Raw genomic sequence first — 40759 nt, forward strand, 5'->3', positions numbered from 1 at the left:
ACAACTGAAAAAGATGGATACAACGCAGTTCAAGTTGGTTTTGAAGATGCTAAAGAAAAATCTTTAAACAAGCCTCAAAAAGGTCATTTAGCTGCTGCTAATGTATTAAAGAAACACTTAAAAGAATTCAGAGTAGAATCTACAGAAGAATACTCAGTTGGACAAGAAATAAAGGCTGATTTATTCGCTGCAGGTGAAAAAATAGATGTAACTGGAACAAGTAAAGGTAAGGGATTCCAAGGTCCTATAAAGAGACATGGACAATCTAGAGGCCCTGAATCTCACGGTTCTAGATACCACAGAAGACCAGGTTCAATGGGAGCATGTTCTTTCCCAGGTAGAGTTTTCAAAAACAAAAAATTAGCTGGACACATGGGTAGCGTTAAAGTTACTATACAAAACTTAGAAGTTGTTAAAGTAGATGCTGATAAGAACCTTATATTAGTTAAGGGTGCTATACCAGGAGCTAAAGGTTCAGTAGTAACTATAAAGGAAGCTGTTAAAGCTTCTAAATAATAACTAACCTAAGAAAGGAGGAAGCACAATGCCAAAATTAAATGTATTAAATATAACTGGACAAAACGTTGGGGAAATAGAATTAGCTGATGCTATATTCAACGTAGAAGTTAACGAACACGTTTTATATGAAGTTGTTAAAAATCAATTAGCAAACAAGAGACAAGGTACTCAATCTGCTAAAACTAGAGCAGAAGTTAGAGGTGGCGGAAGAAAACCTTGGAAACAAAAAGGAACAGGTAGAGCTAGACAAGGTTCTATAAGAGCTGTACAATGGGTTGGCGGAGGAGTTGCTTTTGCACCTAAGCCAAGAGATTACAGATATACTTTACCTAAGAAAGTTAGAAGATTAGCTATGAAATCTGCTTTATCTTCAAAAGTTCAAAATGGTGAAATGATAGTATTAGATGCTTTAACAATGGAAGCTCCTAAGACTAAAGAATTCGCTGCTATATTAAAGAACATAAACGCTGCTAAGAAAGCTTTAGTAGTAACTGCTGAAAACAACGAAAACGTAATAAGATCAGCTAGAAACATAGAAGGTGTTGCAACTGCTACAGTTAACACTATAAATGTTTACGATATATTAAAGTATGATTCATTCATAATAACTACAGACGCTGTTAAAAAAGTGGAGGAGGTGTACGCATAATGACTAATCCACATGATATAATAATAAAGCCAGTTGTTACTGAACAAAGTATGACTGAGATGGTTGGAAAGAAATACACTTTTGTTGTTGCTAAGAGTGCAAACAAAACTGAAATAAAGAAAGCTGTAGAAGCTATATTCGGAGTTAATGTTGAAAAAGTTAACACATTAAACTACGATGGAAAAGTTAAGAGAATGGGTAGATACGAAGGAAGAACTGCAAGCTTCAAGAAAGCAGTAGTTAAATTAGCTGCTGATAGCAAAGAAATAGAATTCTTCCAAGGTATGTAATTTAACCCTAGTAAACGAAGGAGGGAAAACAGATGGCTATAAAAAAGTTTAAACCAACTTCTCCTGCCTTAAGACAAATGACAGTTTTAGTTTCTGATGAGATAACTTGCAATGAACCAGAAAAATCTCTTTTAGTTTCATTAAAGAAGAACTCTGGTAGAAATGCTCACGGTAAAATAACTGTTCGTCACAGAGGTGGAGGAAACAGAAGAAAATATAGAATAATAGATTTCAAAAGAAATAAAGACGGAGTACCTGCAAAGGTTGCTACTGTTGAATACGATCCAAACAGAACAGCTAACATAGCTTTATTACACTATGCAGATGGTGAAAAGAGATATATATTAGCACCTGTTGGAATAAATGTTGGAGATACATTATTATCAGGACCAACAGCTGACATAAAGCCAGGAAATGCATTAGCATTAAAGGACATGCCAGTAGGTACTGTAATACACAATATAGAATTAAAGCCAGGAAAAGGAGCTCAATTAGTAAGATCTGCTGGAGTTTCTGCTCAATTAATGGCTAAAGAAGGAAAGAAAGCTTTATTAAGATTACCATCAGGAGAAATGAGATTCGTTTCTATAGAGTGTAAAGCTACTATAGGACAAGTTGGTAACATAGAACACGGTAACGTTGTTATAGGTAAAGCAGGTAGAAAGAGACATATGGGTATAAGACCTACAGTTAGAGGTTCTGTAATGAACCCTTGTGACCATCCACACGGTGGTGGGGAAGGTAGAACTTCAATAGGTAGACCTTCACCAGTTACTCCATGGGGTAAACCAGCTCTTGGATACAAAACTAGAAAGAAAAACAAAGCTTCTGATAAGTTAATAGTATCAAGAAGAACTAAGTAATAGATTTACTTTTGCTCGGAAAGGAGGAGTTTAAATGTCAAGATCAACTAAAAAAGGACCTTTCGTACATGCGAGACTTTTAAAGAAAATAGAGGCTATGAACGCTAGTGGAAATAAAGAAGTTATAAAAACTTGGTCAAGAAGTTCAACTATATTCCCTCAAATGGTAGAACATACTATAGCTGTTCATGATGGAAGAAGACATGTACCTGTATTTATAACAGAAGACATGGTTGGACACAAGTTAGGAGAATTCGTTCCTACAAGAACTTTCAAAGGACACAAGGACGACGAAAAATCTAATAAGAGAAAATAATTAATTTTTCGCTAAGGAAGGAGGAATAGCAAATGGAAGCAAAAGCTACTGCTAAATATGTACGTGTATCACCAAGAAAAGCAGGACAAATCTGCAGCCTTGTTAGAGGAAAAAATGTAGACGAAGCGTTAGCAATATTAAAGTTCACTCCAAGAGGAGCAGCTGATATAATAGCTAAGGTTGTTAAGTCTGCTAAGGCAAACGCTGAAAATAACCATGAGATGAACGTTGAAAATTTATACGTTGCATCAATAGTTGCAAACCAAGGACCAACAATGAAGAGATTCATGCCTAGAGCTATGGGACGTGCAACAATGATAAGAAAAAGAACTTCTCACATAGAGGTTGTTCTTAAGGAAAGAAAATAATAAATAGATAGGAGGGAAAGTAATGGGTCAAAAGGTTAATCCACACGGACTAAGAGTCGGTGTTATAAAAGATTGGGACTCAAGATGGTTCGCAGATAAAAAAGAGTTCGGAAATTTATTATTAGAAGACCATAATATACGTAAATTCTTAAAGAATAGATTATATTCTTCAGGAGTTGCGAAGATAGAAATAGAAAGATCAGCAAACAAGGTTAAGATAGACTTACACGTTGCTAAGCCAGGTGTAGTTATAGGAAAAGCTGGTGCTGGTATAGAAGCTTTAAAAGCTGAATTAGAAAAAATGACTAAGAAGACTGTTATAGTTAACATAGTTGAAGTTAGAAACCCAGATAAAGATGCTCAATTAGTGGCAGAAAATATAGCATTAGCTATAGAAAGAAGGGTTGCTTTCAGAAGAGCTATGAAACAAGCTATACAAAGAGCTATGAAGTCTGGAGTTAAAGGTATAAAAGTTTCTGCTTCAGGAAGATTAGGTGGAGCTGAAATGGCTAGAACTGAAGGATACAGTGAAGGAAATGTACCTCTTCAAACATTAAGAGCTGATATAGATTACGGTTTCGCTGAAGCTAACACTACTTACGGGAAAACTGGTATAAAAGTTTGGATATGTAACGGAGAAGTTCTTCCAACTAGAAACGGTGTAAACCCAAGAGAAGATAGAAGAGACAACAGAAGAAACAACAAGAGAAACGATAGAAGAGATAACAGAAGAAACGATAGAAGAGGGAATGATAGAGGAAACAACAGAGGACAAAGACCTCAAGGACAAAGACCTCAAGGATCAAGACCTCAAAGAACTGAAAAGAAAGATAACTAATATTAAAAAGGTTCGAGGAAGGAGGAAATACTCATGTTAATGCCAAAAAGAGTAAAGCGTCGTAGAGTTCATAGAGGAAGTATGGCTGGAAAAGCTCACAAGGGTAACAAAGTTACTTACGGTGAGTTCGGACTAGTTGCTTTAGAAGCTTCTTGGATAACTTCTAACCAAATAGAAGCTGCCAGAATCGCTATGACTAGATCTATAAAAAGAGGGGGAAAAGTTTGGATAAAAATATTCCCACATAAACCAGTAACAAGAAAACCTGCTGAAACTCGTATGGGTGCCGGTAAAGGTTCACCAGAATACTGGGTAGCAGTTGTTAAGCCAGGAAGAGTTATGTTCGAATTAGCAGGTGTTTCTGAAGAAAAAGCTAGAGAAGCAATGAGACTTGCTATGCACAAACTTCCTGTAAAATGTAAGTTTGTAAAGCGTGAAGATTTAGAAGTAAAAGGTGGTGAATAGGATGAAAGCTAAAGAATTAAGAGATTTAACAAGCGAAGAGCTAATGAATAGATTAAATGACTTCAAAAGTGAATTATTTAGCTTAAGATTCCAATTAGCTACTGGTCAATTAGAAAACACAGCAAGAATAAAATTCGTTAAGAAAGATATAGCTAGAGTTAAAACTATACTTGCTGAAAGAAAGTTAAACGAAACTAGAGCTTAATTTGGAAAGGAGGCTTTTTAACCATGGAAAGAGGAAGAAGAAAAGTTAGAATAGGCCGTGTTGTAAGTGACAAAATGGACAAAACAATAGTTGTTGCTGTTGAAGACTTCGTACGTCACCCATTATACAACAAGCCAGTTAAGAGAACTAAAAAATTCAAAGCTCACGATGAACAAAATGTTTGTAGAATCGGAGATAAAGTTAAAATAATGGAAACTAGACCTTTATCAAAGGATAAGAGATTCAGATTAGTTGAAGTTGTTGAAAAAGTTAAGTAGTTTATTGGTAAAGGAGGGATTACGATATGATACAACAAGAAACACGTTTAAGAGTTGCGGATAACTCTGGTGCTAAAGAAATACTATGCATACGTGTACTAGGCGGAAGTAAAAGAAGATATGGTAACATAGGCGACGTAATAGTTGCTACTGTTAAAAGTGCAACACCTGGTGGAGTTGTAAAAAAAGGTAAAGTTGTTAAAGCTGTTATAGTAAGAACTAAGCAAGGCGTGAGACGTAAAGACGGAAGTTATATATCTTTCGACGAAAATGCTGCAGTTATAATAAAAGACGATAAAACTCCAGTAGGAACTCGTATATTCGGGCCTGTTGCTAGAGAGTTAAGAGATAATGACTTTATGAAAATAGTTTCTCTTGCTCCAGAAGTACTATAATAAGGAGGTGCAATAGGACATGATGCGTGTTAAAAAAGGTGACACTGTTGTAGTTATAGCAGGTAAAGATAAGGGTAAAAAAGGTACAGTTACTAAAGTATTCCCTAAGGCTAACAGAGTATTAGTTGAAGGTGTAAACGTAATAACTAAGCACCAAAAACCAACTGCTATAAACCCACAAGGTGGAATAGTAAACAAAGAAGCTTCAATACACATATCTAACGTAATGCCAGTAGATCCTGAAACAGGAAAAGGTACAAGAGTTAGATTTGAAATGAAGGATGGAAAAAAAGTAAGAGTATCAGTAAAGAGCGGAAAAGAAATATAATTTAGCTTGAAAGGAGGGACCTTAAATGGCTTCTAGATTACAAGAAAAATACATGAAAGAAGTTGCTCCTGCTTTAATGGAGAAATTCGGATATAAGAATGTTATGGAAATACCTAAGTTAGAGAAAATAGTTATCAACATGGGTATAGGAGATGCTAGAGAAAATCCAAAAGGATTAGAAAAAGCAGTAGAAGAAATGGAAATGATATCTGGTCAAAAGCCAGTTATAACTAGAGCAAGAAAATCTGTTGCGAACTTCAAATTAAGAGAAGGTATGCCAATAGGTGCAAAAGTTACATTAAGAGCTGACAAAATGTACTACTTCATGGACAAGTTAGTATCTGTATCTTTACCAAGAGTTAGAGACTTCAGAGGAGTTAACGCTAACGCATTCGATGGTAGAGGTAACTACGCTTTAGGTGTTAAAGAACAATTAATATTCCCTGAAATAGAATACGATAAGGTAGACAAAGTAAGAGGAATGGATATAATATTTGTTACTACTGCGAAAACTGACGAAGAAGCACGTGAATTATTAAAATTATTAGGAATGCCATTTTCTAAGTAAGCTTAGAAAAGGCAATTTTCTAAGCTAAGAAAAGAAGGAGGGATTCCAGTGGCTAGAAAAGCGATGGTTGTAAAACAACAAAGAAAACAAAAGTACGCTACTAGAGAATACACTAGATGTACTATATGCGGTAGACCACATTCAGTACTTAGAAAGTTCGGAATATGCCGTATATGCTTTAGAGAATTAGCTTACAAGGGTCAAATACCTGGTGTTAGAAAAGCAAGTTGGTAAAACTTTGATATAAATGGAAGGAGGGTTTCAATATGACAATGACAGATCCAATAGCAGATATGCTTACTCGTATAAGAAATGCTAACGTAGTTAAACATGAGACTGTTGATGTTCCAGCTTCTAATATAAAGAAAGAATTAGCTAGAATACTATTAGAAGAAGGATTCGTTAGAGGATACGATGTAATAGAAGATGGAAAGCAAGGAATAATAAGAATACAATTAAAGTACGGACAAACAGGAGAAAGAGTTATATCAGGATTAAAGAGAATATCTAAGCCTGGTATGAGAGTTTACGCTTCTAAGCACGAAATACCAAGAGTATTAAACGGTTTAGGAATATCAGTAATATCTACTTCTAAAGGAATATTAACTGATAAGCAAGCTAGAAAAGAAAATGTTGGTGGAGAAGTAATCTGCTACGTTTGGTAATATAGACGAAAGATGTAAGGAGGTGCGATTATGTCAAGAATAGGTGTTAAACCAATAACTGTACCAGCAGGTGTTGAAGTTACTATAGCTGAAGGAAACTTAGTTACTGTAAAAGGACCAAAAGGTACATTAAGCAAGCAATTTGATGCTGCTTTAACTATAAAGCAAGAGGAAAATACTATAACTGTTGAAAGACCAACTAACAACAAGCAACACAGAGCACTACACGGGTTAACTAGAACTTTAATAGATAACATGGTAGTAGGTGTTACTAACGGTTTCGAAAAGAAATTAGAATTAGTAGGTGTTGGATACAGAGCTCAAAAGCAAGGAAAGAAATTAGTTATGAGTTTAGGATTCTCTCATCCGGTAGAAATGGAAGATCCAGAAGGAATAACAGTTGAAGTTCCAAACCAAACTGAGTTAACAGTTAAAGGTATAGATAAGCAATTAGTAGGAAACTACGCTGCTAAGATAAGAGACTGGAGAAAGCCAGAGCCATACAAAGGTAAAGGTATAAGATACGCTGGTGAAGTAGTAAGACGTAAAGAAGGTAAAACTGGTAAGAAGTAATAAATACCAAACTTAAACGCTAGAAAGGAGTGAGCCTGGTGATAAAGAAAGCTGATAAAAATGCAAACAGACTTCAAAGACATAAGAGAGTTCGTAGAAAAATAACTGGAACTACTCAAAGACCAAGATTATGTGTATTCAGAAGTTCTAATAACATATACGCTCAAATAATAGATGATACAAACAGAGTTACTTTAGTATCTGCATCTTCATTAGACGCAGACGTTAAAGGAGCTGTTAGTCATACAGGAAATAAAGAAGCAGCTAAAATGGTCGGAGAATTAGTGGCTAAGAAAGCTGTAGAAAAAGGAATCACTGAAGTTGTATTCGACAGAGGTGGATACTTATATCACGGAAGAGTTCAAGTATTAGCAGAAGCTGCTAGAGAAGCTGGACTTAAGTTCTAATAAGAGAAACAAAGGAGGGAAATGCACATGCGTCGTAAGATTATAGATGCCAGACAACTTGACTTAAAAGAAAAAGTTGTTGAAGTTAGACGTGTTACTAAAGTTGTAAAAGGTGGTAGAAACTTCAGATTTGCAGCGTTAGTAGTAGTTGGAGATGAAAACGGACACGTTGGTATAGGTACTGGTAAAGCGATGGAAGTACCAGATGCTATAAAGAAAGCAGTAGAAGATGCTAAGAAGAATCTTATAAATGTACCTATAGTTGGTACAACTATACCTCACGAAGTTCACGGACACTTCGGTGCTGGTAAAATATTAGTAATGCCTGCTAAGCAAGGTACAGGAGTTATAGCTGGGGGACCTGCTAGAGCCGTACTTGAGTTAGCTGGTTTAACAGATGTTAGAGCTAAATCTTTAGGAACTAACAACCCAAGAAACATGGTAAATGCTACAATAGAAGGACTTAAATCTCTTAAGAGAGCTGAAGATATAGCTAAATTAAGAGGTAAAAAAGTTGAGGACCTTCTAGGGTAAGGAGGTAGTAAGAAATGGCTAAATTACAAATAAAATTAGTTAGAAGTATAATAGGAACTACTCCTAACCAAAAGAAAAACGTAGAAGCGTTAGGATTAAGAAAAAGAGAACAAGTAGTTGTTAAAGAAGATAATGCCCAAATAAGAGGGATGATAGCTAAGGTTAGTCACTTAGTAGAAGTAACTGAAATAGCTGAGTAATAAATAGATAAGACGAATAAGGAGGTGCAATCCATGAAGTTACATGAGTTAAAACCTGCTGAAGGTGCAGTAAGAGCTAAGAAAAGATTAGGTAGAGGTACTGCTACTGGACAAGGTAAGACTGCAGGACGTGGACAAAAAGGACAATGGTCTCGTTCAGGTGGTGGAGTTAGAGTTGGATTCGAAGGTGGACAAATGCCACTTGCTAGAAGACTTCCTAAGAGAGGATTCAACAACATATTCAAGAAAGTTTATACAGAAGTTAATGTAGCTGCTTTAAACAGATTCGAAAACGGAACTGAAATAACTGCTGAAGTTTTAAAGGCTGCTAGAGTTATAAGCAAAATAGAAAAAGACGGCATAAAGATCTTAGGTGAAGGAAACTTAGAAAAGGCGTTAACAGTTAAGGCTGCTAAGTTTACTGCTTCAGCTCAAGAAAAAATAGAAAAAGCTGGAGGAAAGGCAGAATTAGTTTAATCTAATCTGCTGCTCTTAGCCGAATAGGCGGGGTGATATCGTGCTGTCAAACTTAAAACAAGCTTGGAAGCTTAAAGATGTAAGAAGAAAAATATTATATACTTTGATGATGATTGTAGTATTTAGGATAGGTGCAGCTATACCTGTTCCTGGAGTTGATACAAGTATTATAAAGGGAATGGTTGACTCAAATGGTCTTCTTTCCCTATATAATCTGTTCACTGGAGGTGCATTTAGTAACTTTACACTATTTGCATTAGGTGTAGGACCATATATCACAGCATCTATCATAATACAACTTCTAACTGTAGGTTTTGAAAGTTTGGAAGAACTTCAAAAGTCTGGTGAAGAAGGAAAGAAAAAGATTAATAAATATACTAAGTACATTGCATTAGCATTAGCTTTTGTTCAAGCTATAGCGATAACGCTAGGTATTGTAAGAGGAGCTTTAAAAAGTGATAATGCATTCTTTATTATAACAGTTATATTGACATTAGTATCAGCAAGTATGCTTCTAATGTGGATAGGGGACAAAATTACTGAAAAAGGATTAGGTAATGGAAGTTCTATTATAATATTTATAGGTATTATCTCAAGAATACCAGTAGATGTTATATCAACTGTAAACTTAGTAAAAAGTGGCAAAATAGCTATATGGGCAGTAGCTCTGTTAGCAGTAGTAATACTTTTAACAATAACTGCAGTCACATATATACAAGAAGCCACAAGAAAAATCCCAGTACAATATGCAAAAAGAGTTGTTGGAAGAAAGATGTATGGAGGACAAAGTTCTCATATACCTATGAAAGTTAATCAATCGGGAGTTATACCAGTAATTTTCGCTAGTTCACTTTTAGCATTCCCTCAAACTTTAGCAATGTTTATGGGTGCAGATGCTCAAGCTTTTGTGCAAACATATTTAAATCCAGTACAATCTCCAGGAGTTTGGATTTATAGAGCGCTTGAAGTTCTGCTGATAGTATTCTTCTCTTATTTCTATACTACTGTATCATTTAATACAGAAGATATAGCAAATAATATGAAAAATAACGGTGGGTTTATACCAGGTATTAGACCAGGACAACCTACAATAGATTATTTAAATAGAATATTATCAAGACTTACTCTAGCTGGAGCTTTATTCTTAGCTTGTATCGTTATGGTATCTGCTATAATAATGTTCTTTATGAAACTTCAAATAACACTAGTAGGTACATCTTTACTAATAGTTGTTGGTGTTGCATTAGAACTTAAGAGACAGTTAGAATCAAATCTGGTTATGAGAACATACCAAGGTTTCTTAAAATAAATTGGAGATGATAGTATGAGAATAATATTACTTGGACCTCCTGGTGCTGGTAAAGGTACTCAGGCAGCAGGTATTGTTGAAAAATACAATATACCTCATATATCAACAGGTGATATATTCAGAAAGAACATAAAAGAAGGAACAGAGCTTGGAAAGAAAGCTAAAGAATATATAGATCAAGGATTATTAGTTCCAGATGAGTTAACTGTAGGTTTAGTTACAGACAGAGTATCTCAAGATGACTGTAAGAATGGATTTATGTTAGATGGATTCCCAAGAAATGTTGCTCAAGCTCAACATTTAGATACGTTCTTAAATAAAACTAATATAGCTTTAGACAAGGTAGTTAATATCGAAGTTGATAAGGAAATATTAGTTGGTAGAGCTGTAGGAAGAAGAATATGTAAATCTTGCGGTGCTACGTATCATGTTAAGTTTAATCCTCCTAAAGTTGAAGGAGTATGTGATGTATGCCAAGGTGAATTATACCAAAGAGCAGATGACACAGAAGAAACTGTATCAAAGAGAATACAAGTTTACTTAGATGAAACTAGACCATTAGTTGACTATTATAGCAAACAAGGTATAATAGCTAACATAGATGGGCAACAATCTATAGATAAGGTATTTGAAGATATAGTAAACGCTTTAGGAAGTGAAAAATAATGATTACATTAAAATCTAAAAAAGAAATAGAACTTATGAGAGAGGCGGGCAAAATTGTCGCTGAAACTCATGAGATATTGAAATCAGCTGTTATTCCGGGAATATCTACACTAGAGTTAGATAAAATAGCTGAAGAGAATATAAGAAAATATAATGCAATTCCATCTTTTAAAGGTTATGGAGGTTTCCCAGGATCTATATGTGCTTCTATAAATGAAGAGGTAGTTCATGGTATACCAAATGCTAACAGAATTTTAAAAGAAGGCGACATTATAAGTTTAGATGTAGGTGCCTATTATAAAGGATATCATTCAGACTCTGCGAAAACTCATGGGGTAGGAATAATATCTGAAGAAGATAGGAAATTAATAGAAGTAACAAAAGAAAGCTTCTATGAAGGTTTAAAATTTGCTAAACTAGGATATAGATTATCTGATATCTCACACGCAGTACAAGCACACGTTGAAAAACATGGTTTTTCAGTAGTTAGAGATTTAGTTGGTCATGGAGTTGGAACTGAACTTCATGAAGATCCTCAAATACCTAACTATGGTCCAGCAGGTAAAGGTCCAAGACTTTTAGAAGGAATGGTCTTAGCTGTAGAGCCAATGGTTAACGCTGGTAAATATCACGTTAAAACATTAGCAGATGACTGGACAATTGTCACAATAGATGGCAAAAAATCAGCTCATTATGAGCATACAATAGCAATCACTGAAGATGAGCCGCTGATATTATCAGCACTTTAATCATAAAGTAGGTGAATAAATGCTATTAAATAAGCTAAGTATAGGTCAAGTTGTAAAAGCTTTATCAGGTAGAGAACAAGGAAGACTATTTTTTATAGTAGAAGTAGTTGACCATGAATATGTTTTAATATCTGATGGTAAGACAAGAAAACTTGGTAAGCCTAAGCTAAAAAAAGTTAAGCACTTAAAGATATATGACTTTATTAGCGAAGAAGCAAAACAAATGATTATATCTAAGCAGAATAATACAGATGCTTTTTTAAGAGCTCAACTTACTAAGTTAGATCAAAGGATTTAACTTATTGAAATGGAGGTTTGGTTAGTTAATGGCCAAAAAAGATGTTATAGAACTAGAAGGTACAGTTACAGAAAACTTACCTAATGCTATGTTTAAAGTAAAATTAGAAAATGGACATGAAGTATTATGTCACTTATCTGGAAAGCTAAGAATGAACTTCATAAGAATCCTTGAAGGTGATAAGGTGAATGTTGAGCTTTCTCCATATGACCTTACAAGAGGAAGAATCACTTGGCGTAAGAAGTAGACTATTTTAATATTAGTCTAAGGAGGGATTAACAATGAAAGTAAGACCATCAGTAAAACCAATATGCGAAAAGTGCAAGGTTATAAAAAGAAAAGGTAAAGTAATGGTTATCTGTGAAAATCCAAAGCACAAGCAAAAGCAAGGATAATAAATTATACTAGTAATTTGTAAAATTTTGTAGTATAATATTTAATTGTGATATTAGCAATTAAACTTTAAAATCGTTGAAATCTGTTTCGGATTTAACATGAATTAACACAAGTTTAGAATCGAAAAAATTAAGTGTAGGAGGTGCGAACTAATGGCAAGAATAGCTGGGGTAGATTTACCTAGAGAAAAAAGAGCGGAAATAGGCTTAACTTATATATACGGTATAGGTAAGGCAACTGCTAACGAAATATTAGCTAAAGCTGACATAGATCCTAACGTAAGAATAAAAGACTTATCAGAAGAGCAAGTTAACGAATTAAGAAAGATAATAGATAATGATTTCTTAGTTGAAGGTGACTTAAGAAGAGAAATCGCTTTAAATATAAAGAGATTAAGAGATATAAAATGTTACAGAGGTATGAGACATGCTAAAGGTCTTCCACTAAGAGGACAAAGAACTAAGACTAACGCTAGAACTAGAAAAGGTCCTAGAAAAACTGTATCTCGTAAGAAGAAGAAGTAATAAATAAAAACTAGATAGGAGGGAAAACAATGGCTAAGCAAAAGAAAGTTACACGTGTAAGAAGAAAAGAGCGTAAAAATATAGAACGTGGGCAAGCTCATATACAATCTACTTTCAACAATACAATAATAACTTTAACTGATGTTCATGGGAACGCTATATCAGCTGCATCTTCAGGACAATTAGGATTCAAAGGATCAAGAAAAGCGACTCCTTTCGCATCTCAAATGGCTGCTGAAACTGCTGCTAAAGCTGCAATGGAACACGGTTTAAAAACTGTTGAAGTATTCGTAAAGGGGCCAGGTTCAGGAAGAGAAGCTGCTATAAGAGCATTACAAGCTACTGGATTAGAAGTAACTATGATAAAGGACGTTACTCCAATCCCTCACAATGGATGTAGACCACCAAAGAGAAGAAGAGTGTAATTATATAAACAAGTAAATTAGGAGGTGTAAAGACATGGCAAGATACACAGGTGCATCATGCAGACAATGTCGTAGAGAAGGAATGAAATTATTCCTTAAAGGTGACAGATGTTATACTGATAAATGTGCTATAGTTAAGAGAAACTATGCTCCAGGACAACATGGACAAGGAAGAAAGAAAGTTTCTAACTATGGATTACAATTAAGAGAAAAGCAAAAAGTTAAGAGAATATACGGAGTTTTAGAAACTCAATTCAGAAACCTATACGAGCGTGCTGAAAAAATGGCTGGTATAACAGGGGAAAACTTATTAAGCTTATTAGAAAGAAGATTAGACAATGTTGTTTACAGAATGGGATTAGCTTCATCTAGAAAAGAAGCTAGACAATTAGTAGGACACGGTCACTTCTTATTAAACGGACACAAGGCTGATATAGCTTCTATAACAGTTAAGCCAGGTGACGTTATAACAGTTAAAGAAAGATCAAAATCATCTGCTAAATTCAAAGCTTTAGTAGAAAACAATACAAGAATAGCTCCTAAGTGGTTAGAAACTAACTTAGACGAAATGAGCGCTAAAGTTGTTGCTAACCCATCAAGAGAAGATATAGATCTTGAAATAGCAGAGCACTTAATAATAGAGCTTTACTCTAAGTAATAAATATATTTTAAAATTTATTTTTGAGATTTTGTTTACCCTCAGTGGATTAATAAATTTAAAGGAGGGTTTTGTCCATGATAGAAATAGAAAAACCAAAAGTAGATATAATAGAGCTTAGCGAAGATTATAGATATGGAAAGTTTGTCATAGAGCCTCTTGAAAGAGGCTATGGCATAACTGTAGGTAATGCTTTAAGAAGAATATTATTATCATCTTTACCAGGTGTAGCAGTTAATGCTATAAAAATAGATGGAGTTCTTCATGAATTCTCAACTGTTGCTGGTGTTAAAGAAGATGTTACTGAAATAATATTAGCATTAAAAGAACTTTCAGCTACTATAGATGGTGAAGGAAGCAGAACTCTTAAAATAGAGGCTGAGGGTCCATGTACTATAACTGGTGCTGATATAATATGTCCTTCTGATGTTGAAGTATTAAGCAAAGATTTAAAAATAGCAACATTAGATGACAATGCTAAGTTAAATATGGAAATAATGATAGATAAAGGTAGAGGTTATGTTTCTGCTGAAGAAAACAAGACAGAGCATATGCCTATAGGAGTTTTACCTGTAGATTCAATCTATACTCCTATTGAAAAAGTGAGCTACCATGTTGAAAATACAAGAGTAGGTCAAAAGTCAGACTATGACAAATTAACACTAGAAGTTTGGACTAATGGAAGCATAAACCCTCAAGAGGGAATATCTCTTGCAGCTAAAGTTTTAGTTGAACATTTAAATCTATTCATAGACTTAACAGAGCATGTAAGCAATGTTGAGATAATGGTAGAAAAAGAAGAAGACCAAAAAGAAAAAGTTCTTGAAATGACTATAGAAGAATTAGATTTATCAGTTAGATCTTACAACTGTTTAAAGAGAGCGGGAATAAACACAGTTGAAGAATTAGCTAATAAGTCTGAGGACGATATGATGAAGGTTAGAAATCTAGGGAAAAAATCTTTAGAAGAAGTAATCCAAAAGTTAGAAGAACTTGGATTAGGTCTAAAACCAAGCGAAGAATAGTTAGTGAAGGAGGGATATCATGGCTACTTACCGTAAATTAGGACGTGAGACAGCTCACAGAAACCTTATGTTAAGAAACTTAGTAACTGATTTACTAAGAAATGGAAGAATAGAAACTACTGTTACTAGAGCTAAGGAAACTAGAAGAATGGCAGAAAAGATGATAACTCTTGCTAAAAGAGGAGATCTTCATGCTAGAAGACAAGTTTTAGCTTATGTTATAGATGAAACTGTAGTAAACAACTTATTCACTGAAATAGCTCCAAAATATGCTGAGAGAAACGGTGGATACACAAGAATAATAAAGAAGGGTCCAAGAAGAGGGGACGCTGCTGAAATGGCATTTATAGAATTAGTATAATTCTTGTGAAGGATTAAGCTTATAGCTTAATCCTTTTTTAAATATAAATTTGTACAAAAATAATATCTTTAATCCACTGTAGGTTTGTTTTATAGCCTTTATAAACTATGATAGATTCTATAGTTTATAAAGGCTATATTTTTATATTCAGATAAAGTTAGGTGCAAAAAACAAACTTACAAAGGATAAAAATTACGGGGGAATAGTAGATAAAATCTATGATGTATAATTTGAAATATGATCCTTGTTTAGATATATTTATAGTTCATAAAATATAATTGAACATATAATTATAAAATTAAGAAAAATGTATGCTAGCGGCAGATATAAGTAGATTTTAAGATAAACGTACTTGTGTTTTTTGCGATGAACTATGATATAATACTAGTCAAAATGGTTTTTGTTTAAAAAATAGAGTTTATTAACACTAATAAGGTATTAGTTATTTATATATGACGAAGTTGCTTTAATTACTTATGAAAAGGAGTAAATAAATGAACAATATAGTAAAAGTGAATAATATATCTTATGAGTATATTACAGAAGATAGCACTTTTAAAGCAATAGACAGATTAACACTAGATGTAAAAGAAGGTGAATTTGTTGCTATAATTGGTCACAATGGTTCTGGAAAGTCTACATTATCTAAGAACTTAAATGCTATACTGGTTCCCACTGAAGGAGATATACTTATAGATGGAATGAATACAAAAGAAGAAGATAAATTATGGGATATAAGGCAAACAGCAGGTATGGTATTTCAAAATCCAGATAACCAAATTGTTGCTACAATAGTAGAGGAAGATGTTGCTTTTGGCCCAGAAAACCTAGGGATAGATCCTATAGAAATAAAACATAGGGTTGAAGAATCGTTAAAGAGTGTCGGTATGTATGAGTTAAGAGATAGACAACCACACCTATTATCAGGAGGACAAAAACAAAGAGTAGCTATAGCAGGAATAATAGCTATGAAGCCAAAATGTATAATATTTGATGAAGCAACGGCTATGTTAGACCCATCTGGAAGAAAAGAAGTAATGAAAACTATAAAAAAGTTAAACAAAGAAGAAAATATTACCGTATTACATATAACTCACTTTATGGAAGAGGCAGTAGAAGCTGATAGAGTTATAGTTATGGAAAAAGGTAAAAAAATATTAGAAGGAACTCCAAGAGAAGTATTTAGTCAAATAGATACATTAAAAGGTATAGGATTAGATGTTCCTTATATGACGGAATTATCTAGTATGTTATATAAAGAAGGTATAGATATAAAAAAAGATATATTAACTGTAGATGAGATGGTGATGGAATTATGTCGATAGAGATAAAAGGTTTAACTCATATATATAACGAAGGAATGCCTTTTGCTAGTAAGGCGTTAGACAATGTTAGTTTTGAAATTAAAGATAGAGATTTTGTAGGGTTAATAGGACATACTGGTTCTGGTAAATCAACATTAATACAGCATTTAAATGGGATATTAAAGCCTCATTCTGGAGAGATAAATATAAATGGATTTAACATAACAGATCCAAGCTTAAACCTAACAGAAGTTAGAAAAAGGGTAGGAGTAGTGTTTCAATACCCTGAATATCAATTATTTGAAGAAACAATAGAGAAAGATATAGCTTTTGGACCTAATAATTTAGGCTTAGACCCTGAAGAAGTTGATCGTAGGGTAAAAGCATCAATGGAAGCTGTTGGGCTTGATTATGAATTATTTAAAGATAAATCTCCATTTGAATTATCAGGAGGTCAAAAAAGAAGAGTAGCAATAGCTGGAGTTATAGCTATGAAACCAGAAGTACTTATTTTAGATGAACCTGCAGCTGGATTAGATCCAGGTGGAAGGGATGAAATATTTAATTTAATAAAAACACTGCATAAAGAAAATAATATGACAATAATATTATCTTCTCATAGTATGGATGATATGGCTAGATTAGCAAAGACTTTGATAGTTATGAATAAAGGGAAAGTAGAATTTATAGGGACTCCTAAAGAAGTGTTTAAATCTAACTCTTCAAGACTTAAGGAAATAGGTCTTGATATACCTCAAGTATTAGAGTTAGCAATAAAGCTAAGAGAAAATGGATTTGACATAAAAGAAGATATCATAACTATACAAGAAGCTAAGGAAGAAATATTAAGAGTTATGAGAGGTAAAAAGAAATGTTAAAAGATATAACTATAGGGCAGTATTATCCTGTAAATTCGGTAATTCACAAGCTAGATGCTAGAGTTAAGCTTATAGCCACTTTCATTTTTATGATATCTCTATTTATAATAAATAAATTCTGGCCATATGCTATTGTTTTGTTAGCTCTAGTAGCTATTATAAAATCATCAAAATTGCCAGGTAAATATATATTAAAAGGATTAAAACCATTAAGATGGATTATAATATTTACATTTGTAATCAATGTATTTTTCTTACCAGGAGATGTCATTTGGTCATTTGGTTTCTTAAGAATTACAAGTCAAGGTTTAGAACAAGCTATATTTATGGCTATAAGGCTTATATTCTTAGTTGTAGGGACTTCTTTACTTACCCTAACAACTACACCTATGGACCTAACAGACGGCATAGAGAGGCTTTTAAATCCATTAAACAAGGTTGGATTTCCTGTACATGAATTAGCTATGATGATGACAATAGCTTTAAGATTTATACCTACTCTATTAGATGAAACTGATAAAATAATGAAAGCTCAAATGTCAAGAGGGGCAGATTTTGAAAGTAAAAATCTTATAAATAGAGCTAAAAACTTAGTGCCATTACTAGTACCTTTATTTGTAAGTGCATTTAGAAGAGCTGAAGAACTTGCTGCTGCAATGGAAGCTAGATGTTATAGAGGTGGATACAATAGGACAAAAATGAAACAAGCTATAATGACAAAAGCAGATTATGTAGCTAATGGTATACAGATTGTATATTTGGTTATAATTATAGCTACTAGATTTATGTAAAGAGGAAGACTATGAGAAATTTAAAACTTACGATACAGTATAATGGTCAAAACTATTGTGGATGGCAAAAGCAACCTGATTCTTTAGGTATACAAGGTACAATAGAAAAAGCCATTTATGACATAACTAGGGAAGAAGTTAAAATAACCGGATCCGGCAGAACTGATGCAGGAGTTCATGCTTTGGGTCAGGTAGCCAATTTTAAAACAAGCTCTAATATACCTGCAAGTAAAATGCCAAATGCATTAAATGCTAAGTTACCAAAAGATATATCTATAATAGACTGTATAGAGGTAGATGAAGATTTTCACTCAAGATATAGTTCAAAGAAAAAGAGATATAGATATTTAATACACAATAGTCCATATAGAAATCCTATATATAAGGACATATCATATCATGTAAAATATGATCTCGATTTCGAAAAAATGTGTAAAGAAGCTAAGAGTCTAATTGGTGAATATGATTTTAAAGGGTTCATGAGTTCTGGATCTTCAGTTAAAGACACTATAAGAACGATATACGATATAACACTAACTAAAGAAGATGGATTAATTGTTATGGAAGTAGAAGGTAATGGATTTTTATATAACATGGTAAGAATAATAGCAGGAACGTTAGTTGATATAGGTAGAGGTCGTATAACTAAAAACCTTGAAGAAGTAATAAAATCAAAAAATAGAGGAGAATGTGGACATACCGCTCCAGCACATGGATTATTTCTCAAAAAAGTTGATTATTAGCTTGACACACCAGGGGGCATATATTAAAATAAGTTAGAGTGTGTTAATAAGTCCACTTGCCCCGGACTTGACATAAACGGTAAAATTTTTATAGGAAAATAAGTTAAGGAGGGACAAACATGAAAAGTTATATAGCTAAGCCAGCTGATGTACAAAGAAAATGGTACATCGTTGATGCTGAAGGAAAAACATTAGGTCGTTTAGCAACTGAAATAGCGACAGTATTAAGAGGAAAGCACAAGGTTACTTTCACTCCACACGTTGACGGAGGAGACTTCGTTGTTGTTGTAAACGCAGAGAAGGTAGTTTTAACAGGAAAGAAATTAGATCAAAAAATGTACAGATACCACACAGGATACGTAGGTGGGTTAAAGGAAATAACTTACAGAGAAATGATGGCTAAGAAGCCTGAAGAAGTTGTATCACATGCAGTAAGTGGTATGTTATGTAAGAACAAATTAAGAAGCAGAATGATGACTAGATTAAGAGTATTCGCAGGACCAAACCATGATCATGCAGCTCAAAATCCAGAAGTTTTAAACTTTAAATAATAATTAACGGGTGAAAGGAGGAGTTATCATGGCTAACGTTCAATACTACGGAACAGGAAGAAGAAAGCACTCTGTTGCTAGAGTTAGATTAGTTGCAGGTGAAGGAAACATAGTAATAAATGGAAGACCAGTTGGAGAATACTTCAACTATGAAACATTAATAAGAGATGTTAAGCAACCATTAGTGTTAACTAACAACGAAAACAAATACGATGTTATAGTAAAGGTTGAAGGTGGAGGATTCACTGGACAAGCTGGAGCTATAAGACATGGTATATCTAGAGCTTTATTAAAAGCTGATGAAGAGTTAAGAGGAGCTTTAAAGAAAGAAGGATTCTTAACTAGAGATGCTAGAATGAAGGAAAGAAAGAAATACGGATTAAAGGCAGCAAGAAGAGCTCCACAATTCTCAAAGAGATAATATCCTATTTTATATGTTTGTACAAAGACTTTGGAATATTCCAAAGTCTTTTTTAATATAAATGTACAGGGTGATATTGTGAGAAAGTACATAAAACATATAATATTTTGTGTTATATCTATAATACTAGTAGTGGTATTTTCGTTTGAAATTCAAAGTGTATCGCAAGAGTCTATGGAGTATATGCCAGTAACCAAAAAAACCATAATACTAGATGCTGGTCATGGTGGGATAGATCCAGGAGCCTTGAATGAAGATAAAAGTATAACTGAAAAAGATGTGAATTTATCTATTACACTTAAATTAAGAGAATTATTAGAATCTAGTGGGGGTCTTGTTATATTAACTAGAGAAGAAGATGTTAGCTTGTATGAAGAAGCTAAAGGCAAGACAATTAGACAAAAATATAATGAAAATTTAAAGAATCGAAAAAAGGTAATAAACGAATCTGATGCAGATATGTTTGTATCTATACATATGAATGCATTAAGTGGAAAAGGTGCTTCTAAATATTATGGGGCCCAGACATTTTATCCAGGTGGAAAAGATGACTCTAAAAAGCTATCTAAATATATACAAGAAGAATTAAAGAGAGTAGTTGATAAAACTAATAACAGAGAAATTAAACCTAAAGATGACTTATATTTATTAAAAGAAAATGCAATACCATCAGTTTTAATAGAATGTGGATTTTTATCTAATGAAAAAGAAGCTAACTTATTAGCTGATGAAAAATATCAAGAAAAAATAGCTTGGTCAATATACGTAGGTATCCAAAAATACTTTAGTGATAATGAGAATAAAAATTGAAAAAAAGTAAAAACTAGGTTATATCAAATAAGTAATTTATTAGATATAACCTAGTTTTTTATTAAAATAAAAAAATATAAAAAAAGTATTGACGATTTAATTATAAGATGATATATTTATATATGTCCTTAAGAAAAGGGCAAAATAAGAACTTTGAAAATTAAACAGTAGGTTAATTTATATAACTGATTCTTAAAAGAATCGAAAACAAACCAAGCCAGATATTCAGATAATGATAGTCTGAGCAGGTAACAACTTTTATTTGAGAGTTTGATCCTGGCTCAGGATGAACGCTGGCGGCGTGCCTAACACATGCAAGTCGAGCGATTTACTTCGGTAAAGAGCGGCGGACGGGTGAGTAACGCGTGGGTAACCTGCCCTGTACACACGGATAACATACCGAAAGGTATGCTAATACGAGATAACATGTTTTTATCGCATGGTAAAAATATCAAAGCTTTTGCGGTACAGGATGGACCCGCGTCTGATTAGCTAGTTGGTAAGGTAACGGCTTACCAAGGCGACGATCAGTAGCCGACCTGAGAGGGTGATCGGCCACATTGGAACTGAGACACGGTCCAAACTCCTACGGGAGGCAGCAGTGGGGAATATTGCACAATGGGCGAAAGCCTGATGCAGCAACGCCGCGTGAGCGATGAAGGCCTTCGGGTCGTAAAGCTCTGTCCTCAAGGAAGATAATGACGGTACTTGAGGAGGAAGCCCCGGCTAACTACGTGCCAGCAGCCGCGGTAATACGTAGGGGGCTAGCGTTATCCGGAATTACTGGGCGTAAAGGGTGCGTAGGCGGTCTTTCAAGTCAGGAGTGAAAGGCTACGGCTCAACCGTAGTAAGCTCTTGAAACTGTAAGACTTGAGTGCAGGAGAGGAGAGTAGAATTCCTAGTGTAGCGGTGAAATGCGTAGATATTAGGAGGAATACCAGTTGCGAAGGCGGCTCTCTGGACTGTAACTGACGCTGAGGCACGAAAGCGTGGGGAGCAAACAGGATTAGATACCCTGGTAGTCCACGCCGTAAACGATGAGTACTAGCTGTCGGAGGTTACCCCCTTCGGTGGCGCAGCTAACGCATTAAGTACTCCGCCTGGGAAGTACGCTCGCAAGAGTGAAACTCAAAGGAATTGACGGGGACCCGCACAAGTAGCGGAGCATGTGGTTTAATTCGAAGCAACGCGAAGAACCTTACCTAAGCTTGACATCCTTTTGACCGATGCCTAATCGCATCTTTCCCTTCGGGGACAGAAGTGACAGGTGGTGCATGGTTGTCGTCAGCTCGTGTCGTGAGATGTTGGGTTAAGTCCCGCAACGAGCGCAACCCTTGCCTTTAGTTGCCAGCATTAAGTTGGGCACTCTAGAGGGACTGCCAGGGATAACCTGGAGGAAGGTGGGGATGACGTCAAATCATCATGCCCCTTATGCTTAGGGCTACACACGTGCTACAATGGGTGGTACAGAGGGCAGCCAAACCGTGAGGTGGAGCTAATCCCTTAAAGCCATTCTCAGTTCGGATTGTAGGCTGAAACTCGCCTACATGAAGCTGGAGTTACTAGTAATCGCAGATCAGAATGCTGCGGTGAATGCGTTCCCGGGTCTTGTACACACCGCCCGTCACACCACGGAAGTTGGGGGCGCCCGAAGCCGGATAGCTAACCTTTTGGAAGCGTCCGTCGAAGGTGAAATCAATAACTGGGGTGAAGTCGTAACAAGGTAGCCGTATCGGAAGGTGCGGCTGGATCACCTCCTTTCTAAGGAGAATTACCTACTGTTTAATTTTGAGAGTTTTTATAAAAAATCTCTTGACAAAATTCGACAAATATAATAGAATATTCATGTTGAAAAAATGACATGGGGGTGTAGCTCAGCTGGGAGAGCACTTGCCTTGCACGCAAGGGGTCAGGAGTTCGATCCTCCTCATCTCCACCATTAACCTTTAAATAGGTTACTTAGTACTTTGAAAACTGTATAACATTTAGTGATATGACATCATTTAATATATGAAGAAGATAACTTCTAAAAATATCAAACTAGTAATTAAGTTTATGAAGCGCGAGTGGATTAACTTATTAAACACTTTTAATAACTGGTCAAGTTATTAAGGGTGCAGGGCGGATGCCTTGGCACTAGGAGCCGATGAAGGACGTGATAAGCTGCGATAAGCTTCGGGGAGTTGCACGTAAACTTTGATCCGAAGATTTCCGAATGAGGAAACTCACTTAGAGTAATGTCTAAGTATCGTTAAGTGAATACATAGCTTAGCGAGGGGAACCCGGGGAACTGAAACATCTAAGTACCTGGAGGAAGAGAAAGAAAAATCGATTCCGTAAGTAGCGGCGAGCGAACGCGGAACAGGCCAAACCAACAAAGTTTTCTTTGTTGGGGTTGCGGACATATCATCAAGGTCGAGGTCATCGTAGATGAAGAGAGTTGGAAAGCTCCGCTATAAAGTGTAACAGCCACGTAGTTGAAACGATAATTCGATAGATATGATCCAGAGTACCACGGGACACGTGAAACCCTGTGGGAAGCAGGAGGGACCATCCTCCAAGCCTAAATACTACCTAGTGACCGATAGCGCATAGTACCGTGAGGGAAAGGTGAAAAGAACCCCGGGAGGGGAGTGAAATAGAACCTGAAACCCTGCACTTACAAGCTGTGGGAGCACATTACTTGTGTGACCGCGTACTTTTTGTAGAACGGGCCAACGAGTTACGTTAAGTAGCAAGGTTAAGCACTTAAGGTGTGGAGCCGTAGCGAAAGCGAGTCTTAAATGGGCGATTTAAGTTACTTGACGTAGACCCGAAACCGGGCGACCTATCCATGAGCAGGTTGAAGCGAAAGTAAAATTTCGTGGAGGACCGAACCCACGAGCGTTGAAAAGCTCGGGGATGACTTGTGGATAGCGGTGAAATTCCAATCGAGCCCGGAGATAGCTGGTTCTCCCCGAAATAGCTTTAGGGCTAGCCTTGAGCTTAGAGAAACGGAGGTAGAGCACTGAATGTCCTAGGGGGTATTGCACTTACCGAAGACTATCAAACTCCGAATGCCGTCTTCTTTTGCTCAGGAGTCAGACTGTGGGTGATAAGATTCATAGTCAAGAGGGCAACAGCCCAGATCGTCAGCTAAGGTCCCTAAATGTACGTTAAGTGGTAAAGGATGTGGGATTGCACAGACAACCAGGATGTTGGCTTAGAAGCAGCCACTCATTTAAAGAGTGCGTAATAGCTCACTGGTCGAGTGATCCTGCGCCGAAAATTTCCGGGGCTAAAACGTACTACCGAAGCTACGGCATCATTTATGATGGGTAGGGGAGCTTCGTATGCAGGCTGAAGCATGACCGTAAGGACATGTGGACAGTATACGAGTGAGAATGTTGGCATGAGTAGCGAGACGTGGGTGAGAATCCCACGGGCCGTAAACCCAAGGTTTCCAGGGGAAGGTTCGTCCGCCCTGGGTTAGTCGGGACCTAAGCCGAGGCCGAAAGGCGTAGGTGATGGACAACAGGTTGATATTCCTGTACCACCAATAACCGTTTGAGGAATGGGATGACACAGTAGGATAAGCTAACCACACTGTTGGTTATGTGTGGCTAAGTACTGAGGCAGTCAAGATAGGCAAATCCGTCTTGATAATGCTAGGGTACGATGGGGAGCCCTTTCGGGCGAAGTAGCTGATTTCACACTGTCGAGAAAAGTCTCTACCGAGGTTAAAGGTGCCCGTACCGTAAACCGACACAGGTGGGTGAGGAGAGTATCCTAAGGCCAGCGAGAGAACTATTGTTAAGGAACTCGGCAAAATGACCCCGTAACTTAGGGATAAGGGGTGCCATCCATTGGATGGCCGCAGAGAATAGGCCCAAGCGACTGTTTACCAAAAACACAGGTTTCTGCTAAGTCGCAAGACGATGTATAGGAGCTGACGCCTGCCCGGTGCTGGAAGGTTAAGGGGATCTGTTAGGAGTAATCCGAAGCAGTGAACTTAAGCCCCAGTAAACGGCGGCCGTAACTATAACGGTCCTAAGGTAGCGAAATTCCTTGTCGGGTAAGTTCCGACCCGCACGAAAGGCGTAACGATTTGGGCACTGTCTCAACAATAGACTCGGTGAAATTGTAATCCCGGTGAAGATGCCGGGTACCTGCGACAGGACGGAAAGACCCCATGGAGCTTTACTGTAGCTTGACGTTGGGTCTTGGTACTACATGTACAGGATAGGTGGGAGACTATGAAGCATGGACGCCAGTCTGTGTGGAGTCATCCTTGGGATACCACCCTTGTAGTACTGGGATCCTAACCAGAGGCCTTGAATCAGGTCTTGGGACACCGTCAGGTGGGCAGTTTGACTGGGGCGGTCGCCTCCCAAAAAGTAACGGAGGCGCTCAAAGGTTTCCTCAGCACGGTCGGAAATCGTGCGAAGAGTGTAAAGGCAAAAGGAAGCTTGATTGCAAGACATACAGGTCGAGCAAGGACGAAAGTCGGACTTAGTGATCCGGTGGTTCCGCATGGAAGGGCCATCGCTCAACGGATAAAAGCTACCCTGGGGATAACAGGCTTATCTCCCCCAAGAGTCCACATCGACGGGGAGGTTTGGCACCTCGATGTCGGCTCATCACATCCTGGGGCTGTAGTAGGTCCCAAGGGTTGGGCTGTTCGCCCATTAAAGTGGTACGCGAGCTGGGTTCAGAACGTCGTGAGACAGTTCGGTCCCTATCCGTCGCAGGCGTAGGAAATTTGAGGAGACCTGTCCTTAGTACGAGAGGACCGGGATGGACGTACCTCTGGTGTACCAGTTGTTCTGCCAAGGGCATGGCTGGGTAGCTATGTACGGAATGGATAAGCGCTGAAAGCATCTAAGCGCGAAGCCAACTTCAAGATAAGATTTCCCACCGTAAGGGTAAGACCCCAGGAAGACTACCTGGTTGATAGGTCGAAGGTGTAAGTGCAGTAATGTATTTAGCTTATCGATACTAATAGGTCGAGGACTTGACCTCATTTAAATGATGAATCTAAATGGTATACAGTTTTGAAAGTACTAATAAAACTAAATATGCGGGTGTAGCTCAATGGTAGAGTTCCGGCCTTCCAAGCCGGCTGTGAGGGTTCGATCCCCTTCACCCGCTCCAGATAAAGATTATGTGGTTATTATAGCAAAGAGGATACACCTGTTCCCATACCGAACACAGAAGTTAAGCTCTTTAGCGCTGATGGTACTTGGGGGGCGACCCCCTGGGAGAGTAAGACGTAGCCACGTAATCTTTTTTATTTTATAAAAAGTATAGGTTTAAATAAACCTATACTTTTGTATTTTTAAATCAATAAAATTTTTATTAACATCTAAATATAGTTTATAAACTTTTTATTAAAGTGTAATGTTTAAATGAATTTAGATTAAGAAAAAGAATTTATAAATTTATCAAGTCTATCTACACCTTCCAAAAAAACAGATTCATCACAGGCAAAAGAAATTCTTATATAATCATCTAATCCAAAAGCTATTCCTGGAACAACAGCTACATTATAAGTATCTAAAAATTTACTACAAAATTCTAATGAAAAACTTCCATTATAGCTTAATGTATTTTTTAGTTTGGATATATCTATAAATACATAGAAAGCACCATAAGGCTTTATATAACTTATATCATTAATTGAATCTAGTTTAGTACAGATCAATTTTCTTCTTAATTTATACTCATTTACGAATTGATTTATATCTGAGTTACATTCCTTTAGAGCTCCATAGGCTATGTATTGAGATGTAATACAAGGATGTGATACAGAATGACCTTGTATAGAACTTATAGCTTTTGCTATGGAGCTATTAGATGCTGTATAGCCTAATCTAAGACCAGTCATATTAGTTGATTTTGAAAAGCCATTAATTGTTATTGTTATATCCTTAGCTAAATTACTTATAGATGCTATTGATGTAAAATTATCTTTATAACATATTTTTTCATATATTTCATCAGCTAGTATGTATATATTATTTTTATAGCAAATCTCTACTATCTCTTCTAACTCATTTTTAGTGTAGATACTTCCTGTAGGGTTATTTGGGTTGTTCAATATAAGAGCTTTAGTATTTTTACTTATACACCTAGATAAGTCTTCGGCCTTTATTTTAAAAGAATTATCTTTAGATGTGTGTATAAACACTGGAATTGCATTTACTATTTTGACAATCTCTGGATAGCTTACCCAATACGGTATAGGGATTAACACTTCATCATTTGGATTAGTCAAGGCGAGCAGCGTATTTGTTAAGCAATGTTTTGCACCACTAGATACCACTATATCTTCTGGACAATAGGTACAATTATTTTCTTTTAAAAGCTTTTTACAAATTTCTTCTTTTAAAGGTTTTATTCCAGTTACAGCGTCATATCTAGTATAATTGTTATTTAATGACTCTATTCCGTAAAGTTTAGCTCTAACAGGCACGTTGAAATTAGGTTCTCCTATACTCAAATCTATTACATCTAGATTAAGATCTTTAAGTTGCCTAATTTTAGAACTTATCTCTAAAGTATAGGAAGGGGTTAACGTTTCTAATCTTTTAGATAACATAAAATCTCCTTTCTTTATTAAAGTTGACTTATTAGGTATAAGTAATAATTATATTTAAAAAAGTGTAATTTATATTCAAATATAATTATTATAATATTAAAAATCTATTATATTTGAAAATTATATTGATAAATTAATATTACAAATAATTAAAATTAAAGAGGAATTTGATTGACCAATATAGTAAATATATATATTAGTAATTAATGTATAATATTATATTATTTACAGTATAAAATAAATTATATTAATTACTAATGTATTAGGTTATATTGGATAACCTAAAGTTGTAATTATAACTTTGGCATAAGTAATAACATTTTGATTTTCAAAGTTTTATGTCGTAGTAAGTATATGAATAAGATTATTAAATATGAATAAATTACAAAAAAAATAAAAAAATAATATTTTTTGTATATGTTACAAATACTAAGCTTCAAATTATCCACATAGCAATTTCAATGCTTTAGGTTAGTTTGACTAAAATTTCTAAATTTGCTACTCTATTTAAGTAAACATCGAGACAGTCCCTTTAAAAGATTAAAGGGGATTTTTTTTAAGTTTAAACACTATATGTAGTAAAAAATAATGGAATAAATACAATATATAGTAATTAGGGGGCGTTTTAAAATGATAAATTATGTTAAGAAAAGAGATGGAAGAATAATACCTTTTAACCCAGATAGGATAACTAGAGCTATATTTTTAGCTGCAAGTAAAATAGCTGAGCAAGATGGGAAATCAGCAGATTATAATATAGCGGAAGAATTAACACAAGAAGTCATAAAGTTATTGAATAAAAAGTATATAAATTCAATTCCAGGAGTAGAAGATATTCAAAATGCAGTAGTAAAAGTGTTAATAGAAACAGGTCATGCAAAAACTAGTGAAGAGTACATAATATATAGAACAGAAAGAAGTAGAATCAGAAATTCAAAAACAAGACTTATGAAATCTATTGAAGAGATAACTTTTGAAGATGCAAATGATGCAGATATAAAAAGAGAGAATGCTAATATAGATGGAAACACTGCGATGGGTACTATGCTTCAATATGGAAGTACAGTATCTAAAGAGTTTTGTAAAACTCATGTAATAAAGCCAGAGCACTCATATGCTCATGATAATGGAGATATACATATACATGATATGGATTTCTTAAATATGGGTACTTTAACTTGCTGTCAAATAGATATTAATAAGTTATTCAAAGGTGGATTCTCAACAGGACACGGATTTTTAAGAGAGCCAAACGATATAATAAGCTATGCAGCATTAGCAGCTATAGCTATTCAAAGTAATCAAAATGATCAACATGGTGGACAAAGTATACCTTTCTTTGATTATGGTCTAGCAGAAGGTGTATATAAGACCTTTAAAAAGTTCTATATAGATAATATGTCAAAGGCTATTAAATTATTTAAATATGAGGATAAGACAGACTCAATAAAGTGTATAGTAAATGATATCGAGTATAGACTTAAAACTAGATTAAGTATAAAAATAGAAGATGAATATAAACAAGAAGAGACTAGAGAGTTAATAGATAAATTAGGATTAGATGAAGCATTTGTAGAAAATATACAAAAATTTGCATATTCAGAAGCTTATAGAGAGACAGATAGAAGAACTTATCAAGCTATGGAAGCCTTTATACACAATCTTAATACTATGCACTCTAGGGCAGGTGCTCAGGTACCTTTTTCTAGTGTGAATTTTGGAACAGATGTTACTGAAGAAGGTAGAATGGTCACTAAGAATCTTTTATTATCTCTTGAAAGTGGACTTGGAAATGGTGAAACGCCAATATTCCCAATTCTAATATTTAAAGTTAAGGAAGGAATAAGTTTAAACCCAGGAGATCCAAACTATGATTTATTTAAATTAGCCTGTAGGGTATCTGCTAAAAGGTTATTCCCTAACTTTAGCTTTTTAGATGCTCCTTTCAATATAAAATATTACGAAGAAGGAAATCCTGAAACAGAAGCTACATATATGGGATGTAGAACTAGAGTACTTGGAAATGAATGTGGTGAAGAAACTGTAAGTGGAAGAGGTAATTTATCATTCACGACTATAAATCTTCCAAGGTTAGGTATTAAACATGGATTAATAAGCAAAAAAGTTGTAGATATAGATGGATTTTTTGAAGAATTAGATGAGAAAATTAATTTAGTAATAGAACAATTGCTAGAGAGAATGGAAATACAAGGTAATAAAAAAATGAAAAACTTCCCATTCTTAATGGGACAAGGAGTATGGAAAGGTTCTTCAGAGTTAGGACCAGAAGATAAATTAAAAGATGTAATAAAGCAAGGAACATTAACAGTTGGATTTATAGGTCTAGCGGAATGTTTAATAGGCCTTATAGGAAAGCATCATGGTGAAAGTGAAGAAGCTCAAGAATTAGGTTTAAAAATAATAGGGCATATGAGAAATAGGATGGATGAAGCAAGTAAAGAGTATGGACTGAATTTCTCATTAATAGCAACTCCAGCAGAAGGATTATCAGGAAGGTTTACTAAGATGGATAGAAAGATATATGGTGATATAAAGGGTATAACAGATAAAGAGTACTATACTAATTCATTCCATATACCAGTATATTATAAGATAAGTGCCTTTGATAAAATAAGACTTGAAGCTCCATATCATAACCTAACTAATGCTGGACATATAACGTATATAGAGTTAGATGGCAATCCATCAGATAATTTAGAGGCTTTTGAAACTATAATAAGAGCTATGAAAGAAGAAGGAATTGGGTATGGTAGTATAAATCACCCTGTAGATAGAGATCCAATATGCGGTTTTTCAGGGGTTATAGAAGGTAATATATGCCCTTATTGCGGAAGAAATGAAGAAGACAGTAGTATAAAGTTTGAAAGAATAAGAAGAATAACAGGATATTTAGTAGGTACTGTAGATAGATTTAATAATGCTAAGCAAGCAGAAGTTCGTGACAGAATAAAGCATAAGTAATGAAAGGGGAATAGGTTATGAAAATAAGAATAGCAGCACCCATTACTTTTGATAGTATAGTTGATGGTCCAGGATTAAGGATGGTTATATGGACACAAGGGTGTATTCATAACTGTGAAGAATGTCATAATCCTCAAACACATAGTCTAAGAGGAGGCTATGAAGTAGACACAAAAGAAATAATTGATAAATTAAATAAATTAAAATTACAAAGAGGAATAACTCTCTCTGGAGGAGAACCATTTTTACAACCTGAGGCATTAGAAGAAATTGCTAAAGAAGCAAAAGACAAAAATTTAGATGTATGGAGTTACACAGGATTTAAATTTGAAGAACTTTTAAACGATAGGAATCCAAATAGATTTAAAAATCTAAACTTATTGAAATATATAGATGTTTTAGTAGATGGTAAATTTGAAAATGATAAAAAAGACATATTTTTAAAATTTAGAGGTTCTTCTAATCAAAGAATAATAGATGTAAAAAAAACATTAAAAGAAAAGAAAATAATATTAGCTGAAGAATATATCGAAAGAGATTTATGTGAAGCTAAATAATTTAAAAGTCATAGGCCAAATTATATAATTTTAGCCTATGGCTTTTTTTATTTACAATAAATATTATAAAGAAAAATGTTAATAATTATGTTAGTATTGTGGATAAAAAAATTAGAACCTTAACATTTCAATGTTAATAAGTTGTTAATATGTGGATAACATAAAATGATAAAATATAAAGTAAAATTAAGATGAAAAAAATGTTGAAAAAAGTATTGACCATATAAAACTAAGGTGATATAGTATTACTTGTCCTTAAGAAAAAGGCAAACAACAGAAAAGAGTTGACAAAGTAAAATTACTTTGATAAACTAAGGAAGTTGTAAGGAATGAACTTTGAAAATTAAACAGTAGGTTAATTTATATAACTAATGATTCTTTAAAGAATCGAATACAACCAAGCCAGATATTCAGATAATGATAGTCTGAGCAGGTAACAACTTTTATTTGAGAGTTTGATCCTGGCTCAGGATGAACGCTGGCGGCGTGCCTAACACATGCAAGTCGAGCGATTCTCTTCGGAGAAGAGCGGCGGACGGGTGAGTAACGCGTGGGTAACCTGCCCTGTACACACGGATAACATACCGAAAGGTATGCTAATACGAGATAATATGGGAGAGTCGCATGGCTTTCTTATCAAAGCTTTTGCGGTACAGGATGGACCCGCGTCTGATTAGCTAGTTGGTAAGGTAACGGCTTACCAAGGCGACGATCAGTAGCCGACCTGAGAGGGTGATCGGCCACATTGGAACTGAGACACGGTCCAAACTCCTACGGGAGGCAGCAGTGGGGAATATTGCACAATGGGCGAAAGCCTGATGCAGCAACGCCGCGTGAGCGATGAAGGCCTTCGGGTCGTAAAGCTCTGTCCTCAAGGAAGATAATGACGGTACTTGAGGAGGAAGCCCCGGCTAACTACGTGCCAGCAGCCGCGGTAATACGTAGGGGGCTAGCGTTATCCGGAATTACTGGGCGTAAAGGGTGCGTAGGCGGTCTTTCAAGTCAGGAGTGAAAGGCTACGGCTCAACCGTAGTAAGCTCTTGAAACTGTAAGACTTGAGTGCAGGAGAGGAGAGTAGAATTCCTAGTGTAGCGGTGAAATGCGTAGATATTAGGAGGAATACCAGTTGCGAAGGCGGCTCTCTGGACTGTAACTGACGCTGAGGCACGAAAGCGTGGGGAGCAAACAGGATTAGATACCCTGGTAGTCCACGCCGTAAACGATGAGTACTAGCTGTCGGAGGTTACCCCCTTCGGTGGCGCAGCTAACGCATTAAGTACTCCGCCTGGGAAGTACGCTCGCAAGAGTGAAACTCAAAGGAATTGACGGGGACCCGCACAAGTAGCGGAGCATGTGGTTTAATTCGAAGCAACGCGAAGAACCTTACCTAAGCTTGACATCCTTTTGACCGATGCCTAATCGCATCTTTCCCTTCGGGGACAGAAGTGACAGGTGGTGCATGGTTGTCGTCAGCTCGTGTCGTGAGATGTTGGGTTAAGTCCCGCAACGAGCGCAACCCTTGCCTTTAGTTGCCATCATTAAGTTGGGCACTCTAGAGGGACTGCCAGGGATAACCTGGAGGAAGGTGGGGATGACGTCAAATCATCATGCCCCTTATGCTTAGGGCTACACACGTGCTACAATGGGTGGTACAGAGGGCAGCCAAACCGTGAGGTGGAGCTAATCCCTTAAAGCCATTCTCAGTTCGGATTGTAGGCTGAAACTCGCCTACATGAAGCTGGAGTTACTAGTAATCGCAGATCAGAATGCTGCGGTGAATGCGTTCCCGGGTCTTGTACACACCGCCCGTCACACCACGGAAGTTGGGGGCGCCCGAAGCCGGATAGCTAACCTTTTGGAAGCGTCCGTCGAAGGTGAAATCAATAACTGGGGTGAAGTCGTAACAAGGTAGCCGTATCGGAAGGTGCGGCTGGATCACCTCCTTTCTAAGGAGAATTACCTACTGTTTAATTTTGAGAGTTCATTAGAACCTCAAAATTAGTACTTTAAGCAACAGAATAAATTGAGTGAATACGAAATTTGTTTGTTGGCGACGTACTTTAGTACTTTGAAAACTGTATAACATTTAGTGATATGACATCATTTTTTATAAATAGACAAGAAAAGTCTTTAAAATAACTTTAATAACTGGTCAAGTTATTAAGGGTGCAGGGCGGATGCCTTGGCACTAGGAGCCGATGAAGGACGTGATAAGCTGCGATAAGCTTCGGGGAGTTGCACGTAAACTTTGATCCGAAGATTTCCGAATGAGGAAACTCACTTAGAGTAATGTCTAAGTATCGTTAAGTGAATACATAGCTTAGCGAGGGGAACCCGGGGAACTGAAACATCTAAGTACCTGGAGGAAGAGAAAGAAAAATCGATTCCGTAAGTAGCGGCGAGCGAACGCGGAACAGGCCAAACCAACAAAGTTTTCTTTGTTGGGGTTGCGGACATATCATAAAAATCGAGGTCATCGTAGATGAAGAGAGTTGGAAAGCTCCGCTATAAAGTGTAACAGCCACGTAGTTGAAACGATAATTCGATAGATATGATCCAGAGTACCACGGGACACGTGAAACCCTGTGGGAAGCAGGAGGGACCATCCTCCAAGCCTAAATACTACCTAGTGACCGATAGCGCATAGTACCGTGAGGGAAAGGTGAAAAGAACCCCGGGAGGGGAGTGAAATAGAACCTGAAACCCTGCACTTACAAGCTGTGGGAGCACATTTCTTGTGTGACCGCGTACTTTTTGTAGAACGGGCCAACGAGTTACGTTAAGTAGCAAGGTTAAGCACTTAAGGTGTGGAGCCGTAGCGAAAGCGAGTCTTAAATGGGCGACTTAAGTTACTTGACGTAGACCCGAAACCGGGCGACCTATCCATGAGCAGGTTGAAGCGAAAGTAAAATTTCGTGGAGGACCGAACCCACGAGCGTTGAAAAGCTCGGGGATGACTTGTGGATAGCGGTGAAATTCCAATCGAGCCCGGAGATAGCTGGTTCTCCCCGAAATAGCTTTAGGGCTAGCCTTGAGCTTAGAGAAACGGAGGTAGAGCACTGAATGTCCTAGGGGGTATTGCACTTACCGAAGACTATCAAACTCCGAATGCCGTCTTCTTTTGCTCAGGAGTCAGACTGTGGGTGATAAGATTCATAGTCAAGAGGGCAACAGCCCAGATCGTCAGCTAAGGTCCCTAAATGTACGTTAAGTGGTAAAGGATGTGGGATTGCACAGACAACCAGGATGTTGGCTTAGAAGCAGCCACTCATTTAAAGAGTGCGTAATAGCTCACTGGTCGAGTGATCCTGCGCCGAAAATTTCCGGGGCTAAAACGTACTACCGAAGCTACGGCATCATTTATGATGGGTAGGGGAGCTTCGTATGCAGGCTGAAGCATGACCGTAAGGACATGTGGACAGTATACGAGTGAGAATGTTGGCATGAGTAGCGAGACGTGGGTGAGAATCCCACGGGCCGTAAACCCAAGGTTTCCAGGGGAAGGTTCGTCCGCCCTGGGTTAGTCGGGACCTAAGCCGAGGCCGAAAGGCGTAGGTGATGGACAACAGGTTGATATTCCTGTACCACCAATAACCGTTTGAGGAATGGGATGACACAGTAGGATAAGCTAACCACACTGTTGGTTATGTGTGGCTAAGTACTGAGGCAGTCAAGATAGGCAAATCCGTCTTGATAATGCTAGGGTACGATGGGGAGCTCTTTAGAGCGAAGTAGCTGATTTCACACTGTCGAGAAAAGTCTCTACCGAGGTTAAAGGTGCCCGTACCGTAAACCGACACAGGTGGGTGAGGAGAGTATCCTAAGGCCAGCGAGAGAACTATTGTTAAGGAACTCGGCAAAATGACCCCGTAACTTAGGGATAAGGGGTGCCATCCTTTGGATGGCCGCAGAGAATAGGCCCAAGCGACTGTTTACCAAAAACACAGGTTTCTGCTAAGTCGCAAGACGATGTATAGGAGCTGACGCCTGCCCGGTGCTGGAAGGTTAAGGGGATCTGTTAGGAGCAATCCGAAGCAGTGAACTTAAGCCCCAGTAAACGGCGGCCGTAACTATAACGGTCCTAAGGTAGCGAAATTCCTTGTCGGGTAAGTTCCGACCCGCACGAAAGGCGTAACGATTTGGGCACTGTCTCAACAATAGACTCGGTGAAATTGTAATCCCGGTGAAGATGCCGGGTACCTGCGACAGGACGGAAAGACCCCATGGAGCTTTACTGTAGCTTGACGTTGGGTCTTGGTACTACATGTACAGGATAGGTGGGAGACTATGAAGCATGGACGCCAGTCTGTGTGGAGTCACCCTTGGGATACCACCCTTGTAGTACTGGGATCCTAACCAGAGGCCTTGAATCAGGTCTTGGGACACCGTCAGGTGGGCAGTTTGACTGGGGCGGTCGCCTCCCAAAAAGTAACGGAGGCGCTCAAAGGTTTCCTCAGCACGGTCGGAAATCGTGCGAAGAGTGTAAAGGCAAAAGGAAGCTTGATTGCAAGACATACAGGTCGAGCAAGGACGAAAGTCGGACTTAGTGATCCGGTGGTTCCGCATGGAAGGGCCATCGCTCAACGGATAAAAGCTACCCTGGGGATAACAGGCTTATCTCCCCCAAGAGTCCACATCGACGGGGAGGTTTGGCACCTCGATGTCGGCTCATCACATCCTGGGGCTGTAGTAGGTCCCAAGGGTTGGGCTGTTCGCCCATTAAAGTGGTACGCGAGCTGGGTTCAGAACGTCGTGAGACAGTTCGGTCCCTATCCGTCGCAGGCGTAGGAAATTTGAGGAGACCTGTCCTTAGTACGAGAGGACCGGGATGGACGTACCTCTGGTGTACCAGTTGTTCTGCCAAGGGCATGGCTGGGTAGCTATGTACGGAATGGATAAGCGCTGAAAGCATCTAAGCGCGAAGCCAACTTCAAGATAAGATTTCCCACCGTAAGGGTAAGACCCCAGGAAGACTACCTGGTTGATAGGTCGAAGGTGTAAGTGCAGTAATGTATTTAGCTTATCGATACTAATAGGTCGAGGACTTGACCAAAATCATTAACTAAATGATATACAGTTTTCAGAGTATTAATTAAAAAACTTTGAAAAAAGTGTTGACAAAATATCATAAAAATGATATTATAATACTTGTCCTAGAGAGGACGAAACATATTATGTGGTTATTATAGCAAAGAGGATACACCTGTTCCCATACCGAACACAGAAGTTAAGCTCTTTAGCGCTGATGGTACTTGGAGGGCGACCTCCTGGGAGAGTAAGACGTAGCCACGTGGTATGCCGAAGTGGCGGAACTGGCAGACGCACAGGACTTAAAATCCTGCGGGACTTACCTCTCGTACCGGTTCGATTCCGGTCTTCGGCACCAAAATATTGTGGGCCATTAGCTCAGTTGGTTAGAGCGCCCGGCTCATAACCGGTAGGTCTGGGGTTCGAGTCCCTGATGGCCCACCACAATATTTAAATAAGAACTTTGAAAATTAAACAGTAGGTTAATTTATATAACTGATTCTTAAAAGAATCGAAAACAAACCAAGCCAGATATTCAGATAATGATAGTCTGAGCAGGTAACAACTTTTATTTGAGAGTTTGATCCTGGCTCAGGATGAACGCTGGCGGCGTGCCTAACACATGCAAGTCGAGCGATTTACTTCGGTAAAGAGCGGCGGACGGGTGAGTAACGCGTGGGTAACCTGCCCTGTACACACGGATAACATACCGAAAGGTATGCTAATACGAGATAACATGAGAGAGTCGCATGGCTTTCTTATCAAAGCTTTTGTGGTACAGGATGGACCCGCGTCTGATTAGCTAGTTGGTAAGGTAACGGCTTACCAAGGCGACGATCAGTAGCCGACCTGAGAGGGTGATCGGCCACATTGGAACTGAGACACGGTCCAAACTCCTACGGGAGGCAGCAGTGGGGAATATTGCACAATGGGCGAAAGCCTGATGCAGCAACGCCGCGTGAGCGATGAAGGCCTTCGGGTCGTAAAGCTCTGTCCTCAAGGAAGATAATGACGGTACTTGAGGAGGAAGCCCCGGCTAACTACGTGCCAGCAGCCGCGGTAATACGTAGGGGGCTAGCGTTATCCGGAATTACTGGGCGTAAAGGGTGCGTAGGCGGTCTTTCAAGTCAGGAGTGAAAGGCTACGGCTCAACCGTAGTAAGCTCTTGAAACTGTAAGACTTGAGTGCAGGAGAGGAGAGTAGAATTCCTAGTGTAGCGGTGAAATGCGTAGATATTAGGAGGAATACCAGTTGCGAAGGCGGCTCTCTGGACTGTAACTGACGCTGAGGCACGAAAGCGTGGGGAGCAAACAGGATTAGATACCCTGGTAGTCCACGCCGTAAACGATGAGTACTAGCTGTCGGAGGTTACCCCCTTCGGTGGCGCAGCTAACGCATTAAGTACTCCGCCTGGGAAGTACGCTCGCAAGAGTGAAACTCAAAGGAATTGACGGGGACCCGCACAAGTAGCGGAGCATGTGGTTTAATTCGAAGCAACGCGAAGAACCTTACCTAAGCTTGACATCCTTTTGACCGATGCCTAATCGCATCTTTCCCTTCGGGGACAGAAGTGACAGGTGGTGCATGGTTGTCGTCAGCTCGTGTCGTGAGATGTTGGGTTAAGTCCCGCAACGAGCGCAACCCTTGCCTTTAGTTGCCAGCATTAAGTTGGGCACTCTAGAGGGACTGCCAGGGATAACCTGGAGGAAGGTGGGGATGACGTCAAATCATCATGCCCCTTATGCTTAGGGCTACACACGTGCTACAATGGGTGGTACAGAGGGCAGCCAAACCGTGAGGTGGAGCTAATCCCTTAAAGCCATTCTCAGTTCGGATTGTAGGCTGAAACTCGCCTACATGAAGCTGGAGTTACTAGTAATCGCAGATCAGAATGCTGCGGTGAATGCGTTCCCGGGTCTTGTACACACCGCCCGTCACACCACGGAAGTTGGGGGCGCCCGAAGCCGGATAGCTAACCTTTTGGAAGCGTCCGTCGAAGGTGAAATCAATAACTGGGGTGAAGTCGTAACAAGGTAGCCGTATCGGAAGGTGCGGCTGGATCACCTCCTTTCTAAGGAGAATTACCTACTGTTTAATTTTGAGAGTTTTTATAAAAAATCTCTTGACAAAATTCGACAAATATAATAAAATATTTATGTTGAAAATGATATGGGGGTGTAGCTCAGCTGGGAGAGCACTTGCCTTGCACGCAAGGGGTCAGGAGTTCGATCCTCCTCATCTCCACCATTAGTACTTTGAAAACTGTATAACATTTAGTGATATGACATCATTTTTTATAAATAGACAAGAAAAGTCTTTAAAATAATTTTTAATAACTGGTCAAGTTATTAAGGGTGCAGGGCGGATGCCTTGGCACTAGGAGCCGATGAAGGACGTGATAAGCTGCGATAAGCTTCGGGGAGTTGCACGTAAACTTTGATCCGAAGATTTCCGAATGAGGAAACTCACTTAGAGTAATGTCTAAGTATCGTTAAGTGAATACATAGCTTAGCGAGGGGAACCCGGGGAACTGAAACATCTAAGTACCTGGAGGAAGAGAAAGAAAAATCGATTCCGTAAGTAGCGGCGAGCGAACGCGGAACAGGCCAAACCAATAAAGTTTTCTTTGTTGGGGTTGCGGACATATCATAAAAATCGAGGTCATCGTAGATGAAGAGAGTTGGAAAGCTCCGCTATAAAGTGTAACAGCCACGTAGTTGAAACGATAATTCGATAGATATGATCCAGAGTACCACGGGACACGTGAAACCCTGTGGGAAGCAGGAGGGACCATCCTCCAAGCCTAAATACTACCTAGTGACCGATAGCGCATAGTACCGTGAGGGAAAGGTGAAAAGAACCCCGGGAGGGGAGTGAAATAGAACCTGAAACCCTGCACTTACAAGCTGTGGGAGCACATTTCTTGTGTGACCGCGTACTTTTTGTAGAACGGGCCAACGAGTTACGTTAAGTAGCAAGGTTAAGCACTTAAGGTGTGGAGCCGTAGCGAAAGCGAGTCTTAAATGGGCGATTTAAGTTACTTGACGTAGACCCGAAACCGGGCGACCTATCCATGAGCAGGTTGAAGCGAAAGTAAAATTTCGTGGAGGACCGAACCCACGAGCGTTGAAAAGCTCGGGGATGACTTGTGGATAGCGGTGAAATTCCAATCGAGCCCGGAGATAGCTGGTTCTCCCCGAAATAGCTTTAGGGCTAGCCTTGAGCTTAGAGAAACGGAGGTAGAGCACTGAATGTCCTAGGGGGTATTGCACTTACCGAAGACTATCAAACTCCGAATGCCGTCTTCTTTTGCTCAGGAGTCAGACTGTGGGTGATAAGATTCATAGTCAAGAGGGCAACAGCCCAGATCGTCAGCTAAGGTCCCTAAATGTACGTTAAGTGGTAAAGGATGTGGGATTGCACAGACAACCAGGATGTTGGCTTAGAAGCAGCCACTCATTTAAAGAGTGCGTAATAGCTCACTGGTCGAGTGATCCTGCGCCGAAAATTTCCGGGGCTAAAACGTACTACCGAAGCTACGGCATCATTTATGATGGGTAGGGGAGCTTCGTATGCAGGCTGAAGCATGACCGTAAGGACATGTGGACAGTATACGAGTGAGAATGTTGGCATGAGTAGCGAGACGTGGGTGAGAATCCCACGGGCCGTAAACCCAAGGTTTCCAGGGGAAGGTTCGTCCGCCCTGGGTTAGTCGGGACCTAAGCCGAGGCCGAAAGGCGTAGGTGATGGACAACAGGTTGATATTCCTGTACCACCAATAACCGTTTGAGGAATGGGATGACACAGTAGGATAAGCTAACCACACTGTTGGTTATGTGTGGCTAAGTACTGAGGCAGTCAAGATAGGCAAATCCGTCTTGATAATGCTAGGGTACGATGGGGAGCCCTTTTGGGCGAAGTAGCTGATTTCACACTGTCGAGAAAAGTCTCTACCGAGGTTAAAGGTGCCCGTACCGTAAACCGACACAGGTGGGTGAGGAGAGTATCCTAAGGCCAGCGAGAGAACTATTGTTAAGGAACTCGGCAAAATGACCCCGTAACTTAGGGATAAGGGGTGCCATCCTTTGGATGGCCGCAGAGAATAGGCCCAAGCGACTGTTTACCAAAAACACAGGTTTCTGCTAAGTCGCAAGACGATGTATAGGAGCTGACGCCTGCCCGGTGCTGGAAGGTTAAGGGGATCTGTTAGGAGCAATCCGAAGCAGTGAACTTAAGCCCCAGTAAACGGCGGCCGTAACTATAACGGTCCTAAGGTAGCGAAATTCCTTGTCGGGTAAGTTCCGACCCGCACGAAAGGCGTAACGATTTGGGCACTGTCTCAACAATAGACTCGGTGAAATTGTAATCCCGGTGAAGATGCCGGGTACCTGCGACAGGACGGAAAGACCCCATGGAGCTTTACTGTAGCTTGACGTTGGGTCTTGGTACTACATGTACAGGATAGGTGGGAGACTATGAAGCATGGACGCCAGTCTGTGTGGAGTCACCCTTGGGATACCACCCTTGTAGTACTGGGATCCTAACCAGAGGCCTTGAATCAGGTCTTGGGACACCGTCAGGTGGCAGTTTGACTGGGGCGGTCGCCTCCCAAAAAGTAACGGAGGCGCTCAAAGGTTTCCTCAGCACGGTCGGAAATCGTGCGAAGAGTGTAAGGCAAAAGGAGCTTGATTGCAAGACATACAGGTCGAGCAAGGACGAAGTCGGACTTAGTGATCCGGTGGTTCCGCATGGAAGGGCCATCGCT

41 protein-coding genes, 5 tRNA genes and 8 rRNA genes (1 of these 54 cut by a window edge) are annotated in these 40759 nt (G+C 38.3%); 53 read left to right on the forward strand and 1 reads right to left on the reverse strand.

What is annotated here, in order from left to right; all coding sequences use genetic code 11:
• The 43 genes from rplC to rrf (FRIFI_RS14955) all read left to right on the forward strand — a co-directional run.
• Positions 1-516 carry the 3' portion of a 50S ribosomal protein L3 gene (rplC, locus tag FRIFI_RS14745; protein ID WP_166506190.1) on the forward strand. The gene continues 114 nt to the left of window position 1, outside the view, so only the last 516 of its 630 coding nucleotides appear in the window; its start codon lies off the left edge, out of view; the stop codon is at positions 514-516.
• 28 nt (positions 517-544) lie between these two features.
• Positions 545-1168 carry a 50S ribosomal protein L4 gene (gene rplD, locus FRIFI_RS14750; protein WP_092921794.1) on the forward strand — a complete coding sequence of 208 codons (624 nt, stop codon included), beginning with the start codon at positions 545-547 and terminating at the stop codon, positions 1166-1168.
• A complete protein-coding gene (gene rplW / locus FRIFI_RS14755) occupies positions 1168-1458 on the forward strand; it encodes a 50S ribosomal protein L23 (RefSeq protein ID WP_092921796.1) in 291 nt (96 codons plus the stop codon). The genes rplD and rplW overlap by 1 nt, the downstream gene beginning before the upstream one ends.
• Before the next feature lie 32 nt (positions 1459-1490).
• Positions 1491-2321, forward strand: coding sequence for a 50S ribosomal protein L2 (gene rplB, locus FRIFI_RS14760; protein ID WP_092921798.1), 831 nt, complete (start codon positions 1491-1493; stop codon positions 2319-2321).
• 34 nt (positions 2322-2355) lie between these two features.
• Entirely contained in the window at positions 2356-2637 is a 282-nt protein-coding gene (gene rpsS / locus FRIFI_RS14765; RefSeq protein WP_092921800.1) for a 30S ribosomal protein S19, read from the forward strand.
• 32 nt (positions 2638-2669) lie between these two features.
• Complete coding sequence (gene rplV / locus FRIFI_RS14770) at positions 2670-3005, forward strand: 50S ribosomal protein L22 (RefSeq protein WP_092921802.1); 336 nt, start codon at positions 2670-2672, stop codon at positions 3003-3005.
• A 22-nt stretch (positions 3006-3027) separates the two neighbouring features.
• A complete protein-coding gene (gene rpsC / locus FRIFI_RS14775) occupies positions 3028-3843 on the forward strand; it encodes a 30S ribosomal protein S3 (protein WP_092921804.1) in 816 nt (271 codons plus the stop codon).
• A 33-nt stretch (positions 3844-3876) separates the two neighbouring features.
• Entirely contained in the window at positions 3877-4308 is a 432-nt protein-coding gene (gene rplP, locus FRIFI_RS14780; RefSeq protein WP_092921806.1) for a 50S ribosomal protein L16, read from the forward strand.
• Position 4309: 1 nt separating this feature from the next.
• Positions 4310-4513: a 50S ribosomal protein L29 gene (gene rpmC, locus FRIFI_RS14785; protein ID WP_092921808.1), complete on the forward strand. Its 204-nt coding sequence runs from the start codon at positions 4310-4312 to the stop codon at positions 4511-4513.
• A 23-nt stretch (positions 4514-4536) separates the two neighbouring features.
• Entirely contained in the window at positions 4537-4791 is a 255-nt protein-coding gene (gene rpsQ, locus FRIFI_RS14790) for a 30S ribosomal protein S17 (RefSeq protein WP_092921810.1), read from the forward strand.
• 26 nt (positions 4792-4817) lie between these two features.
• Positions 4818-5186 carry a 50S ribosomal protein L14 gene (gene rplN / locus FRIFI_RS14795; protein ID WP_092921812.1) on the forward strand — a complete coding sequence of 123 codons (369 nt, stop codon included), beginning with the start codon at positions 4818-4820 and terminating at the stop codon, positions 5184-5186.
• A gap of 22 nt (positions 5187-5208) precedes the next feature.
• Entirely contained in the window at positions 5209-5514 is a 306-nt protein-coding gene (gene rplX, locus FRIFI_RS14800; protein ID WP_092921868.1) for a 50S ribosomal protein L24, read from the forward strand.
• Positions 5515-5539: 25 nt separating this feature from the next.
• Positions 5540-6082, forward strand: a complete 543-nt coding sequence (gene rplE, locus FRIFI_RS14805) for a 50S ribosomal protein L5 (protein WP_092921814.1) — start codon at positions 5540-5542, stop codon at positions 6080-6082.
• A gap of 48 nt (positions 6083-6130) precedes the next feature.
• Positions 6131-6316, forward strand: a complete 186-nt coding sequence (locus tag FRIFI_RS14810; protein WP_071119031.1) for a type Z 30S ribosomal protein S14 — start codon at positions 6131-6133, stop codon at positions 6314-6316.
• Between the two features lie 32 nt (positions 6317-6348).
• Positions 6349-6747, forward strand: a complete 399-nt coding sequence (gene rpsH / locus FRIFI_RS14815) for a 30S ribosomal protein S8 (RefSeq protein WP_092921816.1) — start codon at positions 6349-6351, stop codon at positions 6745-6747.
• 30 nt (positions 6748-6777) lie between these two features.
• Positions 6778-7320, forward strand: coding sequence for a 50S ribosomal protein L6 (gene rplF, locus FRIFI_RS14820; protein WP_092921818.1), 543 nt, complete (start codon positions 6778-6780; stop codon positions 7318-7320).
• Between the two features lie 38 nt (positions 7321-7358).
• Positions 7359-7727 carry a 50S ribosomal protein L18 gene (gene rplR / locus FRIFI_RS14825; protein ID WP_092921820.1) on the forward strand — a complete coding sequence of 123 codons (369 nt, stop codon included), beginning with the start codon at positions 7359-7361 and terminating at the stop codon, positions 7725-7727.
• 27 nt (positions 7728-7754) lie between these two features.
• The gene (rpsE, locus tag FRIFI_RS14830) at positions 7755-8261 is read left to right on the forward strand and encodes a 30S ribosomal protein S5 (protein WP_092921822.1); all 507 of its coding nucleotides are present in this window, start codon (positions 7755-7757) and stop codon (positions 8259-8261) included.
• Between the two features lie 14 nt (positions 8262-8275).
• A complete protein-coding gene (gene rpmD, locus FRIFI_RS14835; RefSeq protein ID WP_092921824.1) occupies positions 8276-8461 on the forward strand; it encodes a 50S ribosomal protein L30 in 186 nt (61 codons plus the stop codon).
• A gap of 33 nt (positions 8462-8494) precedes the next feature.
• Positions 8495-8938: a 50S ribosomal protein L15 gene (rplO, locus tag FRIFI_RS14840; RefSeq protein ID WP_092921826.1), complete on the forward strand. Its 444-nt coding sequence runs from the start codon at positions 8495-8497 to the stop codon at positions 8936-8938.
• Positions 8939-8978: 40 nt separating this feature from the next.
• The gene (gene secY / locus FRIFI_RS14845; protein WP_092921828.1) at positions 8979-10247 is read left to right on the forward strand and encodes a preprotein translocase subunit SecY; all 1269 of its coding nucleotides are present in this window, start codon (positions 8979-8981) and stop codon (positions 10245-10247) included.
• Between the two features lie 15 nt (positions 10248-10262).
• Positions 10263-10913, forward strand: coding sequence for an adenylate kinase (locus FRIFI_RS14850; RefSeq protein ID WP_166506191.1), 651 nt, complete (start codon positions 10263-10265; stop codon positions 10911-10913).
• Positions 10913-11662 carry a type I methionyl aminopeptidase gene (map, locus tag FRIFI_RS14855; protein WP_092921832.1) on the forward strand — a complete coding sequence of 250 codons (750 nt, stop codon included), beginning with the start codon at positions 10913-10915 and terminating at the stop codon, positions 11660-11662. The genes FRIFI_RS14850 and map overlap by 1 nt, the downstream gene beginning before the upstream one ends.
• A gap of 19 nt (positions 11663-11681) precedes the next feature.
• Entirely contained in the window at positions 11682-11960 is a 279-nt protein-coding gene (locus tag FRIFI_RS14860; protein ID WP_092921834.1) for a KOW domain-containing RNA-binding protein, read from the forward strand.
• A gap of 28 nt (positions 11961-11988) precedes the next feature.
• A complete protein-coding gene (infA, locus tag FRIFI_RS14865; protein ID WP_092727842.1) occupies positions 11989-12207 on the forward strand; it encodes a translation initiation factor IF-1 in 219 nt (72 codons plus the stop codon).
• 34 nt (positions 12208-12241) lie between these two features.
• A complete protein-coding gene (gene rpmJ / locus FRIFI_RS14870; RefSeq protein ID WP_002509257.1) occupies positions 12242-12355 on the forward strand; it encodes a 50S ribosomal protein L36 in 114 nt (37 codons plus the stop codon).
• Between the two features lie 153 nt (positions 12356-12508).
• A complete protein-coding gene (rpsM, locus tag FRIFI_RS14875) occupies positions 12509-12880 on the forward strand; it encodes a 30S ribosomal protein S13 (protein WP_092921836.1) in 372 nt (123 codons plus the stop codon).
• A 29-nt stretch (positions 12881-12909) separates the two neighbouring features.
• Entirely contained in the window at positions 12910-13305 is a 396-nt protein-coding gene (gene rpsK / locus FRIFI_RS14880) for a 30S ribosomal protein S11 (RefSeq protein ID WP_092921838.1), read from the forward strand.
• 34 nt (positions 13306-13339) lie between these two features.
• Complete coding sequence (gene rpsD / locus FRIFI_RS14885) at positions 13340-13963, forward strand: 30S ribosomal protein S4 (protein ID WP_166506192.1); 624 nt, start codon at positions 13340-13342, stop codon at positions 13961-13963.
• Between the two features lie 77 nt (positions 13964-14040).
• The gene (locus tag FRIFI_RS14890) at positions 14041-14988 is read left to right on the forward strand and encodes a DNA-directed RNA polymerase subunit alpha (RefSeq protein WP_092921842.1); all 948 of its coding nucleotides are present in this window, start codon (positions 14041-14043) and stop codon (positions 14986-14988) included.
• Positions 14989-15007: 19 nt separating this feature from the next.
• Complete coding sequence (rplQ, locus tag FRIFI_RS14895) at positions 15008-15349, forward strand: 50S ribosomal protein L17 (protein WP_092921844.1); 342 nt, start codon at positions 15008-15010, stop codon at positions 15347-15349.
• 494 nt (positions 15350-15843) lie between these two features.
• Complete coding sequence (locus FRIFI_RS14900) at positions 15844-16674, forward strand: energy-coupling factor transporter ATPase (RefSeq protein ID WP_092921846.1); 831 nt, start codon at positions 15844-15846, stop codon at positions 16672-16674.
• Positions 16665-17531 (forward strand): energy-coupling factor transporter ATPase, encoded by an 867-nt coding sequence (locus FRIFI_RS14905; RefSeq protein ID WP_166506193.1) that lies wholly within the window; start codon positions 16665-16667, stop codon positions 17529-17531. The genes FRIFI_RS14900 and FRIFI_RS14905 overlap by 10 nt, the downstream gene beginning before the upstream one ends.
• Positions 17525-18322 carry an energy-coupling factor transporter transmembrane component T family protein gene (locus FRIFI_RS14910; protein ID WP_166506194.1) on the forward strand — a complete coding sequence of 266 codons (798 nt, stop codon included), beginning with the start codon at positions 17525-17527 and terminating at the stop codon, positions 18320-18322. Before FRIFI_RS14905 ends, FRIFI_RS14910 begins: the two co-directional genes overlap by 7 nt.
• A gap of 11 nt (positions 18323-18333) precedes the next feature.
• Positions 18334-19065: a tRNA pseudouridine(38-40) synthase TruA gene (gene truA, locus FRIFI_RS14915; protein ID WP_166506195.1), complete on the forward strand. Its 732-nt coding sequence runs from the start codon at positions 18334-18336 to the stop codon at positions 19063-19065.
• Positions 19066-19184: 119 nt separating this feature from the next.
• Positions 19185-19616 (forward strand): 50S ribosomal protein L13, encoded by a 432-nt coding sequence (gene rplM / locus FRIFI_RS14920; RefSeq protein ID WP_092921854.1) that lies wholly within the window; start codon positions 19185-19187, stop codon positions 19614-19616.
• Between the two features lie 28 nt (positions 19617-19644).
• Entirely contained in the window at positions 19645-20037 is a 393-nt protein-coding gene (rpsI, locus tag FRIFI_RS14925) for a 30S ribosomal protein S9 (RefSeq protein ID WP_092921856.1), read from the forward strand.
• A 78-nt stretch (positions 20038-20115) separates the two neighbouring features.
• On the forward strand, positions 20116-20847 hold the full coding sequence (gene cwlD / locus FRIFI_RS14930) for an N-acetylmuramoyl-L-alanine amidase CwlD (protein WP_240276230.1): 732 nt from the start codon (positions 20116-20118) through the stop codon (positions 20845-20847).
• Positions 20848-21105: 258 nt separating this feature from the next.
• Positions 21106-22608 (forward strand): 16S ribosomal RNA (locus FRIFI_RS14935).
• 102 nt (positions 22609-22710) lie between these two features.
• Positions 22711-22786: transfer RNA gene (locus FRIFI_RS14940), tRNA-Ala, on the forward strand.
• A 159-nt stretch (positions 22787-22945) separates the two neighbouring features.
• A 23S ribosomal RNA gene (locus FRIFI_RS14945) occupies positions 22946-25848 on the forward strand.
• A gap of 58 nt (positions 25849-25906) precedes the next feature.
• Positions 25907-25980, forward strand: a tRNA-Gly gene (locus FRIFI_RS14950).
• Positions 25981-25991: 11 nt separating this feature from the next.
• A 5S ribosomal RNA gene (rrf, locus tag FRIFI_RS14955) occupies positions 25992-26108 on the forward strand.
• Together the 16S, 23S and 5S rRNA genes with 2 tRNA genes alongside form the textbook arrangement of a ribosomal RNA operon.
• 137 nt (positions 26109-26245) lie before the next feature.
• Here the strand turns inward: rrf (FRIFI_RS14955) and FRIFI_RS14960 are convergent.
• The gene (locus tag FRIFI_RS14960) at positions 26246-27427 is read right to left on the reverse strand and encodes a pyridoxal phosphate-dependent aminotransferase (RefSeq protein ID WP_166506197.1); all 1182 of its coding nucleotides are present in this window, start codon (positions 27425-27427) and stop codon (positions 26246-26248) included.
• A gap of 630 nt (positions 27428-28057) precedes the next feature.
• Between FRIFI_RS14960 and FRIFI_RS14965 the strand changes: the two genes are divergently transcribed.
• The 10 genes from FRIFI_RS14965 (at position 28058) to FRIFI_RS15010 (ending at position 40759) form a co-directional block, all read left to right on the forward strand.
• Positions 28058-30409 (forward strand): anaerobic ribonucleoside triphosphate reductase, encoded by a 2352-nt coding sequence (locus tag FRIFI_RS14965; RefSeq protein WP_166506198.1) that lies wholly within the window; start codon positions 28058-28060, stop codon positions 30407-30409.
• A 17-nt stretch (positions 30410-30426) separates the two neighbouring features.
• Positions 30427-30966: an anaerobic ribonucleoside-triphosphate reductase activating protein gene (nrdG, locus tag FRIFI_RS14970; protein WP_092921864.1), complete on the forward strand. Its 540-nt coding sequence runs from the start codon at positions 30427-30429 to the stop codon at positions 30964-30966.
• 443 nt (positions 30967-31409) lie between these two features.
• Positions 31410-32912: ribosomal RNA gene (locus FRIFI_RS14975) — 16S ribosomal RNA — on the forward strand.
• Positions 32913-33116: 204 nt separating this feature from the next.
• Positions 33117-36019: ribosomal RNA gene (locus FRIFI_RS14980) — 23S ribosomal RNA — on the forward strand.
• Between the two features lie 122 nt (positions 36020-36141).
• A 5S ribosomal RNA gene (rrf, locus tag FRIFI_RS14985) occupies positions 36142-36258 on the forward strand.
• Positions 36259-36263: 5 nt separating this feature from the next.
• A tRNA-Leu gene (locus FRIFI_RS14990) sits at positions 36264-36352 on the forward strand.
• A gap of 9 nt (positions 36353-36361) precedes the next feature.
• Positions 36362-36438 (forward strand) — tRNA-Ile (locus tag FRIFI_RS14995).
• 124 nt (positions 36439-36562) lie between these two features.
• Positions 36563-38065: ribosomal RNA gene (locus FRIFI_RS15000) — 16S ribosomal RNA — on the forward strand.
• A gap of 100 nt (positions 38066-38165) precedes the next feature.
• Positions 38166-38241 (forward strand) — tRNA-Ala (locus FRIFI_RS15005).
• A 91-nt stretch (positions 38242-38332) separates the two neighbouring features.
• A 23S ribosomal RNA gene (locus tag FRIFI_RS15010) occupies positions 38333-40759 on the forward strand.

The organism is Romboutsia hominis (assembly GCF_900002575.1).
Lineage (GTDB): Bacteria > Bacillota > Clostridia > Peptostreptococcales > Peptostreptococcaceae > Romboutsia_C > Romboutsia_C hominis.

Coding starts and splice junctions, on each gene's coding strand:
- FRIFI_RS14890 (WP_092921842.1), top strand. CDS start 14,041: ATGATAGAAATAGAAAAACCAAAAGTAGATATAATAGAGCTTAGCGAA.
- rpsI (WP_092921856.1), top strand. CDS start 19,645: ATGGCTAACGTTCAATACTACGGAACAGGAAGAAGAAAGCACTCTGTT.
- rplE (WP_092921814.1), top strand. CDS start 5,540: ATGGCTTCTAGATTACAAGAAAAATACATGAAAGAAGTTGCTCCTGCT.
- rplF (WP_092921818.1), top strand. CDS start 6,778: ATGTCAAGAATAGGTGTTAAACCAATAACTGTACCAGCAGGTGTTGAA.
- rplW (WP_092921796.1), top strand. CDS start 1,168: ATGACTAATCCACATGATATAATAATAAAGCCAGTTGTTACTGAACAA.
- nrdG (WP_092921864.1), top strand. CDS start 30,427: ATGAAAATAAGAATAGCAGCACCCATTACTTTTGATAGTATAGTTGAT.
- rpsC (WP_092921804.1), top strand. CDS start 3,028: ATGGGTCAAAAGGTTAATCCACACGGACTAAGAGTCGGTGTTATAAAA.
- FRIFI_RS14965 (WP_166506198.1), top strand. CDS start 28,058: ATGATAAATTATGTTAAGAAAAGAGATGGAAGAATAATACCTTTTAAC.
- rpsK (WP_092921838.1), top strand. CDS start 12,910: ATGGCTAAGCAAAAGAAAGTTACACGTGTAAGAAGAAAAGAGCGTAAA.
- rplM (WP_092921854.1), top strand. CDS start 19,185: ATGAAAAGTTATATAGCTAAGCCAGCTGATGTACAAAGAAAATGGTAC.
- rpmJ (WP_002509257.1), top strand. CDS start 12,242: ATGAAAGTAAGACCATCAGTAAAACCAATATGCGAAAAGTGCAAGGTT.
- FRIFI_RS14910 (WP_166506194.1), top strand. CDS start 17,525: ATGTTAAAAGATATAACTATAGGGCAGTATTATCCTGTAAATTCGGTA.
- rplV (WP_092921802.1), top strand. CDS start 2,670: ATGGAAGCAAAAGCTACTGCTAAATATGTACGTGTATCACCAAGAAAA.
- rplX (WP_092921868.1), top strand. CDS start 5,209: ATGCGTGTTAAAAAAGGTGACACTGTTGTAGTTATAGCAGGTAAAGAT.
- rpmD (WP_092921824.1), top strand. CDS start 8,276: ATGGCTAAATTACAAATAAAATTAGTTAGAAGTATAATAGGAACTACT.
- rpmC (WP_092921808.1), top strand. CDS start 4,310: ATGAAAGCTAAAGAATTAAGAGATTTAACAAGCGAAGAGCTAATGAAT.
- rplO (WP_092921826.1), top strand. CDS start 8,495: ATGAAGTTACATGAGTTAAAACCTGCTGAAGGTGCAGTAAGAGCTAAG.
- rplB (WP_092921798.1), top strand. CDS start 1,491: ATGGCTATAAAAAAGTTTAAACCAACTTCTCCTGCCTTAAGACAAATG.
- FRIFI_RS14905 (WP_166506193.1), top strand. CDS start 16,665: ATGTCGATAGAGATAAAAGGTTTAACTCATATATATAACGAAGGAATG.
- rplP (WP_092921806.1), top strand. CDS start 3,877: ATGTTAATGCCAAAAAGAGTAAAGCGTCGTAGAGTTCATAGAGGAAGT.
- map (WP_092921832.1), top strand. CDS start 10,913: ATGATTACATTAAAATCTAAAAAAGAAATAGAACTTATGAGAGAGGCG.
- rpsQ (WP_092921810.1), top strand. CDS start 4,537: ATGGAAAGAGGAAGAAGAAAAGTTAGAATAGGCCGTGTTGTAAGTGAC.
- rpsM (WP_092921836.1), top strand. CDS start 12,509: ATGGCAAGAATAGCTGGGGTAGATTTACCTAGAGAAAAAAGAGCGGAA.
- truA (WP_166506195.1), top strand. CDS start 18,334: ATGAGAAATTTAAAACTTACGATACAGTATAATGGTCAAAACTATTGT.
- rpsS (WP_092921800.1), top strand. CDS start 2,356: ATGTCAAGATCAACTAAAAAAGGACCTTTCGTACATGCGAGACTTTTA.
- FRIFI_RS14960 (WP_166506197.1), bottom strand. CDS start 27,427: ATGTTATCTAAAAGATTAGAAACGTTAACCCCTTCCTATACTTTAGAG.
- FRIFI_RS14860 (WP_092921834.1), top strand. CDS start 11,682: ATGCTATTAAATAAGCTAAGTATAGGTCAAGTTGTAAAAGCTTTATCA.
- rplQ (WP_092921844.1), top strand. CDS start 15,008: ATGGCTACTTACCGTAAATTAGGACGTGAGACAGCTCACAGAAACCTT.
- FRIFI_RS14900 (WP_092921846.1), top strand. CDS start 15,844: ATGAACAATATAGTAAAAGTGAATAATATATCTTATGAGTATATTACA.
- rplN (WP_092921812.1), top strand. CDS start 4,818: ATGATACAACAAGAAACACGTTTAAGAGTTGCGGATAACTCTGGTGCT.
- rpsE (WP_092921822.1), top strand. CDS start 7,755: ATGCGTCGTAAGATTATAGATGCCAGACAACTTGACTTAAAAGAAAAA.
- infA (WP_092727842.1), top strand. CDS start 11,989: ATGGCCAAAAAAGATGTTATAGAACTAGAAGGTACAGTTACAGAAAAC.
- FRIFI_RS14850 (WP_166506191.1), top strand. CDS start 10,263: ATGAGAATAATATTACTTGGACCTCCTGGTGCTGGTAAAGGTACTCAG.
- rpsH (WP_092921816.1), top strand. CDS start 6,349: ATGACAATGACAGATCCAATAGCAGATATGCTTACTCGTATAAGAAAT.
- rplD (WP_092921794.1), top strand. CDS start 545: ATGCCAAAATTAAATGTATTAAATATAACTGGACAAAACGTTGGGGAA.
- rpsD (WP_166506192.1), top strand. CDS start 13,340: ATGGCAAGATACACAGGTGCATCATGCAGACAATGTCGTAGAGAAGGA.